General features: G+C 41.8%; 42 protein-coding genes (1 of these 42 running past the window's edge). 22 read left to right on the forward strand and 20 right to left on the reverse strand.

The genetic code is table 11. From position 1 onward, the window contains the following. Positions 1 to 132 precede the first annotated feature (132 nt). The 16 genes from modC to nifH form a co-directional block, all read right to left on the reverse strand. Positions 133 to 1,224, reverse strand: coding sequence for a molybdenum ABC transporter ATP-binding protein (modC, locus tag ACTB00_RS07485; RefSeq protein WP_463299290.1), 1,092 nt, complete (start codon positions 1,222 to 1,224; stop codon positions 133 to 135). Next, positions 1,221 to 1,928, reverse strand: a complete 708-nt coding sequence (gene modB / locus ACTB00_RS07490) for a molybdate ABC transporter permease subunit (protein WP_463299291.1) — start codon at positions 1,926 to 1,928, stop codon at positions 1,221 to 1,223. Before modB ends, modC begins: the two co-directional genes overlap by 4 nt. After that, positions 1,925 to 2,665: a molybdate ABC transporter substrate-binding protein gene (modA, locus tag ACTB00_RS07495; protein WP_463299292.1), complete on the reverse strand. Its 741-nt coding sequence runs from the start codon at positions 2,663 to 2,665 to the stop codon at positions 1,925 to 1,927. Before modA ends, modB begins: the two co-directional genes overlap by 4 nt. A 10-nt stretch (positions 2,666 to 2,675) precedes the next feature. Then, positions 2,676 to 3,074, reverse strand: a complete 399-nt coding sequence (locus ACTB00_RS07500) for a hypothetical protein (protein WP_463299293.1) — start codon at positions 3,072 to 3,074, stop codon at positions 2,676 to 2,678. A 64-nt stretch (positions 3,075 to 3,138) separates the two neighbouring features. Then, on the reverse strand, positions 3,139 to 3,483 hold the full coding sequence (locus ACTB00_RS07505; protein WP_463299294.1) for a winged helix-turn-helix domain-containing protein: 345 nt from the start codon (positions 3,481 to 3,483) through the stop codon (positions 3,139 to 3,141). Then, positions 3,480 to 4,616, reverse strand: a complete 1,137-nt coding sequence (locus tag ACTB00_RS07510) for a homocitrate synthase/isopropylmalate synthase family protein (RefSeq protein WP_463299295.1) — start codon at positions 4,614 to 4,616, stop codon at positions 3,480 to 3,482. The genes ACTB00_RS07505 and ACTB00_RS07510 overlap by 4 nt, the downstream gene beginning before the upstream one ends. Next, the gene (locus tag ACTB00_RS07515; RefSeq protein ID WP_321286459.1) at positions 4,617 to 4,922 is read right to left on the reverse strand and encodes a (2Fe-2S) ferredoxin domain-containing protein; all 306 of its coding nucleotides are present in this window, start codon (positions 4,920 to 4,922) and stop codon (positions 4,617 to 4,619) included. Positions 4,923 to 5,150: 228 nt separating this feature from the next. Further along, positions 5,151 to 6,482 (reverse strand): radical SAM protein, encoded by a 1,332-nt coding sequence (locus ACTB00_RS07520; protein WP_463299296.1) that lies wholly within the window; start codon positions 6,480 to 6,482, stop codon positions 5,151 to 5,153. Beyond that, on the reverse strand, positions 6,479 to 6,646 hold the full coding sequence (locus ACTB00_RS07525; RefSeq protein ID WP_463299297.1) for a hypothetical protein: 168 nt from the start codon (positions 6,644 to 6,646) through the stop codon (positions 6,479 to 6,481). Before ACTB00_RS07525 ends, ACTB00_RS07520 begins: the two co-directional genes overlap by 4 nt. Positions 6,647 to 6,760: 114 nt before the next feature. After that, positions 6,761 to 8,170 carry a nitrogenase component 1 gene (locus tag ACTB00_RS07530; RefSeq protein WP_463299298.1) on the reverse strand — a complete coding sequence of 470 codons (1,410 nt, stop codon included), beginning with the start codon at positions 8,168 to 8,170 and terminating at the stop codon, positions 6,761 to 6,763. Between the two features lie 86 nt (positions 8,171 to 8,256). Continuing rightward, positions 8,257 to 9,585, reverse strand: coding sequence for a nitrogenase iron-molybdenum cofactor biosynthesis protein NifE (nifE, locus tag ACTB00_RS07535; RefSeq protein WP_463299299.1), 1,329 nt, complete (start codon positions 9,583 to 9,585; stop codon positions 8,257 to 8,259). 150 nt (positions 9,586 to 9,735) lie between these two features. Continuing rightward, positions 9,736 to 11,118 (reverse strand): nitrogenase molybdenum-iron protein subunit beta, encoded by a 1,383-nt coding sequence (nifK, locus tag ACTB00_RS07540; RefSeq protein ID WP_463299300.1) that lies wholly within the window; start codon positions 11,116 to 11,118, stop codon positions 9,736 to 9,738. Between the two features lie 18 nt (positions 11,119 to 11,136). After that, complete coding sequence (nifD, locus tag ACTB00_RS07545) at positions 11,137 to 12,771, reverse strand: nitrogenase molybdenum-iron protein alpha chain (protein WP_463299301.1); 1,635 nt, start codon at positions 12,769 to 12,771, stop codon at positions 11,137 to 11,139. Positions 12,772 to 12,786: 15 nt separating this feature from the next. Beyond that, on the reverse strand, positions 12,787 to 13,161 hold the full coding sequence (locus ACTB00_RS07550; protein WP_463299302.1) for a P-II family nitrogen regulator: 375 nt from the start codon (positions 13,159 to 13,161) through the stop codon (positions 12,787 to 12,789). 20 nt (positions 13,162 to 13,181) lie between these two features. Beyond that, positions 13,182 to 13,502 carry a P-II family nitrogen regulator gene (locus ACTB00_RS07555; protein WP_463299303.1) on the reverse strand — a complete coding sequence of 107 codons (321 nt, stop codon included), beginning with the start codon at positions 13,500 to 13,502 and terminating at the stop codon, positions 13,182 to 13,184. 65 nt (positions 13,503 to 13,567) lie between these two features. Continuing rightward, positions 13,568 to 14,392, reverse strand: a complete 825-nt coding sequence (gene nifH, locus ACTB00_RS07560; RefSeq protein WP_463299304.1) for a nitrogenase iron protein — start codon at positions 14,390 to 14,392, stop codon at positions 13,568 to 13,570. Positions 14,393 to 14,932: 540 nt separating this feature from the next. Between nifH and ACTB00_RS07565 the strand changes: the two genes are divergently transcribed. The 6 genes from ACTB00_RS07565 to ACTB00_RS07590 all read left to right on the forward strand — a co-directional run bounded on the left by ACTB00_RS07565 (position 14,933) and on the right by ACTB00_RS07590 (position 22,857). Next, positions 14,933 to 15,973: a CNNM domain-containing protein gene (locus ACTB00_RS07565; protein ID WP_463299305.1), complete on the forward strand. Its 1,041-nt coding sequence runs from the start codon at positions 14,933 to 14,935 to the stop codon at positions 15,971 to 15,973. 183 nt (positions 15,974 to 16,156) lie between these two features. Next, on the forward strand, positions 16,157 to 17,656 hold the full coding sequence (locus ACTB00_RS07570) for a glycoside hydrolase family 10 protein (RefSeq protein ID WP_463299306.1): 1,500 nt from the start codon (positions 16,157 to 16,159) through the stop codon (positions 17,654 to 17,656). A gap of 3 nt (positions 17,657 to 17,659) precedes the next feature. Continuing rightward, positions 17,660 to 19,114 carry a glycosyltransferase family 2 protein gene (locus ACTB00_RS07575; RefSeq protein WP_463299307.1) on the forward strand — a complete coding sequence of 485 codons (1,455 nt, stop codon included), beginning with the start codon at positions 17,660 to 17,662 and terminating at the stop codon, positions 19,112 to 19,114. A gap of 4 nt (positions 19,115 to 19,118) precedes the next feature. Next, positions 19,119 to 20,096 carry a DUF4922 domain-containing protein gene (locus ACTB00_RS07580; RefSeq protein WP_463299308.1) on the forward strand — a complete coding sequence of 326 codons (978 nt, stop codon included), beginning with the start codon at positions 19,119 to 19,121 and terminating at the stop codon, positions 20,094 to 20,096. Next, entirely contained in the window at positions 20,093 to 21,424 is a 1,332-nt protein-coding gene (locus tag ACTB00_RS07585) for a SpoIID/LytB domain-containing protein (protein WP_463299309.1), read from the forward strand. Before ACTB00_RS07580 ends, ACTB00_RS07585 begins: the two co-directional genes overlap by 4 nt. A 155-nt stretch (positions 21,425 to 21,579) precedes the next feature. Further along, positions 21,580 to 22,857, forward strand: a complete 1,278-nt coding sequence (locus ACTB00_RS07590; protein ID WP_463299310.1) for an AmpG family muropeptide MFS transporter — start codon at positions 21,580 to 21,582, stop codon at positions 22,855 to 22,857. 52 nt (positions 22,858 to 22,909) lie between these two features. On the opposite strand, the gene ACTB00_RS07595 is transcribed toward ACTB00_RS07590, so the two are convergent. Further along, positions 22,910 to 23,788: a sugar phosphate isomerase/epimerase family protein gene (locus ACTB00_RS07595; protein ID WP_463299311.1), complete on the reverse strand. Its 879-nt coding sequence runs from the start codon at positions 23,786 to 23,788 to the stop codon at positions 22,910 to 22,912. 221 nt (positions 23,789 to 24,009) lie between these two features. Between ACTB00_RS07595 and ACTB00_RS07600 the strand changes: the two genes are divergently transcribed. Beyond that, positions 24,010 to 26,481: a TonB-dependent receptor gene (locus ACTB00_RS07600; RefSeq protein ID WP_463299312.1), complete on the forward strand. Its 2,472-nt coding sequence runs from the start codon at positions 24,010 to 24,012 to the stop codon at positions 26,479 to 26,481. 157 nt (positions 26,482 to 26,638) lie between these two features. Here ACTB00_RS07600 and ACTB00_RS07605 read toward each other — a convergent pair whose 3' ends face one another. Further along, the gene (locus ACTB00_RS07605; RefSeq protein WP_463299313.1) at positions 26,639 to 27,169 is read right to left on the reverse strand and encodes a peroxiredoxin; all 531 of its coding nucleotides are present in this window, start codon (positions 27,167 to 27,169) and stop codon (positions 26,639 to 26,641) included. Between the two features lie 297 nt (positions 27,170 to 27,466). Here ACTB00_RS07605 and ACTB00_RS07610 point away from each other — a divergent pair, with 297 nt between their 5' ends. From ACTB00_RS07610 to ACTB00_RS07670, 13 genes are all read left to right on the forward strand, one after another. Next, positions 27,467 to 28,981 (forward strand): Gfo/Idh/MocA family protein, encoded by a 1,515-nt coding sequence (locus ACTB00_RS07610; RefSeq protein WP_463299314.1) that lies wholly within the window; start codon positions 27,467 to 27,469, stop codon positions 28,979 to 28,981. Between the two features lie 162 nt (positions 28,982 to 29,143). Beyond that, on the forward strand, positions 29,144 to 30,631 hold the full coding sequence (locus ACTB00_RS07615) for a Gfo/Idh/MocA family protein (RefSeq protein WP_463299315.1): 1,488 nt from the start codon (positions 29,144 to 29,146) through the stop codon (positions 30,629 to 30,631). A gap of 229 nt (positions 30,632 to 30,860) precedes the next feature. Next, positions 30,861 to 35,126 carry a hybrid sensor histidine kinase/response regulator transcription factor gene (locus tag ACTB00_RS07620; protein ID WP_463299316.1) on the forward strand — a complete coding sequence of 1,422 codons (4,266 nt, stop codon included), beginning with the start codon at positions 30,861 to 30,863 and terminating at the stop codon, positions 35,124 to 35,126. A 136-nt stretch (positions 35,127 to 35,262) separates the two neighbouring features. Further along, positions 35,263 to 38,352, forward strand: a complete 3,090-nt coding sequence (locus ACTB00_RS07625; protein ID WP_463299317.1) for a SusC/RagA family TonB-linked outer membrane protein — start codon at positions 35,263 to 35,265, stop codon at positions 38,350 to 38,352. 21 nt (positions 38,353 to 38,373) lie between these two features. Next, entirely contained in the window at positions 38,374 to 39,915 is a 1,542-nt protein-coding gene (locus tag ACTB00_RS07630) for a RagB/SusD family nutrient uptake outer membrane protein (RefSeq protein ID WP_463299318.1), read from the forward strand. Positions 39,916 to 39,982: 67 nt separating this feature from the next. Next, positions 39,983 to 40,981 carry a glycoside hydrolase family 43 protein gene (locus ACTB00_RS07635; protein WP_463299319.1) on the forward strand — a complete coding sequence of 333 codons (999 nt, stop codon included), beginning with the start codon at positions 39,983 to 39,985 and terminating at the stop codon, positions 40,979 to 40,981. An 11-nt stretch (positions 40,982 to 40,992) separates the two neighbouring features. Beyond that, positions 40,993 to 41,994: a family 43 glycosylhydrolase gene (locus ACTB00_RS07640; RefSeq protein ID WP_463299320.1), complete on the forward strand. Its 1,002-nt coding sequence runs from the start codon at positions 40,993 to 40,995 to the stop codon at positions 41,992 to 41,994. 30 nt (positions 41,995 to 42,024) lie between these two features. Continuing rightward, positions 42,025 to 43,632: an alpha-N-arabinofuranosidase gene (locus ACTB00_RS07645; protein ID WP_463299321.1), complete on the forward strand. Its 1,608-nt coding sequence runs from the start codon at positions 42,025 to 42,027 to the stop codon at positions 43,630 to 43,632. A gap of 19 nt (positions 43,633 to 43,651) precedes the next feature. After that, positions 43,652 to 45,253: an arabinan endo-1,5-alpha-L-arabinosidase gene (locus ACTB00_RS07650; RefSeq protein ID WP_463299322.1), complete on the forward strand. Its 1,602-nt coding sequence runs from the start codon at positions 43,652 to 43,654 to the stop codon at positions 45,251 to 45,253. Positions 45,254 to 45,291: 38 nt separating this feature from the next. Next, a complete protein-coding gene (locus ACTB00_RS07655) occupies positions 45,292 to 46,824 on the forward strand; it encodes an alpha-N-arabinofuranosidase (protein WP_463299323.1) in 1,533 nt (510 codons plus the stop codon). A gap of 398 nt (positions 46,825 to 47,222) precedes the next feature. Next, the gene (gene tkt / locus ACTB00_RS07660) at positions 47,223 to 49,244 is read left to right on the forward strand and encodes a transketolase (protein WP_463299324.1); all 2,022 of its coding nucleotides are present in this window, start codon (positions 47,223 to 47,225) and stop codon (positions 49,242 to 49,244) included. 66 nt (positions 49,245 to 49,310) lie between these two features. Continuing rightward, positions 49,311 to 50,429, forward strand: a complete 1,119-nt coding sequence (gene tal, locus ACTB00_RS07665; RefSeq protein ID WP_463299325.1) for a transaldolase — start codon at positions 49,311 to 49,313, stop codon at positions 50,427 to 50,429. Between the two features lie 275 nt (positions 50,430 to 50,704). Further along, positions 50,705 to 51,664, forward strand: coding sequence for a CorA family divalent cation transporter (locus ACTB00_RS07670; protein WP_463299326.1), 960 nt, complete (start codon positions 50,705 to 50,707; stop codon positions 51,662 to 51,664). Positions 51,665 to 51,726: 62 nt separating this feature from the next. Here the strand turns inward: ACTB00_RS07670 and ACTB00_RS07675 are convergent, their stop codons facing one another. Together ACTB00_RS07675 and ACTB00_RS07680 are read right to left on the reverse strand one after the other, a co-directional pair. Beyond that, positions 51,727 to 51,867: a hypothetical protein gene (locus ACTB00_RS07675; RefSeq protein WP_463299327.1), complete on the reverse strand. Its 141-nt coding sequence runs from the start codon at positions 51,865 to 51,867 to the stop codon at positions 51,727 to 51,729. An 849-nt stretch (positions 51,868 to 52,716) separates the two neighbouring features. Further along, a complete protein-coding gene (locus ACTB00_RS07680) occupies positions 52,717 to 54,552 on the reverse strand; it encodes a glycoside hydrolase family 15 protein (protein ID WP_463299328.1) in 1,836 nt (611 codons plus the stop codon). A 289-nt stretch (positions 54,553 to 54,841) separates the two neighbouring features. Here ACTB00_RS07680 and ACTB00_RS07685 point away from each other — a divergent pair, with 289 nt between their 5' ends. Then, a complete protein-coding gene (locus tag ACTB00_RS07685; protein WP_463299329.1) occupies positions 54,842 to 57,052 on the forward strand; it encodes a bifunctional alpha,alpha-trehalose-phosphate synthase (UDP-forming)/trehalose-phosphatase in 2,211 nt (736 codons plus the stop codon). A gap of 155 nt (positions 57,053 to 57,207) precedes the next feature. Further along, a protein-coding gene (locus tag ACTB00_RS07690; protein WP_463299330.1) for a toxin-antitoxin system YwqK family antitoxin crosses the window boundary here: on the forward strand, positions 57,208 to 57,671 show its 5' portion. 343 nt of this gene lie beyond the right edge of the window; only the first 464 of its 807 coding nucleotides appear in the window; the start codon lies at positions 57,208 to 57,210; the stop codon falls past the right edge of the window.

Below are 57,671 nucleotides of genomic sequence, written 5' to 3' on the forward strand. Positions count from 1 at the left end.
AGAAACATCTGCTTGACCAGTATGTCTCTCAAAGCGGGTGCAAATATAGACACCTTTTCCGGTCTCACAATACCTTTTGTAATTTATTTTTAATCTTTTCCAGAAGGTGCTCCGGTACGCCCTAAAAAACAATCACTTACCAATGCTTAATATTTTTATACTACTCGACTTGATCAGACAAAATACTTGTTTACCTTCCTCTAAATTCATTCGTTCCATTGATGAGCTGGTAATTTCAACCAAAACCGGGAAGCCAATATCAACCATGCAAAACACCTTTTTGCCAACTCTGTTTATTGAAGTTATTGCCCCTTGTAATTGATTTCTTGTTGAAATAGCATCAACACGATCTAGCGAAAGGCTAATATTTTGTGGAGCAATACTTACTATTAATTGATCATCGGGGACTAATTGCGCCTCAACATCCACCATTAAATAATTGGAAGAGTAATCGGAATAATAATAAAAGGCTGTCATTCCATTGACAACATCTATACTTTGTGCTTTCAACCGAACCGAGTTTATTTCTTCTTGCTGTTGAAGAATTGGACCGACGACGGAATCAAAAAGCAAGTCATAATAGTTTCCACTCCCCAGGATTCGTCCATTACTAATAATCATTAATTGGCTGGTGAGCATTAACAGGTCCGCAATATCGTGACTAACCACCCAGATGGGTAAGCGGTATTTTTCGTGTATTTTTATCAGGAATGGTATTATATTACGTCTCAGTCGCTGGTCAAGCGCTGAAAATGGTTCATCCAACATTAAAACCTCTGGTGAATTTAACAGCATGCGACCAATTGCGATGCGCTGTTTTTCGCCACCGGAACACTGATCTGGCTTTTTACTTAACAAATGATCGATCTCCAGGAGGTCAACCACTTCTTTCAAACTAATGGAAGAATCGGAGTCGTGACCATACAATAAGTTCTTTCGAACGGTCATGTGTGGAAACAGCCGCCCTTCCTGAAAAACCAGCCCTACTTTTCGTTTTCGGGCAGGCACCTTTATTTTGCACGAACGATTATAAAACTCGTGCCCACGAATAATAATCTGCCCGTCGTCGGGAAATTCAATGCCAGCCAAAATTTTTAGCAGCGAAGATTTACCCGAACCAGATGGGCCAAATATGCCGACTATTCCTTCGGGAATAAAATCTTTCATCTGTAGCAGAAAGTTTCCACGCCTGTATTTTATATCGACATAAACCGGTCTGCTCATACTTTGACTGATTTTTGATAGCGACGATTAACCAACTCCGAAGCCAGCATCGCAATAAATGAGATCACAATAGAAATAAGCATCAGGCGAAATGCTTCACCTTCCTTTCCGGGGGTTTGCATGGCCGAGAATAAAGCCAAAGGTATTGTTCGTGTTTCGCCAAAAATATTGCCGGCAAAGGTGATGGTTGCGCCAAACTCGCCCAGGCTACGGGTAAAGCTCAGTAAAAAAGCACTTAATATACCTGGAAAAGCCAATGGAACTGTGATTGTGAAAAATACTTTTACTCGCCCTGCGCCTAAAATTTCGGCGGCATCTTCCAAGCGCTTATCTACCATTTCGATGGCCTGTTTAACAGCCCGAACAGCTAATGGGAACGACACAATAATAGAAGCAACAACGGCCGCAGTGAAACTAAAAGCTATTTTTATTCCGAAATACTCGTTTAAAAATTCGCCCAAGAAGCCGTGAGCACCAAATACCAAAAGCAACACATAACCAGTGGTAACCGGTGGCATTACCATGGGAACATGCAAAAAAGCTTCAACAAAAGCTTTTAGTTTGAAATCCTTTCGAGCCAGAATCCACCCAAAAACAACGGCAAAAGGCAATGAAATAAAAGCGCAGAGTAAGGACACCCTAACTGAAATTGCCAAAGCTGACCACTCTGCGTTTGTTAATCCTATGGATAATAATTCAGTCAATCGATAATAAATGAATAATTGGTTAACACATTATCTGTTTCTGCAGAATAAAGATAATCGTAAAATTGCTTCGCCAAATTTTTATCCGAAATTAGTGCTCGAAAGTATTCTACTGGCTTATGTGTTTCCTCTGGAAAAGTATAAATCACGTTCACCTTTTTCGATTGCAGCGCATCGGTTTTATAGACCACCCCAAAATCAGCTTCTCCTAATTCAACCATCATTAAAGCAGAACGAACATTCTGGCTTTGCAAATACCGATCCTTTATATTGAGTTGGTAATAATCGAAAACCTGCATGGCATACCTGCCTGCCGGCACAAAGCCCGGATCTCCGATCGCAATTTTACTTTCAGAATTCGTCAATAATGAGTCTACCTTTTCAAATTGGAAGTCCTTATTCAGTGGCGAAATCAAAACCAAATCGTTCTTTGCAAAAACAGCTGTTTCTTTCGTCCTTTGTTTTTCCACCAGAAAATCTATCCAGTTTTTATTCGCCGAAAGATACACATCCGCTTCAGCTCCCTGGTCAATTTGACGAGCTAAAGTCCCGGATGCCGCTAAATTCAACTTCACTGTTACGTTATACTCCTGCTCAAACTTTTGAGCGAGTTCAGTCACAACATCAGTCAAACTAGCAGCAGCAAATACCTTAATTTCATTCTCATTAACCTTTCTTGTTCCGTTACACGAAGCAAGAATAAGTAGAGCTAATAATGCGTAAAAGACTCGTTTCATTGTGCTAAAATTAGCAGGATTCTTCTAAAGCCAATACGTTTTTATCAATCCACTCTTTTAAATCTGCAACGAATTTGACCATCCGATCAATTTCATCGTCTGTTGGCTCCAACATTTCAAGCACCTCCAACGAACAGAAATTCATGAACCTATTAAAGAACCGACTTTCATCAGTAAAAGCTTCCGGCACATCATACTTCCTTTTAGTCATGCGCAACATGCTCGAAATGCTTGAGTGCTCGGGTAAATCGTTGTCTTTGGCAATAACTGCCGTTAAAAAACCTTCCAACGAAAGACCGATCATGTTGTAATAAACGAGGTTTCCAAACGGGCGATTCTTCTTTCGTGCGCCTACTATCGTTTTATAATAAGCTGCTGCCTCTTCGTAATAACCATTCCAAGTTTCCATAATTCTAAATTTTAAATTGTATTCCTAAATTGATTCTTCGTTATCTTTTTTTGAATAACGATCTCTAAAAAAAAGGCTCCAGTTTTTTATTCATCCCATTAATAAACTGATCAAACTGCTTTTGAGCTTCATTGTATAATTTCACAATTTGATGTCCTTCAATCGTCAGCTCGGCAAATCCACCACCAACACCACCACGGGCCGAAACGATTAACTTTTGCTTGGCGGCACAATTTAGTTTTACAATCTCGTTGTAAATCTTAGAATACGAAGTTCCCAGTTGCTGCGCGGTACCTGAAATTGATCCGGTTTCGTTAACTGAACAGAGAATTTGCATCCACAAGTGGCACTTTACACCTTCGTCATTCATGTCGAACCAAACAGCACCGTCAATTAAATTCCTTTTCATTTCTGCTCGTTTATTGAATAAGAATTTAAAAGCATCAACGCATCTTCGTAATCCAAGGCTTTTTTGGCTTTATGGGCAATTTCCTTCATCCGAAACATGATGTATTGCAACTGCTCCTTCGAAATAAGAATTCCTTTCGATCGCAAATAATGGTTTAATCCGCCGCTGCCAGAGTGCTTCCCAAAAACCAATTCGGTTTCGCGACCAAAGTCAGCTGGATTGAAAGCCTGGTAACTCAATTCGTTTCGAACCAAACTGCGGCAGTGGATACCTGATTCGTGACGACAAATCATTTCGCCAACAATGGGTTTTGATTCCGGTAATTTGCGAAGCGACAACTCTGAAACCGTTTTACACAGTTCCTGCAACTTATCGAGTTGAATACCACAATCAGACTGTGCTGAAACTTTCATGGCGGCAGCAACTTCTTCTAAACAGGCATTTCCGGCACGTTCTCCCAGTCCGTTCACCGTTAAACTTGATGAAGCACATCCGGCAAGAGCAGCTGAAACCGTGTTTGCTGTGGCCATTCCTAAATCGTTGTGCCCATGAAATTCGAACTCAACACCCGGGAATTCGTGAACTAACCAGCTAAATAAGTCCATTGTAGACATCGGGTTCAACGTACCAACCGTGTCGGCAATACGAATGCGATTAGCTCCTTCGGCTAAGCATGCCGTAATAAATTGGTGTAAAAACGCCCGGTTTGCGCGACTGGCATCCTGTGCTCCAACAGCAACAAAATCGAACCGCTCTCGAGCGAAAGCCATCATCGGTTTGATGCGTTCCATCACCCACTTCCGGTTTTTATCGATCGATACCTGCTGAATGTCCGAAACCGGAAATGAAATATTCATCCGTCCGGCACCCGTTTTTTCGGCTGCGACCATATCTTCTTCGGTTGCACGCCCCCAACAGGTCGATTGAAATCGAAAGCCCGCTTTTACAATTTCGCGAATAACCGTTTGCTCATTCTCCCCCATAATGGGAGTGCCAACCTCCAGTTCCTTCACCCCGGCTTCGTCAAGCAAAGCGGCAATTCTCAGCTTTTCATCAAAGCTAAAAACCACTCCGGGGGCTTGTTCGCCGTCCCGGAGGGTTGTGTCAATTATATGGAGTGATCTAGCGGTCATTTAATCTGCAATCAAATATTCCTCTACTGATTCACCTTCTTCCAGCGCATCCAGAATTTCGTCGATACGCTCTTCAGTGATTCCACCGTACCATAAGTTTAATGGTTGAACCACCATAACTGGTCCTTGCGAGCAAACATTTAAGCATGCAGTTGATGTAACAGCGACATCAATGCCACGGTCATTACATTCTTCCATAATGTATGGAATAAAATCAGAAGCGCCGGTTTTGTTACAAAACCCTTTGGCGTCGCCTGCCACCCGGTACGAGTTGCAAACTAAAATGTGATATTCAGGTTTTTTCATACGATTAAAATTGTTTATTTATAAAGTATCATATGGAACTCGCACTTTAACCATTACCTTTTGTGTATTGACTAAACATGCTCGTTTCATTGTTGAGAATATTTAAAGGTTGATATATTTATTGTTGCCCTGATTTTGTTTCAGGATCTGTTTGATCAAAGTGTCTTTCCAAACTAGATGCAGATCCCGAAATGAATTCGGGATGAATTTGTCTTTTTCGGGAACGGATCATCCGCAACCAGTGCCACTGCCCGAGCACTCGGCTCCACAGCGAAAAACATCTGCCTTTTTAACCGTCTTCAGGCTTTTGCCTTTGTAAATTGCATCCAGACCATCGTCGATCAATCCTGTCATTTCTACTATTTTGATTCCCGAGCGCCCAATAATTGATGAGGGAGAAGGCCCAATTCCTCCGACTAACAAAGCACGGCAATCATCAATACTTTTACCCAGTGCTTCCCAGCGGTTATTTCCTGTTCCGGATGGTGGCGTACGACGCTCTTCAACCAAACGGTAACCCGAAGGTGTTTCCTTGTATATATATAAGGAGTCGGCTTCGCCTAAGTGTTGGTTTACCAACATTCCCTCGTTACTGGCAACTGCCACATATTTGCGAGTTTCATCAACTTCAACCGTCATTTTGGCTACATCGCTCAGCAGTTTCTTTGCTTCCGGATCATCCTGTCCGAGCAAACCAACAGCATCAGCACGACAGCGAGCACAATGAGTCATTGGTTTGATGTGTTGTGCAATTTTAGCACGAACTTCGCGCATGGTAATCGCTGATGGCTCTTCCAAATCTTCGAATGGTGTATCGGCAACCGGATAAAGAGGAATTGCATTCATCAGATCTGCTCCCAGCTCTTTCGACTCTTTGGCAATATCGCCAACCAAATGGTCGTTGATTCCCGGCACAACGATGGTATTGATCTTAACAGTAATACCATACATTTTCAGCATTTTGATAGCTTCCAGTTGTTTTTCCAGCAACACTTTTGCACCTTCCTTCCCAACATATCCGCGCTTGTCTAATCTCACCCAGCTATAAATATCTTTGGTTACTTCAGCATCCAAAGCATTCATGGTAATGGTAACGTGGCTCACTTCTAGTTCTGCCAATTCATCAACATAAGGAGCTACATTCAATCCGTTTGACGAAAGGCATAAAATCATTTCGGGGAACTCTTTACGAATCAAACGTAAAGTAGTCATGGTTTCAACCGGATTAGCAAATGGATCGCCAGGACCTGCAATTCCTACCACTGAAAGATGAGGCATTTTCTCCTTCAACTTAATCAGGTAAGTTAATGCTTGCTCGGGCGACAAGACTTTACTGGTTACTCCCGGACGGCTTTCGTTTACACAGTCATTATCCCTCTTGCAATAATTACATTGAATGTTACATTTGGGAGCCACAGGAAGGTGAACCCGGGCATATTTTCCTTTTGCATCTTTGCTAAAACATGGATGCTTTTCAATATCAATAGAAGTTTTCCGAGCTCCTCTGTGGGAGGGAAACTTCGGGCTCGTTGGTTCTTGAATATTCTGAGTTTTTTTCATCGCTTCATCTCTTTAATTATCAATTTGTCTTCCATATCCAGTAAATACAGCTTCTCTTCTGGCGAAATTGGGATCATCGGGCTCTCCTTCCTGTCCTTTTTCGGTTCCTTATGGACGTTCATGCGTTCCTTACGTCCATCTTTGTATTCCTTAACACCGTTCATCCATTCCTTCAAGCTGTTATTGCGTTCCTTATGGATGCTCGTCTACTCCTTAACGCCATTCATGCGCTCCTTGCGGCTATTTATCGTTGGTCCGAGCAGCCTTGCAGCCAGATTCTACATATACTTATAGCCGACCGAAGAATGGTCTTGTTTATACTCTATCAATGCGTTTACAACTTTATCGAACAGTTCCTGAGTACCCGAATAACCAACATGCTTAATGCGCTGGCCACCGATTCGGTCGTGGATTGGAAATCCACTGCGAATAATTGGAACCTGCAATTCGCGGGCGATGTAATACGCTTTGCTATTTCCCACGAAAAGGTCTGGTTTGTTTTTCTGACACCACTCGTGAATATTTTCGTAGTCGAAATGATTTTTAGCCAGAATCGTCTCTCCCCGCTCGGGGCAATACTTACGAATTTCTGATTCAAGCTTTCCACTTTCGCCACCGGTAGCAGCAAGAACTACGTCAATTCCAATTTCATCAAGGAAAGTAGTCATGGCAATTACAAAATCTTCTTCGCCATAAACCACCGCTTTCTTTCCGAAAATATATTTGTGTCCATCAGCGTAGGAATCGATCAAACGACCACGCTCGCGGTTGTAGCGGGTAGGCATTTTCTTTCCTGAAATTTTCTCCAGAGCGTTGAAAAAAGCATCGCTCAACTTCACCCCTATTGGCAAAGGCATTTGATGATTTTCAACACCAAACTCCTTTTGGAGGTACGATGCAGCAGTCGATGATAAGCTTTTACTTCTGACCCGACCGGAAAGTGATCCTTGATTGATAATTGTGCCAAACTCGATAGAAGCAGCTGCTGAACCACAGGTTTCAATTTCGCTAATTGATGTGCCTCCTTCGGGTATCCGCTTGTAGGATTCCCAAATTGGGTTGTCAAGCGTATCCGAATAGTCGGGAAGCATCACATAATCAAGACCAAAATCAGTTAAAATATATTTTAACTGACGTAAATCTTCGGTAGAAACAAAACCAGGGAACAGGTTCACATGCTCGCCTTTCGCACCTGCTTTGGCAAAAGTTCTCACGGCCGAAGCAACTGCTTCATGAAATCCGTCCATGTGTGATCCCTGGTAGCTAGGGGTCGATGCTGTCACTATGTGAGGTAAATTCTCATGCTTATTATCTTCTTTATAATTGTGCATGTATAAATTAACATCGTCGCCAATCGTTTCTGAAAGGCAAGTGGTGCACATGGCGACCACTTCCGGATTGTATTGTCCAATTACATTGTTAAGAGCTGTATAGCAATTGGCACCGCCACCAAATACGGTCGCTTCTTCCGAAAAGTTCGATGAAGCAATATCAACCGGTTCTTTGTAGTGACTAATCAGGTAGCGACGAATGTAGGTCGCACAGCCTTGTCCACCATGAATGATGGGGACACATCCGCGAATTCCCTTAAATGCTATGCTGGCACCTAGTGGAGCACAGAGCTTACAGGCATTCCGCGTGGCTGTAAATTCTTTTGTAGATTTTAATTTGGGTGCATTTTCAAACATATTCTTCAATTTTTTTGAGTTTCGAGTTGAAAGTTTCGGGTTACGAGTACCGTTTCACCGGCCTTCGTTTTCCCTTTTCCGCCTTTCTACTTCATGAATTGCCAAACCGGACTGCAAACCGAAGCGTGTACTTCCTTTGCAAAATTCAGCATGCCATCGTATCCCGCGAGAGCTTCTTTACGTTCGTGATTGTGATCGCAAAAACCAAGTCCTAATTTGTAAGCGATTGGTCTTTCTTTCACTCCACCGATAAATAAATCGGCTCCGGTTTGTTTCACGAACTCTGAGAGTTCATTTGGATTGGAATCATCAACGATGATGGTTCCTTCATCACACAAGTCTTTCAATAAATCATAATCGTCCTGATTCCCTGTTTGTGAGCCAACCACAACAGCTTTCATTCCGATTAAACGAAGTGCTTTTACCAGAGAGATTGCCTTGAAAGCGCCGCCAACATAAATGGCTGCTTTCTTTCCCTCCAGCTCCTGTCGATACTTTTGCAAAGCAGGCAGCAAAATGCTTAGTTCTTCTTTGACCAGCTTCCGGGCTTTTTCCATCATCTCGTCTGATTTGAAGAATTTGGCCACTTCGTAAAGTGCGTCCGACATATCTTCAATTCCGAAATAGGAAACTTTCATAAACGGAATACCGTATTTTTCTTTCATTCCTTTTGCCAGGCCAATCATCGATCCTGAACATTGCACAACATTTAACTGAGCCGTGTGCGCTTTGCGAACATCATCTATCCGTCCGTCGCCTGTCATGCAGGCAACCATGTTCACACCCATTTTTTTGTAGTATTCTGACAACATCCAGAGTTCTCCAGCCAAGTTAAAATCTCCAAGAATGTTAATACTGTGTTCCGGTGCTTTATAGGTCGTGTCGGTACCCATTAGTTTTGCTAAAGCATCGCAAGCTACTTTGTAGCCATCCTTTTTACTTCCTGCGAAACCTGCTGCCATTACCGGAATAACATCGATGCCTTTTTCGCGTGTAACCCGTCTACACACAGCTTCAACATCGTCGCCGATTACTCCAACTATACAGGTTCCATAAACAAATGCGCCTTTGGGTTTGTATAGGTCAATCAAACTAACCAAGGCGTTATACAGTCGTTCTTCGCCACCAAAAACGACTTCTTTTTCTTTTAAATCCGTGGTGAAACTCAACCGGTGAAGTTGTGGTCCGGAAGACAGAGAACCACGAATATCCCAAGTGTAAGCAGCACAACCAACCGGCCCATGAATTAAATGCAAGGCATCGGCAATGGGGTACAACACAACACGTGATCCGCAGAATACACATGCCCGCTGACTGACCGATCCGGCCACACTGGCTTTACCACAAGCGATTTTTGCATCGCTATTCCCTTTTGTGAGAATTTGGTTTTGCCTGTCTTTTATAAATGTATTCATCTGTTTAATCTTTAGAAGAAAAGGGGGCTGCGGGTAGCCCCCTTTCTTATTTGACATTATGAAGAACATGTTTAGAGGGATGTCTCCCTGAAGATCCTTCCATTTTGGCTGAAGAGAAGGATGTCTTATATATAGAGATAGATGTAAAGATTACATGACGAGTTCGAAAGACTCCTCGATAGTTGTTGCATCGATTTTATCCATGATGCCACTCAGGATTTTTTCTACAATACGCAAACCTCCCAGGTAACCTACCGTTGGGAAATAACTGTGCCCGATACGGTCGATGATTGGGAATCCCATGCGAACGAATGGTATGTTCTCATCGCGAGCGATGTATTTTCCATAGGTGTTACCAATAATCATATCAACCGGCTCTTCTTTAATCCACTGGTGCATCAACAGCATATCTGCTTGAGGTCCGTTTTTGTATTTGGCCTCCGGGCAACGACCTGCGAATACTTCTTCCATTCTCTTCGTGAAGGCTTTTCCTGGAGTTCCTGAAACAGTGTAAACTGGTTTCATATCCATATCCAACAAGAATTCAACTAATGGAATAATGTTATCCGGGTCACCGAAAACAGCTACGCGTTTTCCGTATAGGTACTGGTGCATATCTGTGATGGCGTCAACCAGACGTCCGCGCTCATCGGCAATGCTTTCAGGAATTGAAACTTTACCGGCAGTTGCTAAAACCTGAATAAAACGGTCAGTTGCTTTCAATCCAATTGGAAGGTCAGTGATATCATAGGAAACTTTACACTTATTGTCCAACATTTTGGCCGCTTTTTCAGTTCCCCATGCTCCTAGTCCAACAGTTTTCATGCTATCACCCATGCTAACCATTTCAGAAATAGTTGTACCACCTTTAGGGTACATTTCGTATTTTCCCACCATTGGAGTATCCAATACATCCGAAGTATCTGGCAGAAGTACAGATTTAACTTTCATTAATTCCGTGATTCTTTTCAACTCGCGCATGTCAGAAGGTTCTACCCAACCAGACAACAAGTTTATTTGCTTAATTTTATCGTCCGTTTTTTCTGCGAAGTATTTTGCAAATGCTTCCAACATGTTGGCATAACCTGTGACGTGAGATCCAACGTAAGAAGGCGTTGAAGCCTGAATTACGTGTCTTCCTTCCGGAATTCTACCATCATCTCTTGCTTTCGCTACGATTTGGCCGAGGTCATCACCAATTGTTTCAGACAAACACGTTGAGTGAACAGCGATGATTTCAGGTTCGTAAATTCCGAAGATATTGTCAACCGCTGTTAGCAAGTTGGCTTGTCCTCCAAATACGGAAGCACCCTCGGTAAATGAACTTGTTGCAGCCATTACCGGCTCTTTGTAGTGACGGGTTAATGCACTTCTGTGATAAGAACAGCATCCCTGCGAACCATGACTATGTGGTAAACATCCGTGCACTCCTAGTGCGGCGTACATTGCTCCTACCGGTTGGCAAGTTTTTGCCGGGTTAACGGTTAGGGCTTTCCGCTCTCTTACTTGATCTGTTGTATGTTTTAATAACATGATAATTCCTCCTGATTTTTATGCGTCAATAGTCATACTTCCAACGATCTCAGGCTCATTTTTCCATGGTGTATCTACCAATTTCCAAATGTTTGTAGCCAACATACGTTGCATTTCTTTGTAGAAGTTAATTGCACCATCAAAGGCCGTGTAAGGACCACCGTAATCATAAGAGTGCAACTGTTTTAGAGGGACGCCATATTTTTGAACAACGTATTTCTCTTTAATACCGGCACAAAATACATCTGGCTTGTAGAATTCAATCAGCTTCTCAGTTTCCCAGTGGTTTACATCATCGATAACCAATGCGTTTTTGCTCATCTCAGGCATCATACCAACATAATCGCTGAATTTGTATCCGGCTTTTTCAAGCTCTGCTTTTTTGGTAGCTAAATCGTCGCGGAACAGTTCTTCATCTTTCGTAACTGTAATTTCTTCGATGTTACGGGTATCAGCATCAATCTTGATGTTTGGAATTACCTCACGTCCTTCGTAGTCATCACGGTGAGCAAACTCATATCCGGCAGAAACAACGTTGATTCCAAGTTCTTTGAAAAGATCTTGATAATGGTGAGCACGAGAACCTCCCACAAACATCATGGCTAATTTACCTTCAACTGATGGTTTAACCTCTTGACGAACAGCTTCTACTTTAGCCATTTCGCGTGCGCAGATCTCATCAACTTTAGCGGTCAATTCAGCATCACCAAAATACTCGGCAATTTTCTTCATTGATTTCACCGTTGACTCGGCACCAACAAAGCTCACTTTGATCCACGGAATACCGTATTTCTCTTCCATCATCTCGGCGATGTAGTTGATGGAACGGTGACACATGACCATGTTCAAGTCGGCCGTGTGTGAATACTCCATACTTTCGATGGTTGAATTACCTGAGAAAGTAGACAATAATTCGATTCCGGCTTCTTCGAATAATGCTTCAATTTCGAAAGCATCACCACCAATGTTGTACTCACCCAATAAGTTCACCTGGAATTTACCAGCACGGTCGCGGTCGTTCAACCCAACTACGTTTTTGAATACGCCGTTGTTAGCAATGTGGTGACCTGCAGACTGAGATACACCGCGATAACCTTCGCAACTGAATCCGAAGATATTGATTCCTAATTCTTCTTTCATTTCACGTGAAACAGCGTGAACGTCGTCACCAATCAAACCAACCGGACAAGTTGAGAAAATACCGATTGCTTTAGGCTTGAACATTTCGAACGCTTCGCGAACTGCTTCTTTCAATTTTACTTCTCCACCGAAAACGATGTTTTCATCTTGCATATCAGTTGAGAAACAGTAGTTGATGAAGTTATCACCACCCTCTGGAACACGTGTTTGGTTACGACGTGTTAACCAAGCGTAGAAACTACATCCGATTGGTCCGTGCACCAAGTTAATGATGTCACGGGTGGGCCCCAGTACTACCCCTTTACATCCGGCGTAAGTACAACCACGTTGTGTAATGATACCAGGAACCGTTCTTACGTTAGCAAGGATTTCCTTAGTTCCCGCTTCCGGTTCATTAATAACCATTGACCTGGCACGCTTTTTAGCGACTTTGCGGGGATATTTTTTCAGAATCTCTTCTTTGAGTTCCGAAGGATCTGGTAATCCGTTTGTATAATCTATTTTTTTAGCCATAACTTTTCAATTTTATCAAAGTATTGTTGTACCAGTCTCACCGGTGCGGACACGCATGGCATCACCCAGAGGCAATACAAAGATTTTTCCGTCGCCTGGATTTGAAGTCTGGTTCACTTCGATGATGGTGTCAATTGTTGTTTGAACGTTTTCATCAGAAACAGCAATGTTTAAAACACGCTGAGGTCTGAGTCTTGGTTCTTTTCCAAGAAGTTCTAATGCCTCAGGTTGGTCGTTTTTAACACCTTCCAAAACTTTAGCATCCCAAAGTCCCTTCCCACGTCCGAAAACTTTTCCTGTTGCAGTCATTGATGAAATTCCTGCTTCAGTCAATGCCTTTTTTGTGGCGTTCATTTTATCAATGCGTATAATCGCTAATATCATTTTCATAGTCCTGGATTTTTTAGGGTTTATAACTCTTTCGATCCGCGACTAATGGTATAAGCTTCATCTACTGGGGTCACAAAGATTTTTCCGTCACCAAAAGCTCCTTTTGGAGTTGTAATTGCAGCGTCCATGATTGCTTTAAGAGCAAAGTCTTTGTCTTCGTCGTTTACTACAACGATCAACATTTCCTTTGGCAGCTCATCGTAAGTAACATCACCAATCTTGATACCACGTTGTTTTCCGCGACCGACGACTGGAATTTTTGTAACCGCAGGGTAACCAGCTTCAAAAAGCGCTGTCAATACTTTACTTGATTTTTCGGGGCGGATAATTGCTCTGATCATTAACATATCTGTGTTCTCCTATTTTTTTCGTTAGTTGACTATAAATGAAGGGGCGGGGTGATAAATTAGTTGCTGATACCGAAGTCGATCAACAGCTTTTCCAATGTTTCCATTTCTAATGGCTCTGGTATAACGAACAATTCGTTGGCGTCGATTGCAGCAGCAAGTTGAGCATACTCAGCAGCCTGTGGGTGATCAGGAGCGAATTCAATTACTGTCTTCCGGTTGATCTCAGCTTGTTGAACCATGTTGTCGCGAGGTACAAAGTGAATCATTTGAGTTCCCAATTGACGAGCAAGCTCTTCAATCATTTCACGTTCGTGATCTACTTTACGAGAATTACAAATCAGTCCACCTAAGCGTACAGTACCTGCCTGAGCGTATTTCTTAATACCTTTACAGATGTTGTTTGCAGCGTACATCGCCATCATCTCACCAGAAACTACAATGTAGATTTCTTCAGCTTTACCATCACGAATAGGCATTGCGAAACCACCACATACAACATCACCTAGTACATCATAAAACGTATAGTCAGTTTCGTATTTTTCATCCCATGCACCCAATTGTTCCAACAGGTTAATTGAAGTAATGATACCACGACCGGCACATCCTACACCTGGCTCAGGACCACCTGATTCAACACAACGAACATTGCCATAACCTCTTTTGATTACATCATCAATTTCAACATCTTCACCTTCTTCACGAAGTGTATCCAAAACTGTTTTTTGAGCTAAACCACCTAATAAAAGACGGGTTGAATCCGCCTTGGGATCACATCCTACAACGATTATATTTTTACCCATTTTTACTAATCCGGCTACTGTGTTTTGAGTTGTGGTAGATTTACCAATACCACCTTTTCCGTAAATTGCTATCTTTCTCATCTTTTAAAATTTTAGAGGGTTTATATTTTTCTCTTTGCTCTCCCCCTTAACGAGAAGGATGCCAAAACTCCAATAGAGGAATCCAATGACACCATAAACAAAATCTATATTCTTGATTTTATGAAACTTAAACCCAGCACACTTTTTTGGCACGGCTTTTCACACCTTCCGGATTTCCTACATTTTTGTAAGAAGCCCCTATTTCAACTACATTTCATGTTAAAAAGCATAAAGCCCTAATTTTAGGGCGTTAGGAAGGTGTTAATATAGGCTTAACCTACATTTATGTGGGAAACAGCGATTCTGGAAAATGAGTGCTCCGGCTAGATTCTGCTTCTTTTTAAATCCGAGCTCACTATGCCTGGAAAAAAAAAGAAAATTCTTAAAGCTGACTATCCCCGAGGCAAAGTCTCCTGGAATTAGTTGATTGAAAAAGATCCCCAAAAGTTTACCACTCCCTTATTAAGAGAGATCTTCTTTTTTGATCATGTTGGATTGTCCGATACAATTCTTATCTTTTCAAAAAAACAAATCACATCTATGGGTATGCTCATCTTTTATCTGGTATTGGCATTGGGAATTTCATTTTTGTGTTCCATTCTTGAGTCAGTGCTTCTTTCGGTCAACATGTCTTACATCTATTTGAAAGAGGAAGATGGTAGTCCGTCTGCGAAAGTTTTGAAAAAACTAAAGAACCAGATCGACCGCCCTCTCGCAGCAATCTTAACTTTAAATACAATGGCTCATACTATTGGTGCAGCAGGTGTTGGATCGGAAGCCACCAAGTTGTTCGGTGAAGTTTATTTTGGAATCATTTCAGCCGTACTCACGATCCTAATTCTGGTATTCTCCGAAATCATTCCCAAAACGATTGGCGCTCAATTTTGGCGAGAGCTTTCAATGCCTTCCGCCAGAATTATACAGGTGCTTATCGTTATCACCTATCCGCTGGTATTACTGACCGAATTTATAACGAAGCTAATTTCGAAAGAGAATAAAAAAGAATCCGTTAGTCGGGAAGAAGTGGCCATGCTGGCATCTCTGGGGCTGGATGAAGGTATTTTTAAAGAAACTGAAAGCAAAATAATCATCAACCTGATCCGGTTAAGAGACATCAAAGTGAAAGACATCATGACTCCCCGAACCGTTATGCTTACAGCCGCTGAAACTATGACACTTGCGGAATTTTTCGGACAGGAAAACTTTTTTCAGTTTTCACGCATTCCTATTTTCCAGGAAAGTATTGATAAAATATCCGGTTATGTATTAAAACAAGATGTGATGGAAAAACTGGCTGCCGGCGAAAATAACAATGAGATTAAAAACCTGAAAAGGGATATTATTGTGAGCTACGAAAATATTACAGTTCCAGTACTTTTCGAAAAGCTACTTTTCAAAAAAGAACATATCTCCCTGATTATAAATGAATACGGCGGAACAGAAGGATTGGTAACGATGGAAGATATTATTGAAACGATCTTGGGGCTTGAAATCACCGACGAAAGAGACATTCAAACCGACATGCAAGAACTAGCTCGCGAGCGTTGGGCAAAACGGACTAAGCACATTAATATTAAGTGAGAAACAGCGACAAACAATGGGGTAATAATAGCCTATTTTAACACTAAAAGTCTTTAAAACAGCAAGCTATGCAGACGCGCCAGCTAATACCTGTTAATACTTAAATATTTATTGCTCATTTGGTACTATATTTGGCAGAATAGACCTAATTTTAGGTTTGAAAATCGTTTTAATGATTGATTTATGCGCATAAAACTATCTATCCTATTTCTATTTCTTTTCCTGACAGGTTTTTCACAGGTAGCCCCCAAACGAGAATTTAGAGGAGCCTGGGTCGCAACGGTAAATAATATTGACTGGCCTTCAAAGGCAGGGATGAGCGCAGCGCGGCAACAATACGAAGCGATCGCGATACTTAACCTTCTTCAAAAAACGGGGATGAATGCCGTAATTCTGCAAATTCGTCCTTGTTCCGACAGCTTTTACCCATCAGATCTTGAACCCTGGTCCAGATACCTGTCCGGGAAGCCCGGAGAGGACCCAGGCTATGATCCGTTGCAATTTTGGATTGAACAATGTCACCTGAGAAATATGGAGTTCCATGCCTGGATAAATCCGTTCAGAGTCGCTCTGAAATACGATGAACCGTTGGCTTCAAACCACATTGCTTTTCAACATAAGGACTGGGTACTCAAATATGGTAATTCACTGTACTTTGATGCCGGCATGCCGGAAGCCCGACAATTTATCACGGACGTGGTCGTTGATATTGTCCGCCGATATGACATTGATGCCATCCACTTTGACGACTATTTTTATCCCTACCCGATTATTGGAGAAGCCTTTCCCGATAGCACTTCTTTTAAAGAGCATGGTGGAAATTTTGCCGAAAATCAACTTGAAGACTGGCGGAGAAATAATGTTGATCTAACGATTGAAAAATTGAGCAATGCCGTCAAATCCGTCAAGCCATGGGTGAAATTTGGAATTAGCCCGTTTGGTGTCTGGCGTAACATTGCAAATGATCCACTTGGCTCGAAAACATCAGCTGGCAATACCAATTACGACCACCTGTATGCCGATGTCGTCAAATGGATGAAGAATGGCTGGGTTGATTACTTGATGCCTCAAATTTATTGGTACATTGGACATCCGGCAGCCGACTTTGAAACACTCTGCCACTGGTGGAAATTACATACCTACGAACGAGCCCTGTATGTTGGCCATGCACTTTATAAAATAAACCCATCATCATCGATCATTGAGTGGCAACAAGCCGACCAACTACCCAAACAGGTCAGACTCACGCGCAAAATACCGGAAATACAAGGAAGTGCTTTTTTTAGTGCCCACCATTTTTATCGCGACATGATTGGGTTTCAAGATACCCTGGAAAATCAGCTCTATAAGTATCCGGCGTTAATTCCTGAAATGCCTTGGATTGACAACCAGGCACCGCCGGAACCACGAAAAGTGAAAAAAGGATGGGGAAAAGTACTGAAATGGAAAAAAGACAAATCAGAAATTGAGTTGGATAAGACAAATCGTTACATCGTATACAGGAATAAAGTTGGACAACAATTTGACCCCAATGACCCGCGATTTATTTTCAAAATAACTCCGGAGAACAAGATTCACCTCACAAAGAAAGACAATGAGGTGGAATATGAATTCAGGGTTTCTGCGCTCGATAGGCTGAACAATGAAAGTAAAATCTCGAATCCTGTTATTATTAAATTGTAATTAATGACTCAGCAAATTGATTGTTTTATTGCTTTCACGGGCCAATCAGAAACACAAGATGTAATCAATCAACTTCGTAAATCGAAACAGGTTCAATCTATTTTTGTGATTAGCACTGAAAAGCAAAACCTGACAGGAGCCGAATTAATACTTGCCGACCAGATTTATTCAACCGACTGCATCAATAAAATTGCAGAAGCGACAACAAATCAATATGCATTTCTGGCTCTTCAAAATACCAAATTGGGTTTTGGGCAGTTCCCAATCGAACGACTTCTTCAACTAGCACATGCGAGCCAGGCAAGCATGTGCTATTCCGATTATACCGAAATGAAAGAAGGCGTCCGGTCAAATCATCTGGTAATTGATTATCAACTGGGAAGCCTTCGCGACGATTTTAACTTTGGGCCCGTTCAACTATATCGCAACGATGTGTTGAAAGCATTTTTTGCAGAAAAACATCCCGATTGGAAACAGGCCGGATATTACGCCTTGCGTTTACAAGCTTCGAGAATGGGCGACATTTGCCGTGTGCCTGAATTTTTAGTGAGCATGACCGAAACCGACATCCGCAAATCGGGCGAAAAGCAATTTGATTACGTGAGTGACAATGCCCGCGAAAAACAAATTGAAATGGAGCAAGCCTGCACGAAGCATTTAAAGGCAATTGGAGGTTTTCTGCAACATCCGTTCAAGTCAGTTCATTTTGAAGGCGAGTTTCCGGTTGAAGCCACCGTGGTTATTCCTGTTCGCAACCGGATTAAAACGATTCAGGATGCCGTAGATTCGGTGCTGAAACAAAAAACCAAATTCCCATTCAACCTGATTGTTGTTGATAATCATTCGACTGACGGAACAACAGAGCTATTGAGCAAATATGAAGATGAACGCCTGATACATGTAATTCCTGAATCAAATAGCTTAGGGATTGGTGGCTGCTGGAACGAAGCAGTTTTCCACCCATTATGCGGAAGATTTGCCGTCCAGTTAGATAGTGATGATCTGTATTACGACGAAAGTACCTTGCAACAGGTGGTCGATAAATTTTACGAGGAGCAATGTGCCATGGTCATTGGATCGTACCAAATGTGTGACTTTCAATTGGAGGAAATTCCTCCCGGCCTGATTGACCACAAAGAATGGACTGCTGAGAATGGACCAAACAATGCCCTTCGGATAAACGGACTTGGAGCACCGCGTGCTTTTTACACTCCTGTGTTGCGAAATATCCGCATTCCAAACACCAGTTACGGCGAGGATTATGCGGTAGGTCTGGCTATTTCCAGAACCTATAAAATAGGCCGTATTTACAATCCGATTTACCGCTGCCGACGTTGGGAAGAAAACTCGGATGCTTCGCTGGATATTGTCAAACAAAATACGCACAATGCATACAAAGACAGCCTGCGGACTTTTGAGTTGAAAGCGCGCATCAAACAAAACAACGAAAACCACTGATACCTTGAGTGAGCACGACGAAAATAGACCTTGCAATTTGCCCGATGAAGTAAATAAACTCATTCGACAACAAAAAAAAGGATGGGAGTTGGCTCGCAAAAACTACGACGGACTTAAGTCCGTCAAAACAAAAACCTTCGACTTCGAAGGCTTTAAGATTATCGCTCAATTCAACCCGGAAAGAATCCGATCATCAGCTGCTAAAACCGATTCCAAATCAATCCGGAAGCGGCCATGTTTTCTTTGCGAAAAGAATAAACCACAGGAACAAGCCGGAATCGACTTCAATTCCAACTATTCGATTTTAATTAATCCATTTCCCATTTTCAGCGAGCATTTAACGATTCCGTTAAAAGAACATCTGCCACAAGAAATTCACCCTTATTTTCACGATCTGATGAAAATAAGTAAAAAATTACCACAATTTACCTTCTTCTACAACGGCCCAAAATGCGGTGCATCGGCTCCCGATCATTTTCATTTTCAAGCCTGTACCAAGAATCAAATCCCGATTGAAATGGAAAACCCCGGAATTTCAACAGCCTATGGAGATCTTCTTTTTCAAGATCAAAGCTCAACAATTACCGCCATTGGTAATGGATATCTTCGAAAGTTGATCCATATAAGCTCAAAATCAGAACAGGATCTGATTCATCATTTTAAAATTATCATTAATTCTCTGGCAGAAAGGGGGCAAGAAGGTGAGCCAATGCTAAATCTACTCGCTAACTTTGAAGGAGATCGGTGGGAGATTATTCTTTTCCCGAGAGACCAACAACGACCAAAACAGTTTTTTGCTGAAGGGAACGATCAGATGTTGATCAGTCCGGCATCAGTAGAAATGGGGGGGCTTATTATTCTTCCCCGGAAAGAAGATTTTGAGAAACTCACCAAAGATGACCTGAAAGATATCTACAATCAGGTGAGCATGAATGATGAAGATTTTGAGCAATTAAAAGAAAAATTAGAAGTGCGCTTATGACAGTACAACCAACCCTGCAAGTCGGCATAATGGCCGAAAAAACCATCAGCTTCGAACTGTCTGGCGACTATACGTTGAATGGTGAACGATGCGAATCTTATTATCAAGCGACCATTGAAGGCGACCAGATCATTGTAAAATCGAAAAATGAACCAATACTCACCAATAAAGAATTCATCTTTCACTCAAACAACATTGATGATTCTTTTTTGCTCGAAGAGGTTACCATTGGTATTAACTTCCATTGGGAACAAAGAGAGAACCAACGCTTTCGCGGCGACTTAAAACTACTGATTGAAGACGGTAACGTGAGGGCTGTTAATGTTGTTCCGCTTGAAGAATACCTTCGGTCGGTCATTTCTTCGGAAATGAGTGCAAGCAGCTCGACCAACTTACTCAAAGCACATGCGGTTATCTCGCGAAGTTGGTTGCTGGCTCAAATGGAAAAGAGCGAAAAGATAAAAGCTGCTTCATCCAATCCGCCTTCAACACATCAAAATGAAAAAGAACTTATCCGTTGGTACGATCGCGAAGACCACCAGCTGTTTGATGTGTGTTCCGATGATCATTGCCAACGCTACCAGGGCATTTCCAAAATCATCAGCGGAAAAGCCAGCCAGGCTATTGATGAAACTTATGGAGAAGTGTTAGTTGCCGGCGATGAAATTTGCGATGCCCGCTTTTCGAAGTGCTGCGGAGGCATTTCCGAGAATTTTGAAAACGTTTGGGAACCCATTCGACACAGTTACCTGACGAAAATAGTTGACTCGGAACAGGCAGCAACAACCTGTGTTGACCTGCGACGAGAAGATGAAGCAGAAGATTGGATCAGAAATAATCCATCTGCGTTTTGCAATACAAACAACAAGCAAATACTATCGCAAGTATTGCCCGACTTCGATCAGAAAACCGTTGATTTCTATCGCTGGCAAATCAGTTATCGGCAACAAGACCTTTCAGCCCTTCTGCAAAAAAAGACTGGTATTGACTTTGGCAAAATCATCCGCTTAGAAGCTGTTCAGCGGGGTCATTCGTCGCGCATCATTAAACTGAAAATTACAGGCAGCAAGCAAACGTTAGTTATTGGCAAGGAGCTGGAAATCCGTCGGGCACTGTCCGAATCTCATTTATACAGCTCTGCCTTTGTGGTCGATCATTTGGGTGAACAAAATGGTATTCCGAAACAATTTGTGATCAATGGTGCCGGTTGGGGACATGGCGTTGGGCTCTGCCAAATTGGGGCAGCTGTAATGGGCGAAAAAGGCTACAACTACCAATCCATTTTAAAACACTATTTTCAAGGATCAGAATTGAAGAAAATTTATTGAAAGATGACACAAGCATAGACATTTTATGCCTGCTCCATCAAATACCGATAAAAATTTAATTTACAATGAAACGAGCATTTTTAGTCAAAACACACAACGTAACGATTAAAGTGCGAGCTCCATATGATACCTTATAAATAAACAATTGCAATCATATGAAAAAAGCCACAACCCGCAATGCCTGGGCTTGGATTCCCTCTCTCTATTTTGCTGAAGGTTTGCCATACGTTTTCGTAATGACCGTTTCGGTAATCATGTACAAGCGGCTGGACATTTCCAATACCGACATTGCACTATACACCAGTTGGCTTTATTTACCCTGGGTCATCAAACCCATTTGGAGCCCGATTGTGGACAACCTCCGTACCAAGCGATTCTGGATTATCAGCATGCAAATACTGGTTGGCGGAGCACTTGCCGGTGTGGCGTTTACCCTCCCCATGAGCAATTTTTTGCAATACAGTCTGGCCTTTCTTTGGTTGATGGCTTTTAGCTCGGCCACCCATGATATTGCTGCCGATGGCTTTTACATGTTGGGGCTTTCCAAACACGATCAGGCATTTTTTGTGGGTATTCGAAATACGTTTTACCGTTTTGCCATGCTAGCCGGACAAGGGCCCTTGGTTATTCTGGCGGGCTACATGGAAACCATTGCCAACAATACTTCGTGGGCATGGAGCATCACCTTCTTTGTTTTTGCAGCGCTATTTGCTGCCTTTTCGCTCTATCACCTGTTCGTTCTGCCCTACCCCAAAACCGATCAGAAACGGGGAGACAAAAGCATGCAAGAAATAATGGCCGACTTTGGAGAAACTTTTGTTTCTTTTTTCAAGAAAGAAGGCATTTGGACCGGACTAACTTTCATTTTAGTTTTTCGCTTGGGAGAAGCACAACTAGCAAAATTGGCGTCTCCGTTTCTACTCGATGACGCATCGGCAGGAGGCCTCGGGCTCACGACCAGCAATATTGGGTTCGTGTACGGAACCGCTGGCATTATTGCACTAACACTCGGAGGCATCCTTGGTGGCATTGCCGTATCAAAACATGGAATAAAAAAATGGCTTTGGCCAATGGTCATTGCCATGAACTTACCCAATCTAGTCTACGTTTTTCTGGCCTTTGTTCAAACGCAACAACTCGGAATCATTACCGCTTCGGTTATGATTGAACAGTTTGGCTATGGATTTGGGTTTACCGCTTACATGCTTTATATGATTTACCTTTCGGATGGCGAGCACAAAACAGCCCACTATGCACTGTGTACCGGTTTTATGGCCTTAGGAATGATGTTACCGGGAATGATAAGTGGATGGATCCAGAATATGATTGGCTACCAATATTTTTTTATCTGGGTCATGTTATGCACAATCCCCGGCTTTGTAATTGTCAACTTCCTGAAAATTGATCCGAAGTTCGGCACGAAAGAAAAATAAAAAAAGCCTAACCTTATTGAGTCAGGCTTTCAAAATACGTTTTTGCAAAAAATTACTCCGTGTATTCGGCATTATTCAGAAACTCGTAACTTTTCTCAACACTCACCATCGGCTCAAAATTATATCGTTCAACCTCAACAATATAAGCGTTCATTCCCGCTTTTTCAGCAGCGTCGAAAACTGGTTTGAAATCCATGTCGCCACTTTCTCCCAGCTCTTTTTCATCTTTTACATGATATAGCTCGAAACGGCCAGGATATTTTTCGAAGTAGTCAAGTGCGCTTTTTCCACCTTGCTGAATCCAGTACAAGTCCAATTCAAACATCACCTTATCCGGATCGGTATTCTCAACCAGATAATCGTAAAAAAGATGCCCATCCAACTCTGTTTCAAACTCCTGAGCATGGTTGTGGTATCCAAACCGAATTCCCGCGTCATTACACATCGCCCCAACCTTATTGTAATAGTCACAATACATTTGCAAGGTATCCAAACTCCGGTATGCTTCCTGTCCCATTGATGGCTTAACAATCCACTCAGCCCCGGCTGCTTTGTGAGCAGTAAGGCATTGTTCCCACCAAGTCATGGCTTCATCCCACTCATCTTCCTTAGGCAGGTTCATCCCGGTATGAGAACCTTTCATACTCATACCATTTTTCTCCAAAAGAGCTTTGAATGCGGAAGGCTCCATTCCATAAAATTTTCCATCACCATATCCGGCTGCCTCAACATAAGCATAACCAATCTCTCCAAGTTTCGCAATTGTTAACTCCGGGTCATTTTTCATGTCATCGCGAACCGACCAAAGTTGAATCCCAATTTCCTTCTCGTTATCAGAACTGGTCGTACAACTCGAAAAAATAAATGATGTGCATGTAGCAAAGAAAAGGGCAAAGAACAAAACTTTACCATAAAAAAAAGAATTTTTCATTTTTTAGGTTTTAATTAGATTATAGTTGGTAACAAAATCAGTTTCAAAGATAAAGAAATTCATTTTAATGCTCAGCACAATCCTTAAACATAAGCACGAACTGAAAATCGAATCAAATTCCTCCTTTTCTATTCACAATCATTAACAACAAAATACCATTACATCTTTAAACTATTGTCCAATGGTGGTGTCATAGAACATAGATAACCAAAATATTTAAAATGAAAGTTAATTTACTATTAGCCATAACAATCTTATTTACAAGCTACACAACAATTGCTCAGCCCCCCAAACAGAATCCCGATGAATCTCCTTCGCTTAGCAAAGCAGTTATCAGCGGTAAAATTGTTGACGCCGGAACGGGCAAGGCCATGGAATATGCGAATTTCTCCATCTTCTTATCGCAAGACTCATCGCTGGTTTCGGGCGGTATTACCGACGCAAATGGCGAATTTGTAATTCGGAAGATTGATTTTGGCACCTACTACGCCGAAGCAAACTTTATCGGGTTTAATAAAGTGCGTATTAACAATATCACGATAACAGCAGACAATCGACAAGTAAACATGGGCGTGTTACGACTTGAGCCTTCGAATCAGGAAATTGGAACGGTTGATGTTGTGGCGGATCGTTCGAGAGTTGAATATAAAATTGATAAAAAAGTAATCAACGTCAGTCAGGATATAAATGCAACAGGAGGAACAGCTGTCGATGTGTTGGAAAATACCCCTTCAGTTGAAGTAGATATTGAGGGAAATGTCAGCGTACGCGGGTCTTCAAATTTTACGGTGCTTATTGACGGTAAGCCAAGCGTACTGGAAGGCAATGATGCCTTGCGGCAACTACCGGCATCGGTGATTGAAAACATTGAGATCATTACCAATCCATCGGCAAAATACGATCCGGATGGTATGGCAGGAATCATTAACATTGTGATGAAGAAAAATATCCTTTCAGGATTCAATGGTATTTTAAATGCCATGATTGGCAGCCGTGATAAATATCGGACAGACTTAACGCTGAATTACAAAACAAAGAAAACCAACTTGTTTTTTGGAGCCGACATTAGCGATGAAACCTATTATGGAAGTGGAAATTCGTATCGGGAAACCTACAAAGGCGACACCACGACTTACCTCATATCAGACGGCGAGCGAAATTATGGGCGAAGTGGACACCGCTTAAAAGGTGGTGTTGACATCTACCTAACTGATTTAGCTACCTTAACTTTTTCAGGAACGTATGGCGAATACGGGCGGAAAAGTGGTGGAATGGGTAATGTCCATGAATATAAAGTTCCGGGAGATTATGATGTTTACTCGGTAGAAGATGAAAACTCGAAAAGGGAAGGCACCTACTACAACACAAACATCAACTTTCAACAAAAATTTAATGAAGACGGGACACATAAACTTGATGCACTATTTTACTATTCGAATAGTGTAGGCGACGATTATGAATTTGAAGACGAATATTATACAAACGAAAATTATGAGCGAACTGAAGGCTATTTAGCCCGGGTAAAAACCCTCGAAACAGAGGATGAGGACGAATACCGGATTGAATTGGACTACACCAAACCAGTTGGAGATGATGGCCGCTTTGAAGCCGGTCTTCAAAGTCGCATCGATCGCGAGTTTGAAGATTATTCGTTCAACGATTGGGACAATAGCGCCAATGATTATATTGACAACCCACAGTTTTCGAGTTCGCAACATTTTAAAAGAGACATCATAGCCGGGTATGCCACATTTGCCAACGGAGTCGGTAATTTCAAATATCAACTCGGACTTCGCGGAGAATATACCAGCCGGAGTATTGAACACGAGAAAGCCGCAACCCCCGCAGAGATTAACCGTTTCGATGTATTTCCAACGCTTCATTTCTCGTACGAGTTTCTGAACAAATTACAATTGATGACCAGCTATAGCCGACGTATTGACCGTCCCGGAGGTCGTGATCTTGACCCGTTCCCCAATTACTATAACCGCTACACCATTCGCTACGGGAATCCGGAACTAAAGCCGGAATATACAGATTCATATGAGTTGGGAGTCATGAAAAACTATGGCAAGTCTTTCGTCTCTCTGGAAGGTTTTTATCGGGTAACCAACAATTTAATCACCCGAGTTACTGAACTGGGCGACGATGGCATTTTCTATCTTAATACAATGAACCTGAACAACGATTATTCCCTCGGATCTGAATTGATGGGAAATTTGAATATTGATGACTGGTTGATTTTCAACTCCAGTTTATCTGTTTATCGTTACCGTATTGAAGGCGAAGTTTTAGGTGAATCGATTGACAGAAAAAGTACCAATTATACCGGACGCTTGAACACCACGGTGAAGTTTGCTCCGGATTCACGTTTGCAATTAACAGGTTATTACAGGGGTCCGTCAGTTTCAGCTCAGGGCGAGCGTTCTAGTTTCTTTTTCACAAACATTTCCTATCGACAGGATTTATTAAAACGAAAACTAACTGCAACGCTTAGCTTGAGAGATGTTTTTGGAACCATGAAATTTGAACGAACTTCATCCGGAGTCGACTTCACCGATACTTATAAGCGAGAACGAGAATCTCAAGTTGTGACTTTAACCCTGAGTTATAAAATCAATAATTTCAAAATGGATCGCTCAAGTGGTGGCGATGGTGTAAGAGAGGTAGAATATGATGATGGAGGATTTTAATTCGTTTTTTTTTCATACAGTTTTAGAGTTAGTTAAAAGAAAGGAGGTCATGTCGACCTCCTTTCTTATCCGGCTCAAAACATAAAAAAAGGATGCTCGAATGAACATCCTTTTGATACTAATATAAACCTCTAATCTTACTTGTTATGGTGTTTTCTTACAATGTTGCTTGCCCTGGCTCCCAGTCACAAGGAGTTAGCTGCCCTGTTTGAAGCGCTTCTAAAACACGCAATACTTCAGGAACATTACGGCCTATCGCCAGATCATTTACACTCACCCAACGAATGATACCTTTATCATCAATGATAAATGTTGCCCGGTAAGCAATCTTCTCATTTTCTTCTAAAATTCCAAGATCCTCTGCCAATGACTTCGAAGTATCAGCCAACATCGGAAATTTCAATTTTTTCAGACCAGCATGATCATTTCTCCAAGCTAAGTGAACGTATTCTGAATCTGTAGATGCTCCAATTAAATTGGCATCCAATTTTTTAAACTCCTCGAAATGATCATTGAATGCTGTAATTTCTGTTGGACATACAAAAGTGAAATCTTTAGGCCACCAAAAAACAACGCTCCATTTACCGTCTATGTCTTTATTTGAAACGGTCTCAAATTCTTTGCCGGCATCTAGAGAAACTACGGCTGTTTTTTCAAACTCTGGAAATTTTTGTCCTATTGTTAACATGATCTTATCGTTTTTAATTGTGATTGAATAAAAAATTATAGAACAAAGATAAAGGTAGACGGCATACCAATCAAATTGATTTTTTTTATTCGAAATAGACAAAAGCTATATCCACGATCAACGAAACAAACTCCTCTAATCAACACAACTAACAAGTAATCAACACAAAAAAACGAGCTCCTGTTCGCCAAACTAATAATTTGTGCTTAAGTCCAAAGAATTATATCTTTATCACGTTTTTCGAATTCCTTGAAATTTCGAAAAACAGATATACCTAAATCAAATAAATAGTAAACCATGAAAAAGCTTTCAAAAGAATCGAAGCAATTTTCTAGAAGGTCATTCCTGGGCACTGCCGCAACTGCAGCTGCCGGAATCACAATTCTTCCCAGCAATGTTATTGCTGGTCTCGGGCACAAAGCTCCCAGTGACAAACTGAATATCGTTGGCGTTGGAGTCGGTGGTATGGGCTTTGCAAACCTGAAAAATCTGGAGTCGGAAAACATCGTTGGTCTTTGCGATGTAGACTGGAAATATGCAAAGAATTGTTTCGACCATTTCCCAAAAGCCAAAAAGTACAAAGACTGGCGAACAATGTATGACGAGATGGGCAAAGAGTTCGATGCTGTAGTAATTGCCACAGCCGACCATACCCATGCGATTACTGCTGCCCATGCAATTACTATGGGAAAACACGTTTACCTGCAAAAACCTTTGACCCACACCGTTTATGAATCACGCTTGCTGACCAAGCTTGCGAACCAATACAATGTGGCAACTCAAATGGGAAACCAGGGAGCCTCGGGAGCAGGTGTTGCTGAAACATGTGAGCTGATTTGGAGTGGTGCCATCGGCGAAATCACAAAAGTTGAAGCATTCACCGACCGTCCGATATGGCCTCAGGGTTTGAATACTCCTGAACAAGGTCAATGGGTACCTGACACACTGGATTGGGATCTCTTTGTTGGGCCTGCAAAAATGCGTCCTTACAACGAAATTTACCATCCCTGGAACTGGCGTGGCTGGTGGGATTATGGAACAGGTGCTCTTGGCGACATGGCCTGCCACATCCTTCACCCCGTTTTTGAAGGATTGAAATTAGGCTATCCTACAAAAGCACAGGGTAGTTCAACCTTGTTGTTAAACGACTGCGCTCCAACTTCGCAAGCTGTAAAACTAACTTTCCCTGAAAGAGAAAAAGTAGGAAAAGTAAAGATGCCTGAAGTAGAAGTAAACTGGTTTGATGGAGGTATTAAGCCCATGTTACCCGACAATTGGCCAGCCGGTAAGGATCCGAATAAGTCTGGTGGCGGTACTTTTTTCTATGGAACAAAAGGAACACTGCACGTTGGCTGCTATGGTGTGCAGCCCGAAATTATTGGAGGAGAAACTCCTAAGGTTGCCAAAACAGAAAGAAGAGTGGAAGACGAATTAGGCTTAGCTTGGAACAAGGGAGCTCATGAAATGGACTGGGTTCGTGCTTGTAAAGAAAAAGCTGAGAACAGAAAACCAACCACTTCCGATTTTGCTGAAGCAGGTCCATTCAACGAAATGGTCGTTATGGGAGTGCTTGCTGTTCGCTTGCAAGCCTTAAACAAGACACTTGAGTGGGACGGTGAAAACATGAAATTCACAAACATTGGAGATGACGAGGTTATTAAAACCGTTGTAAAAGATGGTTTCAAAATTCACGATGGTCATCCAACTTTTGATAAAACCTGGACTGATCCGGTTTCTGCAAAAGAATTTGCAGCTGAATTGATCAAGCATGATTATCGTAAGCCATGGAGCTTGCCAGATATGCCGGCATAATTAGTGAATTCAACTTCAATTAGATAACAACGGGGTAAGATTTTTTCTTATCCCGTTGTCTATTTGCTGTGAAACCCCGGTTTCACTTCCCCCAAAAATTGCACTTCACAAAACCAACATTTCTTACTAAATTGCTTTCCGCATTTTCAAACAATCAACCCGATGAAATCAAAAAATAATGCACTGAGCCGCAGACGTTTTATCCAATCGACAGGTGCCGTTTTGGCCGGATTCACCATTTTACCAAACCACGTTATTGGGGGAATGGGACATAAAGCTCCAAGCGACAAACTCAACATTGCAGGTATTGGAGTTGGGGGAATGGGCTACCGCAACCTGAAAAATATGGAGACTGAAAATATTGTTGCCCTATGTGATGTGGACTGGAAGTATGCAAACAGAAATTCGTTTCGCGAATGGCCAACTGCTCCACAATACAAAGACTACCGGGTGATGTTTGAAGAGCAAAATGATATTGATGCTGTTATGATTGCAACTCCGGATCATTCGCATGCACTACCAGCGCTAATGGCTATGCGTCAGGGAATGCATGTTTACCTGCAACAACCGCTGACACATTCGATATACGAAAGTCGGGTATTAACAGAAACCGCCCGAAAATACAATGTGTCCACACAGATGGGAAATCAGGGCAGCTCAAACGATGACATTCGCAAAATTTGTGAATGGATATGGGCAGGGAAAATTGGCGACATCACCAGAGTAGATGCATGGACAAACCGACCGATTTGGCCTCAGGAGTCAGAAAGACCAAAAAAGGAAATGCGCATTCCGAAAACACTGGATTGGGATTTATTTATTGGCCCGGCCGAGTACCGTCCATACAACGAAATTTATACCCCCTGGAACTGGCGCAGCTGGTGGGACTTTGGAACTGGCGCTCCTGGCGACATGGCCTGCCACGTTCTCGACCCCGCTTTTAAAGCGCTGAAACTGGAATACCCTATTTCGGTTCAAGGAAGCTCTACTCCTGTAAACACAGAATCGCCTCCTAATGCTGAAATGGTGACTTATGAATTCCCGGCACGCGACAACTTACCCAAAGTAGCCATGCCGCCGCTAACTGTTAATTGGTACGACGGAGGTCTGCTACCTCCACGACCTGAAGAATTAAGTGAAGGTGAAGGAATGGGCAATGATAGTGGCGGTTGTATTTTCCACGGCACTAAAGGAAAAATCATGTGTGGATCATTCTCTGAAAACCCAACGCTTCTGCCACGCTCAGAAATGGCAAACGTTAAACAACCCGAAAGAATCATACGTCGTATCCCCAATGCCATGAATGGTGGTCACGAACAAGACTGGATTCGGGCTTGCAAAGAATCACCGGAAAACAGACTAGCGCCATCTTCCAACTTCGATTATGCCGGCCCGTTAAATGAAATGGTGGCTATGGGCAACCTGGCAGTTCGTTTACAAAGTCTTCAACGCAAGTTATTGTGGGATGGAACAAATATGCGTTTCACCAATATCGGAAGTAATGATCAATTACAAATACTGACTAGTGATGATTTTGAAATGATTAAAGGCGATCCGAAATTCAACAGGGAATACACGACACAATCCGCAAAACAAATGGCTGAAGAATTAATTCGCCACTCCTACCGACAAGGTTGGGAGCAGATTTAAATGAATTCGTTCGTTAAACTCAATGGCACCAGATATCCATATTGCAGCTCTTTTATAATAAATTCGGTACCAGCCCATTAAGGACCGTCATGGTTGTTTAATTATTCGAAGCACCATTCTGCATGACTAAAGTAGTATTGTAATCTAGCTTAAGAATAATAAAAATAGATTAAGGGTTTTGTCTTTTATTACATAGATTTGCACCATCACTATACAACTAATAACCAGCATGCTGATTATTTTGAGAAATACGCTAATAACCCTTTCTTTTCTAGCAATTAGTTGTGTTGCTTTTGCTTTCAATCCGGATATACATCCTGATCAAATCAGATTCAGCTATATCACAACAAATGATGGACTACCCCAAAATACAGTTGACTGCATCTTGAAAGACAGCCGTGGTTTCATGTGGTTTGGAACCGGTAACGGGGTTTGCCGCTACGACGGATATACCTTTAAAACGTATCAACAAAATCATGATCTGGTTTCACTTCCCAGTAATTTTATTCAAACCCTGTGCGAAGATAACTATGGCAACATATGGATTGGCACGGCCAAAGGACTGGCACATTTCATCTATGATAAATCAAGCTTTGCGAGCAACAATTTGCTGAACGAAAATGTGGCTAACTTTTCCATAACACATGTAATAACAGACAACGCCAGTAATTTATGGGTGGCGACCGAAAAAAACGGACTTTGGAAAATAAGTTATCATGAAAACGGCGAAACGGCAGCCACAAAAATGTTCGATGAGTTACTTTCAAATCGAAATATCAGCAATCTATGTCTGCTAAACGATCAGCATTTGCTGATTGGTACTGATTACGGCCCCGTAGCAGTTCATTTAAACAACGAAAAAACAGCCACGGTTTGGAAACAGCTTGAAGAAGATCTTGCGGGGCAGAGTATTTCTGACCTATTTCAGGATTCTAAAGGCAATATATGGATCGGCACCAATGGGAACGGGGTATTTTTATACGACACCAAGCGGCTTCAGACCACCTATTTTGGAGCAGAAAATGATATAGATTCTGATTTGAATCACCTAACCGTTTACGACATTATTGAAGACATAAACGGGGTTGTTATTGTAGGAACACTCGGTGGGCTAAACTACTTTGACTACAGCTCAATGTTTTTTTCGAGTATCTCGGATAAAACAGAATCGAAAAGATACCTGAATACTCCTTTTGTCAATTCGCTTTATGCTGACGAGCTCGGAAATATCTGGATTGGAACTGAAAAAGGTGGGGTTAATTATTACAACAGCTTTCAAAAGCCTTTTTATTCAATTCAGCATAACCCAAGCAACAACAATACGATTAGCCACAACACCATCAATTCGATTTACATCGAGGAGGATAATTTGTGGATTGGAACAGCTGGTGGCGGCCTGAATAAACTTAGTGCCAATGGGAAAAAGAACATCCGTTTTGAGCTTGACCCAACTATAAGGGGTAGCATCAACAACAATTTCATTTCTTCGCTGTTGCGAGATCAGAACAAAAACATGTGGGTAGGTACCTGGGGGGGCGGTATCAACCTATTGCTTTCTGAAAATAAAAACCAATTCGCCACTTTTCTTAACGATCCTTTAGATTCGACCAGTTTATGCAATAGTTTCGTTTCATCATTAAAACAACTCGATAAAAACAGAATTTTAGTAGGCACCCGAGACGGACTCGATATATTTAATCCTTCAGAAAACACATTTCGGCATGTTCACAAAAAAATGCAACTTGAAAATAATCTAGAGGTGGGCTGCCTCTTAGCCGATCAAAAAGAACGAATATGGGTTGGAACACGAGATGGCCTATACCGTTTATCACGTGCTGATCTACTCGAGCTCACCACAGAGACGAAATCGATAGAATTCCTTAAGTTTTCCAACAAGATCAACAATCCTAATTCACTGGCAGGAAACTATGTGATCTCACTTCGCGAAACAAAAGCCGGGACTATTTGGCTAGGCACATACGGTAACGGAATATGCAAATATGTGGAAGGTAGCGAAACCGGGCATTTCATCAATTACTCAGAAGAAGATGGACTGTGCAATAATTTTGCCTATGCCATAGAAGAAGATTTGCAAGGGAATTTGTGGATAAGTACCGATAGAGGACTCTCTAAATTCAACCCAAAAACTGAAGAATTTCAAAATTTCTATACCAGCGATGGGCTGTTAAGCGATCAGTTTTACTGGTCAGCCTCTTTCGCCGACGAAAGCGGAGATCTTTACTTTGGAGGAATTGAAGGAGTAAACTATTTTTCGCCAGAGCAAATTGAATCCTACCCCAATACTCCGACGCCGGTTTTTACTGAATTGTCGGTTTTTAATTCCCCTGTTAAAGTTGGAGACAAATACCATTCAAAGGTAATTCTTGAGAAACCCATTGAAGAAACTGAGCACATCGATTTATCCTATAAAGATGCTGTATTTTCGATTGAATTTTCAGCATTGGATTATTTTCACCCTGATAAAATTAAGTACCAATATAAAATGGAAGGTGTCGACCAGGATTGGGTAGAAGTACCGTCGACAAGGCGATTTGCTAATTACACGAACCTTTCGGGTGGCAACTACCGATTCAGGATAAAAGCCGCAAACAGTGACGGTGTTTGGTCTGAAACTCAACGAGAGCTTTTGATTACGGTAATACCCGCATTTTGGGAAACAGCCTGGTTTCAGTTTTTAGTCATCCTGCTTCTATTGTTAACGGTAATGGCATACATCCGCTACAGAACCCGTTTTTTGAAAGAACAAAAACAAAAGTTGGAAAAACAGGTACGCGAAAGAACATACAAAATAGAAGAGCAAAAAGAAGAGCTCGCCAAACAACGCGACGAAGTAATTGAACTGAACGAGAAAGTGAAACTAGTAAATCAATTGCGGCTACGTTTTTTCACCAATATATCGCACGAATTTCGGACTCCACTGACACTCATTATTGATCCTTTAGAGCAGTTAATGAAAACGTTAAAGGACGACCAAAATGCCAAAAATACGATCACCATTATCAACCGGAATGCACAACGGCTGCTCCACTTAATCAACCAACTCTTGTATTTCAGGCGGATTGAAACGGGTAAACTGGATTTAAATGTGAGCAGCGGGAATATGGTACAATACCTCAACGGTATTTTTGAATCGTTTAAAGACCTGGCCGAGCATCAGCAAATTGATTATCGTTTTTCGGCAACCGAAATAAATGAGGAAACCTGGTTTGACGCCGAAAAAGTAGAGAACGTATTTTATAACCTCCTATCTAATGCGTTTAAAAACACACCTGTGTCGGGAAGCATTAAAATGATGGTTGAATTTGTCAACAACAACAACTGCATTGATTTGCCTTATGTTTCCATCAGTATTCACGACTCTGGCTCAGGAATCTCAAAAGAACATCTATCCAGTATTTTTAAGCGATTCTACAAAGCGGAGGAAACCAGCAAGGATTCGTACTTTACCAGCTCGGGAATTGGGCTGGCACTAACCTACGAAATTGTGCAGGCTCTGCATGGCGAAATTAAAGTTGAAAGTGAAAAGGGAAAAGGCAGCACATTTACAGTGTGTATCCCGTGCTCCAAAGATCGCTTTTCGGAAAATGAGATCAATCAAACGGCAGTTCCAACAGACATAAACATTGAAGGCCGGGTAAATGTGCTAGCCGAACACATTATCGCCGAAAAATCGGGTTATAAGCAGGAAGAAGAACCACACGATGACAAATCCAAACCGACAATATTAATTGTAGAGGACAATTTTGACCTGCGAAGTTTCTTGCTACAAACCTTACGGTCAGACTATCGGGTTTTAGGTGCCGAGAATGGGAAAATTGGTTTAGCAATGGCTAAAAAGTATTCTCCCGAATTAATTATCAGTGATGTGATGATGCCTGTTATGGACGGCATTGAGCTCTGCAGCCGACTAAAGAAAAACATACAAACAAGCCATATTCCGATCGTGTTGTTAACAGCAAAAAATATGGTGGAAAGTTGGATTGAAGGATTAGAAACCGGTGCCGACGATTACATTCCAAAACCGTTTAACTTCCAAATTCTTCAGGTAAAAATGCGCAACCTGATTGAATCGCGCAGGGTTATTAAGCGAATGTTTAGCAGCCCCGACAATATTCCTTCCGAACAAATAATGCCTAACACGTTAGACCAGGAATTTATAAACAAAGCATACGAGGTACTCGAAAAAAATTACATCGAATCTCAATTTTCAGTCGATCAATTCGCTAAAGAAATGCTTGTAAGCCAAAGCTTGTTGTATAAAAAAATAAAAGCATTGACCGATCTTAACATCACCGACTTTATTAATTCATTCAAATTAAAAAAAGCCATCGAACTGATAAAAACAACGAATGACCCATTATCAGAAATTGCTTATAAAGTTGGTTTCAACGACCCTAAATATTTTAGCCGTATCTTTAAAAAGTTTTACGGTATGAGTCCAAGCGAATTTTCAAAAAAGCAGTCCATCCGATAAACACCGGGCACAAAACCCCGTCAGAAACTACATCTTTCTCAATTTGTCCACTTCATTTCACAATTCGTCCTCCCCTTTAATGTAATAGTCTGGGTAGTTTTATACCAGATTTTAACGCTAACTAATTTTTAATCTTATGAAAAGAATAATAACTAGTGGATTAATGTTTTGTTTCCTGCTGTTGACAGGAACAGCTTATGCACAACACACGGTAAAAGGTGTTGTTTATGATGCCGGGAATAATTCCACACTTCCTGGTGTAAACGTTGTTCAAAAAGGAACAACAATTGGTACAATTACCAACTTTGAAGGTAATTTTACGATTAATGTAGATGATGAGAATGCTACATTGGTTTTCTCTTTTATTGGTTTTGATCGACAAGAAGTTCCTATTGATGGCCGTTCTCAAATCGATGTCAATTTACGACAAAGCGTATCGGATATCGACGAGGTGGTCGTTATTGGATATGGTACACAGAAAAGATCTGACATTACCGGATCCATTGGAATTGTGGACGTAGAAGAGATGGCACAAGCCGCAACAAACGATGTAAGTAAAGCTTTACAAGGTAAAGTGGCCGGTGTTTCCATTCAGAGTTCCGGCGATCCGGGTTCTGCTCCAAAAGTAAAAATTCGCGGTGTTACTTCCTTTACCAATAACGATCCGCTCTATGTTATCGATGGTGTTTTTGCTCCGGCAAATGATATTCCAACCGAAAACATCGAGTCGATTCAGGTATTAAAAGATGCATCGGCAGCTGCAATTTATGGTTCGCGTGCTGCAAATGGTGTAATCATTATTACGACAAAACGTGGTACAAAAGGCGAAATGAAAGTTTCGTACAGCGGGTATTACGGTTTTCAGGAAATTACAGAAAGAATGGATGTACTTGGACGGGAACAGTATCAAACACTGGTCAACGAGTCAACCAACAATGCAAAAGCATATCCTGAATATAACGAGCTGTACATTTTCCCTGCAAATGATCCATCGAGCCCATACTATGTTGACAATGTAAACACCAACTGGCAAGACGAATTGTTTAAAACGGGTCACATAAATAACCAAACCATTTCGGTAAGCGGTGGAAACGATGTCTCGAATTTTAGTATGAGCCTGAACTATTTTGATCAAACAGGTACGGTTGAAGGAAACGGACCAAACTACACAAGATACGGTATAATGGTTAATTCCGATCACCAACTGGGTAAACTAAAAGTTGGCGAATCGTTACATTACACTTATGCTGATCGTGATTTGATGTCGTTCCTACACGATGGAACAATGTTAGGTTACACGGCTTCTGCTATTCCGACACTCCCGGTATACGACGAAACTAAAATGAATGGTTACTCTTCGGCCAGCGCCGATTTGCACGGAGCCTATTCTGCCAACGTTGTTGGTATGAATAATTTGATTGAGAGTAATACAAAAAGAAACCGTTTGATTGGCAACGTTTATGGTGAGTATGAAATCATCAAAGGATTAAAATACAAGCTTAGTTTAAGTTACGAGCGGACCGACTGGCGCGATTACCACTTCGAACCACTTTACGACTTGGGTTGGTTTGCCGGCTTCTCAAACACCATTGCAAAAATGGATGACAACCGCGGTTACGGCTCTACAGGTACTATTGAAAATACCTTGTCGTACAATACAACAATCGACAAGTTTACGTTAAATGCTTTGCTCGGACAAAGTTCGCTCAATACATTCATGTCTAGATCTTATGGACATGCTGAAGGTTTCTCAGAACCGTATTTCAAACAATTGAGTAACGGAGAAGACAGAACAAGCAGCGGTGACGAATTCCAATCACGTTTGGCTTCTTATTTCGGTCGCGTAATTGTTGGATACGACGATAAATATTTGCTGACAGCAACTATACGTCGCGATGGTTCATCACGGTTCAGTCCGCAGAACAAATGGGGTAACTTCCCGTCAGTAGCAGTGGCCTGGAAAGCGCATAACGAAGACTTTTTAGCTTCAAGCGATTTTATCAGCCAGTTAAAGGTTCGTGCAAGTTACGGTGTATTGGGTAACCAAAACATTGGTGATTACCTCTACCAGGGTTATATCAACCCATACGCAACATATGTATTGAATGGTAGTCCAGTCGCTGGAGGAGCTCAATTTATTCCTGCTTCAACAGACATTAAATGGGAACAATCGAAAACCACCAACATTGGTTTGGATTTCGGGTTCCTCGAAAACAGAGTCCTGATTACTACAGAATATTACGTAAAAAGAGTTGACGACCTGTTAGGAACTGTTCCTACTCCAACTCACCTGGGTTGGTACGATTGGGAATCGCCTGTACAAAACGCGCTGTCGGTTAAAAACCAGGGATTTGAATTTAACGCAACCTATCGTAAGGCTGAAGGTCAATTCAAATACAGCGTTAATGCCAACTTTTCGACCCTTAAGAACGAAGTATTGAGCCTTGGTGAAGGTATTAACCCAATTGACGGAAACTGGAGTCGTACCGATGTTGGTACCGAAGTTGGTGAATTGTATGGTTATGTAGTCGAAAAAATATTCCAAAGCAAATCAGAAGTTGAGGCATTGAACGCCAATGCTCCTGACGGACTTTACCAGGAAAATCTAACCGATGCTGGTGACTTCATGTTCAAAGATGTTAACGGTGACAACGAAATTACGGAAGACGACCGCACACACATGGGTAGTGCATTACCAAATTTTTATTTCGGTTTTAATTTCAACGCTGAATATAAAAATTTCGACCTTACTATTTCAGCTCAAGGTGCTACCGGCAACAAAGTCGTTAACGCAATTGGAAATGGTCTTCGCGCCGGTGCTGGTTTAGAAAACATGAGTACTGACCTGATGGACAGATGGACAACGAATAATACCAATACCGGAAGACCAAGAATTATCCGAGATGATCCGAACCGGAACACAAGAGCATCAGATTTCTGGTTAGAAGATGGTGATTACCTGAGATTCTCGAACATTGAGTTAGGATACACACTTCCTGAGTCTGCACTCGATTTCTTAAGTCTTTCTTCAGTTCGCGTATATGGTTCGCTTCAAAATGCCATTACAATTACCAGTTACTCAGGCTACGATCCTGAATTTAATAACGACGGATTATTTGATCGGGGAACCGACAATGGCGTAGCAGCAAACAAAGCATTTACCGATTTTTCAGGTGGATTGCCTACACCAAGAACAATTCTGTTCGGTGTTAAAGTTGGATTTTAATAACTACTAAAAAGCATTATCATGAAATTAAAATATATTTTTCTTGCCTTCTTAACGTTGTTCATGGCATCATGTAACGAGGAGTGGTTGGAGTTAAGCAACCCAAACCTGCAAACGACCGAAACCTACTGGCAATCAGAAGCTGATGTAAAAGCCGGTGTAAGTGCCACCTACATGGGACTACTTTACGATGGAACCTGGCTACGTTTTGTGCCTTTCGCTTTAAGTCTTAAAGGCGACGATATTCAAAGTTTCAGCCCATGGCGAGTATTAAGTTTAACGGGTAAATTTAACCTGGACGAAGACCCGATTATGGCACAATGGCCATGGACAGCATTTTACGGTGTAATAAACAGAGCCAACCAGGTTCTTGAAAATATCGATAACATAGAGTTTGCTAATCAGGCAACTTACGATCAATACAAAGGAGAAGCTCTATTCCTCAGAGGTTTATCAAACTATTACCTTGTTTCATTTTTCAGAAATATTCCTTTGGTAATGAATACTTACCAAAGCGAAGAAGACCTGTATCCTGAACAGGTAAGTCCCGAAGTTGCATGGGAAGCCGTAATAGATGATTTTAAAGCAGCAGCTGATTTATTGCCAACAACTTATCCTGAATCGGACTTGGGTCGTGCTACAAAAGGTGCTGCACTTGCATTTACCGGGAAATCATATTTAATGAACCACGACTACGAAAATGCTTCTATTTATTTGAAAAAAGTGATTGACCTTGGCATTTATGATTTGGTACCAAATTACGCTGATAATTTCACCACTTCAAACGAGAACAATTCTGAATCGATCTTCGAAATTCAGCTCGACCGCAGTGTAGGTGGAACAGTACTTGGCTGGGTAAGCCAACCTGCTGCCGACTGGTCGAAAACAACAGCTCACGCCATTACTTTTGCTCCAACTCCGTTTGGATTTGGTGATGCTGCCGCAACACAATGGATTTTTGATGAATATATGGCAGAAAAAACTGTTGATGGTGAAGTTGACCCACGTGCTGTTGTAAGCATGAGCTACGATACAACTGCAACAACCATGTACGGAACTCCTTTCAGAGAATCTTTTGATGAGTCGAGATGGGACGGCGTTTACATCCGTAAATACACCAATGCTTATTCATCCGAAAGAGAAAATGAATTGGACTGGCGTTCAGACATTAATGAGAGAGTAATGCGTTATGCCGAAGTGTTGATGATGTATGCAGAATGTCAGTACGAACTTGGAAATCCTGCAGTAGCAGCAGAATACATCCAAATGGTACGTGACAGATCGAATTTGCCTGATATATCAGCTGATATCGCTGCAATGGGAACCCAGGAATTCTATACCCAGCTTTCACATGATAAAGTGCTGGAGTTTGCTTTCGAAGGAATTCGTTTTGAAGATATCGTTCGCTGGGGTTGGTTATACGACTCAAGCAGACTTCAGGAACTGAAAGATCATGATTCAGAATTTTCAGGATTTATCGAAGGTCGTGAATACTTCCCTATTCCACCTGCAGAACGCGATAAAAACCCGAATTATACTCAAAACCCAGGTTGGGGGATTTAATAAATAGATAAATCAGAAAAGGCAGGTTCCTTTAGCTTGCCTTTTCTTTTCTTAATTACTCAATGGCATGCGGACATTAATCAAAATATTACTTTCGGTTCTGTTTTTTGCACTTAATTTTAGCTGCACGCAGAGCATTAAAACCGAGGGAGAAAAGACCTCTGCCAGAGATACCACTCCAAAGCAGATCAACAATCCCATTATCACGGATAAATACACCGCCGATCCGGCTGCATTGGTATACAACGATACGGTATACTTGTATGTAGGACACGATCAGGCTCCTTTAGAAAAGAATTTCTACGAAATGAATGAGTGGCTGGTGTATTCGTCAACCGATCTGGTTAACTGGAAAGAACATCCGGTTCCGTTGAAGCCCTCCGATTTTGAGTGGGCCGCACACAGTGCCTGGGCCGCTGAAGTAATCGAACGTAACGAAAAATTTTACTGGTATGTAACAGTTGAACACGGAAGTATTCCGGGAAAATCGATTGGAGTAGCTGTATCCGGCAGTCCTGTAGGTCCGTTTAAAGATGCGCTGGGGAAAGCGTTAATAACAAACGATATGACCACTGATCAAACACAGATTAGCTGGGACGATATTGATCCGACCGTTTATATTGACGACGATGAACAGGCTTACCTGTTTTGGGGAAATACAGCTTGCTACTGGGCAAAACTAAAAGACAATATGATCGAGCTGGATGGCGATATACACACAGTTGATTTGCCTAACTTTACCGAAGCGCCCTGGATTCATAAACGTGGCGAATGGTATTATCTGTCATATGCCTATCAGTTTCCTGAAAAAACAGCTTATGCGATGAGCCGGTCGATTACCGGGCCATGGGAGTTTAAAGGGATTCTGAATGAGCTGGCTGGTAATTCAAACACAAATCATCAAGCAATTATCGAATACAACAATAACTGGTACTTCTTTTATCATACTGGTGGAATTCAGCCACATGGTGGAAGTTTCAGGCGCTCGGTTTGTATCGACCAACTTTATTATAACACAGACGGCACTATGAAACGTGTTGCTATGACCTCAGAAGGAATTCAATAAACTTTATCAAAATGAAAAAAGGAATCACCCTAATTATCGCCCTATTACTTTTATCTATAAAAGTTTTTCCAAAAGACACTGTTGTTCACGACCCGGTCATGATTCAGCAAAATGGAACTTATTATCTGTTTTCCACGGGATGGGGAATTAGTGTGTGGTCATCACCAGACATGGAAAACTGGACCAGTGAAGACCCGGTTTTCGATGAAGCCCCACAATGGGCTATGGAAGCAGTAAAAGGATTCAAAGGGCACATATGGGCGCCCGATATTGCTTTTTACAATGGAGCTTACTATTTGTATTATTCGATATCAGCTTTTGGAAAGAATACGTCGTGCATTGGCTTAGCGACTAACAAGACCTTGAACCCTGAAGATCCGGATTTTAAGTGGGTCGATCATGGAAAAGTTATTCAATCAATACCCGGAGAACACAATTGGAATGCTATTGATCCGAACTTAATTATTTCTGAAGATGGAACTCCGTATTTAAGTTTTGGTTCTTTTTGGGACGGATTGAAGCTCGTAAAACTGACGAAAGACGCGATGAAAGTGGCTGAAGATTTAACGAACATTCCAACCATTGCGTCACGAGAAAAAGATTCCGACGAGTCCAACCCTCCGTCTATTGATGATAATCCGGTTGACGCTGGCGGAAATGCTATTGAGGCTCCATTTATTTTTAAAAAGGGAGATTATTACTATCTTTTTGCATCGATTGATTATTGCTGCAAAGGAGTTGAGAGCACCTATAAAATGATTGTCGGACGATCGAAAACTATACCGGGTCCATATTTAGATAAAGCAGGAAATTCTCTGGCAAAAGGTGGTGGTTCCATCTTGCTAAAAGGAGATGAAAATTGGCATGGTGTCGGTCACAATTCGGCATACACATTTAATAAAAAAGACTATCTGATTTTTCATGGTTATGATGCTCATGATGATGGTAAACCGAAATTGATTATTAAGGAATTGTCATGGGATGAGAATAATTGGCCTTTCATTGATGAGTAACAAAAAAATGAAAACGATAAAATTGAGAATATGAAACATGTTGGTCCTGGTTTTGGGAAGTTCATTCTGGCGGTAGCAATAGTTTCAACAGTTCTTTCAGGAAGCTTATTTGCTCAAAATGCACGCATAAAAATTGACGTTGACCGTGAGATTGGAGAAGTAGATAAAAACATTTACGGAAATTTTGTAGAGCATCTTGGACGGTGTGTTTACGGAGGAATTTACGATCCTGGTAATCCGCTCTCCGATGAAAACGGAATCCGTTTAGATGTGCTGGAAGCAGTCAAAGGATTGAATGTCTCATTAACCCGCTATCCGGGAGGAAACTTTGTTTCGAACTACAACTGGAAAGATGGCGTTGGACCAAAAGACGAGCGTCCTCCGAGAATGGAATTGGCCTGGGCACGCTTAGAAACCAATCAGTTTGGCACCAACGAATTTATGGATTACGCCAAACGAATGAATACCGAACCCTATTTTGCTGTTAATCTGGGAACAGGAACCATTAAAGAAGCACAGGAATGGGTCGAATATTGCAACGTAAAAGAAGGACCGTATTATGCCGAGCTGCGCAAAAAGCACGGATACCCCGAGCCTCACAATATTAAATACTGGAGCCTGGGGAACGAGATGGACGGTTTTTGGCAAATGGGACATCTGAATGCTGAAGATTACAGCAAAAAAGCACGTGAAGCCGGTAAATTGATGAAATTAACTGATCCGGATATTAAACTGATTGCAGCCGGAGCTTCAAATTTCCGACCGAATAACGACCCACACGAATGGAATGCAACCGTCCTTTCTGAACTCAGGGATGTTGTTGATTACATTGCTTTGCACATGTATTTGGGCAACCATCAGGACAATTATTACAATTTTGTCTCGGCACCTTTGGTTTTGGAAGAGCGCACGAAAGTAGTGAAAGGAATGATCGATCGAGAGATGGAAAAAGCCGACCGCGGCGATCGCGATCCGATTTACATTGCCTGGGATGAATACAACATCTGGTATCGCTGGAGGGCTAAAGAAACCATGACCGGAACCCGCGCTCTTGAAGAGCGTTACAACCTGGAGGATGCCTTGGTTATTGCAGGTTTCCTGAATGCTTTTGTACGCAATGCCGATATCGTGAAAATGGCAAATATGGCGCAGTTGGTAAATGTTATTGCCCCAATTTTTGCTGAAGAAGATGGCGTGTTTTTACAAACAATATATTATCCACTTCAACTGTTCGCCAACAATATGTTTGGAACCTCGCTCGATGTTTTTGTTGATTGTGAAACCTACAACACGGGCCATTTTCAGCTGGGACTTGCAGAACAGGTTGCCCAAATTGATGATGTTCCCTACTTAGATGTTTCGGTAACTTACGACAATGGAGAAGTTGTTATCGGTGTAATTAACCGACATCGAGATGAAACGATTACGACTGATATTATTTCGCAGGAAGGACTTTTTGATGGTGAGTTTGAAATATTTGAAGTAAACGGTCCTGATATTAAAGCGGAAAACGACTTCGATCAAACGAAGGTTAAAACGATTCAAAAAGAATCAGTTAATGTCAAAAAGGAAGATGCATTTACCTATAATTTTCCTCCTCACTCATTTACAATGCTAAAAGGTAAAATTGTTGAATAGATTTGTTTCCGATAAGAAAATGAGAAAATACCTGCTTTATCTAGTAACCCTTACTATTCTGGTCGTTTCCTGTAAAAAGGATGCAGACATTGAGGAGCCGAAAGTTCCTGATCCGATTGACGAGGTTTCTCCTCCGCGAAACGAAGATTTTATTGGTCCAACGTATGCTGACAATTATATTCCTGTAGCAGGCTGGGAAAACCGCTCGCAATGGAATCTCGCCAATGTGCACGATCCAACTGTTGAAAAAAGCGGGGAATATTATTACATGTACCAAACCGATGCATCGTACGGAAATGCTCACGATGGACATGGACATTTTCCATACCGTCGCTCGAAAGATCTGGTAAACTGGGAGTTTCAGGGCATGGCTTTTCAAACCGTCCCTGCTTGGTTAAAAGACTCGTTAAACAACAAACGAGCTCGAATGACACCTGCCCTTCCGGCCATTGAAAATCCAAATTATGCTTTCTGGGCGCCTTGTATTCGAAAAGTTGGGGATACATACCGGCTTTATTACAGCATTGTGGTTACCAACCCAATTGTTGGGAATAACACTGAAATATCGTGGACTGAACGAGCATTTATTGGATTGGCAGAAACCGACGACCTTGCATCAAATAATTGGGAAGATAAAGGAATGGTGGTATGCTCTGAACCGGATGGGAAAGAAACATATACCCGAACAGGATCCGACGACTGGAGTGGTTATTTCAAGTTCAATGCCATCGATCCGAGCTTTATTGTTACACCCGAAGGAGAGCACTGGCTGATTTATGGCTCATGGCATTCCGGCATTGCCGCTGTTCAGTTAAACCCCGAAACCGGAAAACCTGATAAATTAGAAACACCCGAAGATTATGGCGTTCGAATTGCCGGGCGAGGAAATGTAAATAGCAACCGCTGGCAAGCACTGGAAGCACCCGAAATAATCTATAATCCGGAAACAGAATATTACTACCTGTTTTTGGCGTACGACGAACTTTCAGTAGCCTACAATACGCGGGTGGCACGTTCGAAAAACATGACCGGTCCTTTCCTGGGAATTAATGGCGAAAACATTACTAATGGTGATGAGTGCTGGCCCATGCTCACCCATCCTTACGCATTCAATGCACACACCGGATGGGTTGGAATATCGCATTGTTGTGTATTTCAAAATCCGGCGACAAAACAGTGGTACTTTTCATCGCAAGGAAGATTGCCCGAAAATGTGCCGGGCATTAATGCGTCAAATGCGCTAATGATGGGACATGTGCGCGAGATGAACTGGACCGATGATGGTTGGCCGGTAGTTATGCCCGAGCGTTTTGCCGGAGTTCCACAATTTCCATTAACCGATGAGGCAATGATTGGCGAATACGAAATAATTCTCATGGAATACCAGTACCAAACAATTAAAAACTCAAGAACGTTTAAACTTCACCTTGACGGAACTGTAAGTGGGACACTATCTGGAAACTGGACGTTGGATGCCACAAAAGGAATTTTAAGTATTGGTAACTTGCAGCTGATTGTTCGCGATGGCTATAACTGGGAGTCACACCCACGGGAAGCAACACTCATTTTATCTGGGTTAACAGATCAGGGAAAACCAGTTTGGGTGAAAAAAAATAACTAGTATTGCAATAAGAACAAATTCAATAGAAATACTTAATCATGAAAAAACTAAAATTTAGCCTTTCAATCTTATCCCTAATGTTTGCGATGGCAGCATTTAGTCAAAGTACGCTTAGCTTACATACCGACCAGGCGAAGACCCAAATAAGCAAAGACATTTACGGGCATTTTGCAGAACACCTGGGACGCTGTATTTACGGAGGTATTTATGTCGGTGAAGATTCTGAAATTCCAAATATCAGAGGATTCCGCGATGACGTGATCGGTGCGCTGATTGACATGAAAATTCCATTATTACGATGGCCAGGAGGTTGCTTTGCCGACACGTACCATTGGAAAGACGGAATTGGACCTCGCCAACAACGCCCATCAATGGTCAATGTCCATTGGGGAGGAGTTACTGAAGACAATAGCTTCGGAACACACGAATTTCTTGATTTCTGTGATTTGATTAAAGCAGAACCATATATCAATCTGAATGTCGGCTCAGGAACTGTACAGGAAGCTTCAGAATGGGTGGAATATGTAACGTCGGCAAACATTAGTCCAATGACAGACTTACGAAAAAAGAATGGCCGTGAAGAGCCATGGGACGTAAAATACTGGGGAATTGGCAACGAGAACTGGGGCTGTGGTGGAAACATGACTCCGGAGTACTATGCTGATTTGTATAACCGCTTTGCCAGCTACTGCCGTGGTGATTTGTATAAAATTGCCGGTGGTCCAAATGTTGACGACTACAATTGGATGGAAGTTTTGATGCGCAAAACAATGCGTCATCCTCACCTGGTTCAGGGAGTTTCGCTACACAACTACACATTTACAACAGGCTGGACCGATAAAGGTCACGCAACTGATTTTGGCGAGAAAGAATGGATTGCAGTATTAAACAATACTCTAAAGATGGAAACACTGGTGAATCGTCATTCAACCATTATGGACAAATACGATCCACAAAAACGTGTCGGTTTAATTGTTGACGAATGGGGAAACTGGTTTAATGTGGAAGAAGGAACAAATCCAGGCTTTCTTTATCAACAAAATACTTTGCGCGATGCCTTGGTAGCGGGAATAAACCTCAATATTTTTAACAACCATGCCGATCGTGTTAAAATGGCAAATATTGCACAAACCGTAAACGTTTTGCAATCGGTTATTTTAACCAAAGAAGATGAAATGGTACTAACACCGACTTACTATGTGTTTAAAATGTACAGTGTTCATCAAAATGCAAAACTGATACCGGCAAACCTCGAAACAGGAACCTACGAATTAGATGGCAAATCAGTTCCTGCGGTGCATGCTTCGGCATCAACAAAAGACGATGTGGTTTCGATTACACTGTGTAACCTGAACCCGAATAAAAGCGAATCAGTCGATATAAATATAACCGGCAATGACTTTTCTTCAGCATCGGGACAAATTATTACATCTGAAAATATGAATGATCATAACGAATTTGGCAGTGAGGAATCGGTAAACATCAAAACCTTTGATGTGTCAAAACCAAAGAACGGAAAACTAACGATTGATCTTCCGTCGAAATCAGTTGTATTAGTACAAATGAAATAAAACTTACTGCTCACGATATGAAAAGGCTGTCCAATTTTGGGCAGCCTTTTTTTTTCGCTTAAGCAGTGCATCTTCGAATCAACTGTTGAGTTCCGGACAAGGTTTTTTATTATTAAACCCCATCTTAATCAATTCCATTTCGTACCCCACCCCACCAGAAAAAAACAAGCCATTCCCTTCGTATCCGTTTCAATTCTACTCATTTGTCGCAATTCTTCCACACTTCGGAGAAACTAAAAAAAACAGGTCATCTTCCGAATTCCTTTTGCACAGTTGGTTAGCTAGTGTAACCCCAACATTGCAAAATACTGGCATGGTTTTTCTCCTATATCCTGTAAAAGGTTATTACCGAATTCAGTTTAAAACGAAATAACCTTATCAAACTAAAAACAGTGATTATGAAGAAAGGAAATATTGAGACCTTGTCGATTAACACGATAAGAACCTTGGCTATGGATGCAGTACAGAAAGCTGGCTCGGGTCATCCGGGAACAGCCATGTCGCTGGCACCGGCAGCCTATGTTTTGTGGAATAATATCATGAAGTACAATCCTAAAAACCCCCACTGGTTTAACCGCGATCGGTTTGTGTTATCGAGTGGTCACGCGTCCATTATTCAATATGCTATGTTGCATCTAATCGGCTATCCGCTAACGCTGAATGATCTGAAAGACCTTCGACAGTGGGGCAGCAAAACCCCCGGGCACCCAGAATACGGACTAACCGAAGGCATTGAAACAACAACAGGACCACTGGGACAAGGATTTATGACTGCTGTGGGAATGGCCATGGCAGAAGCACACCTTGCTTCGCGATTTAATAAACCAGACGCCCCGATAATTGATCATTACGTATATGGTTTTTGCAGCGACGGAGACTTGATGGAGGGAGCTTCAAGTGAAGCCGCGTCACTGGCTGGTCATTTCGGATTGGGAAAACTGATTTTCCTTTACGACGACAACCACATCAGCATTGACGGGGACACCGAAGTAACCTACAGCGACGATGTGAAAGAACGATTCGAAGGATACCACTGGCACGTGCAGGATTTAGGTGAAAGTGCCAACGATACCGAAAAAATTACCAAGGCTTATGAGGCCGCTCAACAGGAAAAAGATAAACCCTCGCTGATAATCCTACGCACCCACATTGCTTATGGCGCACCCAATGCACAAGATACGGCAGCAGCACACGGCTCGGCGCTGGGTGAAGACGAAGTAAAAGCAACAAAAAAAGCCTATGGCTGGCCCGAGGACAAATCCTTTTATGTTCCGGAGGAAGTGGAAACGCACATGCAGAAAGCCATTGACAGAGGCGAGCAGCTTGAAAAAAAATGGCAGGCGATGTACGACCAATACCAGCAAAAACACCCGGACTTGCATGCCTTGCTGGAACAAGGGAGAGCGCTTGAACTCGATAAAGACTGGGATAAAGATATTCCAGAATTTAAGCCCGATGACGGCCCTGTGGCAACGCGTAAAGCATCGGCAAAAATCATTAATTCATTTGCTAAGAACGTTCCTTACCTGTTGGGAGGAAGTGCTGACCTGGCAGCTTCAACAAAAACATTGATGGAAGAATCGGGGTATTTTGGCAAAGGAAACTACCAGAACCGAAATATCGCCTGGGGAGTCAGAGAACACGGAATGGCAGCGGCCACTTCAGGAATGATACTTCATGGAGGACTTCGGGCTTTTGCGTCTACATTCTTCATCTTTTCCGATTATGCCCGCCCGGCGATCCGGCTGGCAGCATTGATGGAACTGCCAACCATTTATGTACTCACCCACGATTCCATTGGTCTGGGAGGCGATGGCCCCACTCACCAACCCGTGGAGCACCTGGCTTCGTTTAGAGCCATGCCCAATATTTTTGTTTTTCGTCCGGCCGACGCCAACGAAGTAGCTTACACCTGGCGAGCCGTGTTGAAGCGAAAAGAAGGTCCCTCGATGATGGTGCTAACACGGCAAAATGTCCCGATTGTGGATCGGAGCAAATATGCCTCGGCTCAAGGGGTAACGAAAGGCGCCTACGTCCTTTCGAAAGAAAAAGGCGATACGCCTGATGCCGTTCTTATGGCGACCGGTTCCGAAGTTTCGCTGGCGCTGGAAGCACAGGAAAAACTGCGCGGCATGAATATTGACTCGCGGGTAGTGAGCATGCCTTGCTGGGAGCTATTTAAGGAGCAGGACGAAGCCTACCGGAATGAAGTATTTCCGCCCAACGTGAAAGCAAGAACAGCAGTAGAAGCAGGTGCTTCACTCGGCTGGAAAGAATGGGTTGGCGACAGTGGCACCGTAGTATCGGTGGAACGTTTTGGCTCAAGTGCTCCTTATCAGGAAAACTTCAAACACTATGGCTTTACGGTTGACAATGTGATTGATCATGTAAAAAGATCAATAGAACAAAGTAAATCATGAACGTAAGGCTTGCCGCGCCGAAGAAAGAAAACAATTCAATCAGAAAAAGTAAAATAAAATATCGCTATGGAAAAGTTTGATAAACTATTGGAATATGGACAAAGCTACTGGCTTGACAACTTATCGAGAGAAATAATTACAAACGGAGAACTGGAGAACAGAATCAAAAATGAAGGTTTGAGAGGAATTACCTCTAACCCGAGTATTTTTAATAAAGCGATTTCCAGCGGTCATTTGTATGACGACCAGATAAAAGCGCTGGCCGGAAAAGGAAAGAAACCGGAAGAAATTTACGAGGCACTGGCCATCCAGGATATCCAGAAAGCCTGCGATCTGTTGCGCCCCGTGTTCGATGCATCAAACGGCGAAGATGGTTTCGTGAGTTTAGAAGTTTCGCCTTACTTGGCAAAGGAAACAGAAAAAACCAAGGCCGAAGCCCGGCGACTGTATAAAGCGGTTGACCGCCCAAACTGCATGATTAAAATACCCGGGACCCCGGAAGGAATTCCGGCTATTGAAGAAATGTTGTACGAAGGTATTAACATCAATATCACGCTGCTTTTTTCCATTGAAAGCTATGAAGCCGTTGCCAAAGCTTATTTGAAAGCTCTGGAGCGTCGGGTAGAAGAAGGCAACCCCATTGATAAAATAGCATCGGTAGCCAGTTTCTTCCTAAGCCGGATTGATGTACTTACCGATAAAATACTGATGGATGATATTATTCCCAAATCACACGGCGATAAAAAAATATTAGCAGAAAATCTGCTGGGTGAAACGGCTATTTCGAGCGCCAAAATTGCGTACCAAAGTTTTTTGAATGCATTCAGCGGCGACCGTTGGGAGAAACTGGCCTCGAAAGGCGCTCGCGTGCAACGTCCACTTTGGGCAAGTACCAGCAATAAAACCGAGGGATACAGTGACACCCGATATGTAGAGCCACTTGTCGGTCCGTTCACTGTAAACACAATGCCCGCCGAGACCATCGAAGCATTTAAAGATCATGGTAAACTTCTTCCGAACACCGTCACCGAGGATGTTAAAAAGGCTTTAAGCGTTTTTAGTGATCTTGAAAAAATTGAACTCAATTTAGACCACATCACTGATCAACTGGTGAAAGAAGGTATCGAAAAATTCACCGACCCGTTTGACAGCTTACTCAAAAGCATTGAAGAAGAAGCAAATTAGAACTTAGCGTAGGTGAATTATTACTTGAATTATCAGGAGAAAATACTCAACATAACGGTTTAATACAACTATGGAAAAATATGATTTTGGATTGATATGATTCAGGCGCAACGCGATTATTTTGGTTCTCACTCCTACCAAAAAATATCGGGTCTCAACAGACACCAAACCCGGAGGGAACATGGTTTAGCTATCGCGGTATCTGAATGGCTTGGCTTTTCACCTGGCTGGCTGTCCGCAACCCATCCGTTGTCCTTCACTCAAAGCGAACAACTATGATAGAAATATTATTAAAAAATAAGGAATGTTTGACTTTTCAAGCCGTTAGCGACATTTCGTCTTCCAAGCTCGACTTTCATTTAATGCAGTTTCATGATTCCACGGATGCTGAATTGGATTGGCTGTCGGAGAACTATGGGCTCGACTTCACAATCATGAAAAATTATGAAGACATTGAAATTAGTTCTCACTTTTTAGAAACCACCAACCAGGCTTCATTCCATTTTTCCATTCCCTACCTGGATCGTGAAAAGAAAATGGTTGAAGAGCCTGTTTTTATCATTGTCACGAAGGATGGCGTTTTCCTGTTTTCAAGTTGCAAGCTGGATACGGTTTTTAACGAAGCTTATTCCAACAAGATCAGATCCATCCAGGAATCATCGGATACTGAACGTATCTTTAAATTCCAGTTTGAGTTCATTTCAGACTATTTCGCAGATATTACTGAACATCAATCGAAAAAAATTAAAACACTTGCAAGCAGAATTTTAATCGAAAAAGAGTTTTCGAAGGAAGAGCTGGATGTCATTACGACCTACAATTTCAACAACCTGTTAATCAAAGAGGCACTGTTGGAAACCTCCAGGATTTTCACATTGTATATGAAGAGCAATTGGGAACAAACAACCAGAATAAAAGAAAGTGTTTCTGTTGAATTGAACGACTTGTCGGCTGTTTCCGACTATATCCATTTTAATTTCGAGCGTCTGGACGATTTAAAAGAAAACGTATCGAATAAGATTGATTTAGAGCAAAACCATATTTTTAAAATGCTCACAGTGGTTACCGTGTGTATTTCTCTACCAACCTTTATAGCAGGTGTCTACGGAATGAACTTTGAAACGATGCCTGAACTTGAATTGGCTTATGGCTATCCAATCGCTCTGGTGGCTATGATCCTATCGGCCCTGTTGCCTTTTATCTACTTCAAAAAGAAAAAATGGTTGAAGCAGTAGCCCCCGCTGGCGCGGCTCTGTGACCCGGGTCTTGCTTTGAAAAAGCAAAAGTAACCTGTGGGTCAAACAATGACAACTTCAGGTCGTGCAATGGCAGCTTTATCTGCAACAACGCCTATTTCAAGTGAAACAATAACCAGTTCGCCTCCTGCTCCCGAGCGAATCTTTTCGCGTGGTTTTGTTTCACTGTCACGACACAACATTCCCAACTTTGTTTACATGAAGTTCGGCTAAAAACCGCTTTCGTTCGGTTCTGAACCGAATGAGTTCTGTTTAGAACCGCTTTCGATCGGTCTTGAACCGAATGAATTCAGCAATTTGCCTAACTCAGTCACCCGAAAACCGAATGAATTCACCTCAAAGGTGAACTAGTTCGGTTTGGAACCGCTTTAATTCCCCTTTTTACCGAACTCGCGCATCTCCGGGGTGAGTGAATGCTATATTGAACTCCGCGAGTTCGGTTTTGAAGTGGGGGGGGGTACTTCGGAAGTGGGGGCCCCCACTTCCGAAGTACCCTAAAAACAGACCTGATTTTGTACAACTGAACATAGGCTATCGAATTACAAGAAGTGATGTAATTTCAATAGAACTAAAAACCTGGAAATATGGTTGACCTCTTGGCATTCCTTACGGAAAATCATATGAATCACCTGATGAAAAATTTCCGGGTTATATTCGTGAATATGGCTTTGCACTTGCGTATCAGAAATTTGTATGGAAAGGACTTTACGCTGGTGTTCACGTAATGAACGCTTGGCAAACCTTTGCGGACGACAGCGGTAACAAGGTTGATAATGGTTTTCAGATTTTCAACACGTACAGAGTTGGTTACCACTTCAAACTTTTTAATGACCGATTTTTTATAGAACCATCAATTGCCATAACTCAACGTCCATACCACACAAAAATGCCCGATTCATTTAAGCAAGTTGACGATAGGTGGTCAAAGTTCTTTATTGGAGAACCAGGACTGCATTTTGGATCTAATTTTTAAGGAGATTGATTGGTTTCACAAAGTCATCGAAAACAAATCCGTACTCGGCTTATAGCAATTAATGAATATATTCTTTAACGATTTCTTCATCGGTCAGCTGCGACCCAGAAACCGTCATTGCTGTTTCAATTATTGCTAAGTGAGAATATGCCTGTGGGAAATTTCCAAGCATCCGCTTGGTTTTAAAATCAAGATCCTCACTAAACAACCCCAAATGGTTTGAATACCCCAGCAGTTGATGGAATTTCTTGATGGCTTCTTCCTTCCTTCCTATTTTAAAAAGGGCATTGGTTAGCCAAAAAGAACAAATAGTAAAAGCCGATTTTGGTGTTCCAAAATCATCCTGATTGCGGTAGCGGTACATCAGGCCATCCTGTTCCAGATCCTCTTGAATAGCCAGTACAGTAGTCACATACTTCTGATCGGTTGCATTAATAAAACCATACGATTCCATCAGCAAAACCGAAGCATCCAAGTCCTTGGATCCGTACGCTTGCGTAAAGGCCTGCCGTTCTTCGTTCCAGGCCTTTTTCATAATGTCATTGTGAATTTTATCCCTCAACACGGACCACTTCTTGACATACAGTCCGCGCTGCAGGAGTGTCGCAATTTTAACAGCACGGTCAAGCGCAGTCCAACATAGCACCTTGCTAAAGGTGAAATGTTTATTTTCACTTCTGATTTCCCAAATCCCACGATCAGGCTTTCTCCAATTGTTTTCTACAACTTTAATAATGTTGCGCACAATGGTCCAAAGGTCTTCGCTGTGCTCCAGGGTAATGTCATAAATCTCAAGTTGCTGATAAATCACATCCAGTAAAATACCATAAATATCATTTTGCTTTTGTCGGTATGCAGCATTTCCAATCCGCACAGGAACTGATCCTTCATACCCTTCAATATGCGATAATTCGTACTCTTTCAATTTCTTTTCTCCGTTAATCCCATACATGATTTGCATCTTCTCATCCTTGTCCGGAAGTATGTCGATGATAAAACGAAGATATTGATTGGCCAGTTTATAATGTCCCAGAGAAGTCATGATTTTAACAACCATTGAGCCATCGCGAATCCAGCAAAATCGATAATCCCAGTTTCGCTCCTCTCCAATAGTCTCTGGCAGAGAGGTCGTTAACGCCGCCAGGATAGCGCCGCTCTTAGCATAGCTCAACATTTTCAACGTCAACGCACTGCGCGCTATAATCTCATTGTAAACACGGAACGAGGTGGTCCGTTCAACCCAATTTAGCCAATAAACTTTGGTTCGTTCCAATTTCAGTTTTGCCCGTCGGGTATCTTGTGGAAGTAACTTTTGATTATAGCTTAACAGGCAATATTCATCCTTTATCAACCGGATTGACTTTTGCTCCAAAATATCCGGATAATCAAAGCTAGAGTAAAAATATAAGGAATCGTAAGTTCCGTTGGATGTGTGTGATTTGATGTAACAATTTCCATTTTTCTCGTTCTCACATCCTTGTTCTACGAAATTAGTGGTCTCATTTTTCCCATATTCCAACTTCGGATCGTACAAAACTTTAAATGATGGCTCACCTTCAATCCATTTAAAATAGCGAACAATATCGGGTGGAGTATAATGCCCTCCGCTATTGGGATTTTCATACCTTGGCATAAAGTCTCGCACTTCAAATACCCCATCTTCGCATTGAAACCGCGTTTTTAAGATGTTCGTTCGCGGAATGTAACTCTGAGTAATATTCTCAGGTTTATCCGGGATAACTTTAAAGCTTCCTCCCTTGTTCTCATCCAATAAATTTGCGAAAACCGAAGAGGAATCAAATTGTGGCAAACAAAGCCAGTCAACCGATCCATCTTCTGAAACCAAAGCAGCACTTCTGCAATTTCCAATAACCCCGTAATTCAAATTTTTCATAAACCAATGTTAAACATCATCAAAAAGGATGGATTTAATTCCAAAATATTTTGATAACTTGAGAAAATAAAACAACCTTTAAAGTAGCTAGAAGCACTCAGAAAGGCTAATTGAGCCGCTAATATAAATTTTATAAGCGGAAATGTCTCAAATATGAGTCAAGAACATCCGCTTCTTTACATTCGGGTTCAATAATTTCAATTTCACAACAATTAATTAAGAAATGTGTTGATTAATAGTAAGAAAACATCAATCAGATAGCAACAAATAGACCCAAATAAAAACTGTTATGAGCAAAATTCACATCGTATCAAACCGATTGCCACTAAGTATAAAAAGAGAAGAAGAATCATTTGAACTATCTCCAAGCGTAGGAGGATTAGCTACCGGAATGAGATCCATCTATAAAGAATATGGAGGAAAATGGATTGGTTGGCCCGGCTTAGCAAAAGATGACCTGACAGAAGACGAGATTGTTGAGATCGACGACAAACTGGTTACCGAAGACTGCCTTGCCGTTCATTTAAGCAAAGAAGAAATCAATCTCTATTATGAAGGCTTTAGCAATAATGTTATCTGGCCTCTCTTTCATTACTTCGCACAGTTTTGCGATTATAATCCAGACTACTGGGAAGCCTACAAAAAAGTCAACCATAAGTTTGCACAAAAAGCACTTGAAACCGTAGATGATGGTGACATTGTCTGGATTCACGACTACCAGCTGCTTTTGGTTCCCGAAATGATCAAGTCAGTTAAACCAAATGTCACAATCGGTTTTTTTCTTCACATACCATTTCCTTCATTCGAAGTTTTCCGGATTTTACCCTGGCGTAATGAGTTAATTAAAGGAATGCTTGGGTCTGACCTGATTGGGTTTCACACTTATGATTACGAACGACATTTTTTCAGTTCCGTGAGGCGGTTGCTGGGCCACGAAATCTCGTTCAACGAGATTCATCTTGAAGACCGGATTATTTTGGCAGATGCTTTTCCAATGGGAATTGACTACGATAAATTTGAAAATTTGGCCAAGGACATTACTCATAAATCACTGCAAGAAAAGTCAGAGCTCCATCGAGAGTTAGAAAAATATTTTCTGGTATCGCCCGACCGAAAGCTAATTTTATCGATAGATCGACTGGATTATACCAAGGGAATTCCAAACAGACTGCATGCTTTTGAAAAATTTCTGAATAAATATCCTGAATTCCGGAATCAGGTTTCGCTCATCATGCTGGTTGTTCCTTCGCGCGACGAAGTAGAGCAATACAAACTACTAAAAAGTGAAATTGATGAGCTTGTTGGACGGATTAATGGCCAATACGGCGATGTGAACTACACTCCAGTCTGGTATTTCTATCGTTCGCTACCGTTTGAAAACCTGATTGAACTGTACAGCACTTCCGATGTGGCATTAATTACACCGGTGCGCGACGGAATGAACCTGGTTGCGAAAGAATATATTGCGTGCAGAGTGAATCAAAGTGGCGTGTTGGTTATTAGCGAGATGGCAGGAGCGGTGAAAGAATTGGGTGAAGCAATCATCATCAATCCGAACAACGAAGATGAAATTGCAGACAGCATTAACCAAGCATTAACGATGCCATTGGACGAGCAACGAAGGAGAATGAAATACTTACAAGCGCGAATTCGAAGGTACGATGTATTTAAATGGTCAGGTGAATTTATAAAAGGCTTGAAAAAAGTTGAAGGAATTCAACAGCACTTTCTGGCAAAAAGAATTACCCCAAGTTTAAGCAAAGAATTGGTTGAAAAATTTGCTTCAGCAAAAAAACGCGCCATATTTCTCGATTACGATGGAACGCTCGTTGGGTTTAATAACGATCCACAAGCAGCAAGTCCCGATGAAGAGTTGCACAAATTAATTACCAAGTTGGAAGAGAATGAAAAAAACACCGTCACTATAATTAGCGGACGCGACCGGGAAACACTTGAAAAATGGTTGGGAAATCACAAGGTTAATTTAATTGTTGAACATGGGGTTTGGCTGAAGAAAATAGGTGAAGACTGGAAGATGCTCGACAATATAAATAGCACTTGGAAACCAACGATTCGTCCTATACTGGAGAACTTTGTTGACCGAACACCTGGAACTTTTATCGAAGAAAAAAATTACTCGCTGGTATGGCACTACCGAAACTCGGAGCCGGAACAAGGAGAACTGAGAGCCAACGAATTGAAAGATGAGCTTCGGAACATGATTGCCAACCATAATCTGGAAATTATGGAAGGAAATAAAGTAATTGAAGTAAAAGCCGGCGGAATAAACAAAGGCATCGCAGCTCAACGCTTTTTAGGAGATGACGACTACGACTTTATTCTTGCTATGGGTGACGACTGGACCGATGAGTACATGTTCCGCGAGCTTCCTGAATCGGCCTATACCATAAAAGTCGGGTTGAAAAAAACAGAAGCTTCCTACAAAGTGGAGTCTGTAAAATCAGTACGCAACTTACTGAAATCATTGGGAGCTGAATAACAAAAAATAATTTCGTCGTTTTTTTAAGAAAATGGTGTAGTTTTAAGCTTTCAGATAAAGTTATGATGAAACGAGCACGTAAAATATTCACACACAGAAGCATGATTGTTTAAAGCGAGTTCCATGTGTTGCAAAAAATAAACACTTATAAACAGATGAAAATTATTTTAATGCTGCTCGTCTTAGTATTCCTGAAAACAGGTTATGCACAGGACACCATCAACCAGACAGACGAAAAAGGACAAAAGCAAGGTTTCTGGATGAAACAATTGCCCAATGGCACCAAAATCTACGAAGGAAATTTTAAAAATGATAAGCCCGTTGGTGAGTTTAAACGCTATCATACCAGCGGGCTTTTAAAAGCTAAATTATTCTATCCTGAGAAATCGGATACGGTAAAAGCTGAGCTATATGACCTTAAAGGGAAATTGATGGCTGAAGGCCACTATTTGGGACAGCTGAAAATTGGCCACTGGAAATTCTTTCAAAAAGGGCAACTGGTTTCTGAAGAAGAATACCTGAACAACCTGAAACATGGCCTTTCAAAAACCTACTACCCAACCGGTGAACTTTTTGAACAGACATCGTTTAAATATGATTTGAGAGATGGTGTTTACCG

The organism is Sunxiuqinia sp. (assembly GCF_055140945.1).

Bases quoted from the DNA above. Each gene is read 5' to 3' on its own strand.
- modC (WP_463299290.1), bottom strand. From the start codon at position 1,224: ATGAGCAGACCGGTTTATGTCGATATAAAATACAGGCGTGGAAACTTT.
- modA (WP_463299292.1), bottom strand. From the start codon at position 2,665: ATGAAACGAGTCTTTTACGCATTATTAGCTCTACTTATTCTTGCTTCG.
- ACTB00_RS07500 (WP_463299293.1), bottom strand. From the start codon at position 3,074: ATGGAAACTTGGAATGGTTATTACGAAGAGGCAGCAGCTTATTATAAA.
- ACTB00_RS07505 (WP_463299294.1), bottom strand. From the start codon at position 3,483: ATGAAAAGGAATTTAATTGACGGTGCTGTTTGGTTCGACATGAATGAC.
- ACTB00_RS07510 (WP_463299295.1), bottom strand. From the start codon at position 4,616: ATGACCGCTAGATCACTCCATATAATTGACACAACCCTCCGGGACGGC.
- ACTB00_RS07515 (WP_321286459.1), bottom strand. From the start codon at position 4,922: ATGAAAAAACCTGAATATCACATTTTAGTTTGCAACTCGTACCGGGTG.
- ACTB00_RS07520 (WP_463299296.1), bottom strand. From the start codon at position 6,482: ATGAAAAAAACTCAGAATATTCAAGAACCAACGAGCCCGAAGTTTCCC.
- ACTB00_RS07525 (WP_463299297.1), bottom strand. From the start codon at position 6,646: ATGAACGGTGTTAAGGAATACAAAGATGGACGTAAGGAACGCATGAAC.
- ACTB00_RS07530 (WP_463299298.1), bottom strand. From the start codon at position 8,170: ATGTTTGAAAATGCACCCAAATTAAAATCTACAAAAGAATTTACAGCC.
- nifE (WP_463299299.1), bottom strand. From the start codon at position 9,585: ATGAATACATTTATAAAAGACAGGCAAAACCAAATTCTCACAAAAGGG.
- nifK (WP_463299300.1), bottom strand. From the start codon at position 11,118: ATGTTATTAAAACATACAACAGATCAAGTAAGAGAGCGGAAAGCCCTA.
- nifD (WP_463299301.1), bottom strand. From the start codon at position 12,771: ATGGCTAAAAAAATAGATTATACAAACGGATTACCAGATCCTTCGGAA.
- ACTB00_RS07550 (WP_463299302.1), bottom strand. From the start codon at position 13,161: ATGAAAATGATATTAGCGATTATACGCATTGATAAAATGAACGCCACA.
- ACTB00_RS07555 (WP_463299303.1), bottom strand. From the start codon at position 13,502: ATGATCAGAGCAATTATCCGCCCCGAAAAATCAAGTAAAGTATTGACA.
- nifH (WP_463299304.1), bottom strand. From the start codon at position 14,392: ATGAGAAAGATAGCAATTTACGGAAAAGGTGGTATTGGTAAATCTACC.
- ACTB00_RS07565 (WP_463299305.1), top strand. From the start codon at position 14,933: ATGGGTATGCTCATCTTTTATCTGGTATTGGCATTGGGAATTTCATTT.
- ACTB00_RS07570 (WP_463299306.1), top strand. From the start codon at position 16,157: ATGCGCATAAAACTATCTATCCTATTTCTATTTCTTTTCCTGACAGGT.
- ACTB00_RS07575 (WP_463299307.1), top strand. From the start codon at position 17,660: ATGACTCAGCAAATTGATTGTTTTATTGCTTTCACGGGCCAATCAGAA.
- ACTB00_RS07585 (WP_463299309.1), top strand. From the start codon at position 20,093: ATGACAGTACAACCAACCCTGCAAGTCGGCATAATGGCCGAAAAAACC.
- ACTB00_RS07590 (WP_463299310.1), top strand. From the start codon at position 21,580: ATGAAAAAAGCCACAACCCGCAATGCCTGGGCTTGGATTCCCTCTCTC.
- ACTB00_RS07595 (WP_463299311.1), bottom strand. From the start codon at position 23,788: ATGAAAAATTCTTTTTTTTATGGTAAAGTTTTGTTCTTTGCCCTTTTC.
- ACTB00_RS07600 (WP_463299312.1), top strand. From the start codon at position 24,010: ATGAAAGTTAATTTACTATTAGCCATAACAATCTTATTTACAAGCTAC.
- ACTB00_RS07605 (WP_463299313.1), bottom strand. From the start codon at position 27,169: ATGTTAACAATAGGACAAAAATTTCCAGAGTTTGAAAAAACAGCCGTA.
- ACTB00_RS07610 (WP_463299314.1), top strand. From the start codon at position 27,467: ATGAAAAAGCTTTCAAAAGAATCGAAGCAATTTTCTAGAAGGTCATTC.
- ACTB00_RS07615 (WP_463299315.1), top strand. From the start codon at position 29,144: ATGAAATCAAAAAATAATGCACTGAGCCGCAGACGTTTTATCCAATCG.
- ACTB00_RS07620 (WP_463299316.1), top strand. From the start codon at position 30,861: ATGCTGATTATTTTGAGAAATACGCTAATAACCCTTTCTTTTCTAGCA.
- ACTB00_RS07625 (WP_463299317.1), top strand. From the start codon at position 35,263: ATGAAAAGAATAATAACTAGTGGATTAATGTTTTGTTTCCTGCTGTTG.
- ACTB00_RS07630 (WP_463299318.1), top strand. From the start codon at position 38,374: ATGAAATTAAAATATATTTTTCTTGCCTTCTTAACGTTGTTCATGGCA.
- ACTB00_RS07635 (WP_463299319.1), top strand. From the start codon at position 39,983: ATGCGGACATTAATCAAAATATTACTTTCGGTTCTGTTTTTTGCACTT.
- ACTB00_RS07640 (WP_463299320.1), top strand. From the start codon at position 40,993: ATGAAAAAAGGAATCACCCTAATTATCGCCCTATTACTTTTATCTATA.
- ACTB00_RS07645 (WP_463299321.1), top strand. From the start codon at position 42,025: ATGAAACATGTTGGTCCTGGTTTTGGGAAGTTCATTCTGGCGGTAGCA.
- ACTB00_RS07650 (WP_463299322.1), top strand. From the start codon at position 43,652: ATGAGAAAATACCTGCTTTATCTAGTAACCCTTACTATTCTGGTCGTT.
- ACTB00_RS07655 (WP_463299323.1), top strand. From the start codon at position 45,292: ATGAAAAAACTAAAATTTAGCCTTTCAATCTTATCCCTAATGTTTGCG.
- tkt (WP_463299324.1), top strand. From the start codon at position 47,223: ATGAAGAAAGGAAATATTGAGACCTTGTCGATTAACACGATAAGAACC.
- tal (WP_463299325.1), top strand. From the start codon at position 49,311: ATGGAAAAGTTTGATAAACTATTGGAATATGGACAAAGCTACTGGCTT.
- ACTB00_RS07670 (WP_463299326.1), top strand. From the start codon at position 50,705: ATGATAGAAATATTATTAAAAAATAAGGAATGTTTGACTTTTCAAGCC.
- ACTB00_RS07675 (WP_463299327.1), bottom strand. From the start codon at position 51,867: ATGTTGTGTCGTGACAGTGAAACAAAACCACGCGAAAAGATTCGCTCG.
- ACTB00_RS07680 (WP_463299328.1), bottom strand. From the start codon at position 54,552: ATGAAAAATTTGAATTACGGGGTTATTGGAAATTGCAGAAGTGCTGCT.
- ACTB00_RS07685 (WP_463299329.1), top strand. From the start codon at position 54,842: ATGAGCAAAATTCACATCGTATCAAACCGATTGCCACTAAGTATAAAA.